The sequence below is a fragment of the Bradyrhizobium sp. NBAIM08 genome, from assembly GCF_020193935.1.
Classification (GTDB): Bacteria; Pseudomonadota; Alphaproteobacteria; order Rhizobiales; family Xanthobacteraceae; genus Bradyrhizobium; species Bradyrhizobium yuanmingense.
In genome coordinates, this window is sequence record NZ_JADYVR010000001.1 from 226888 (window position 1) to 282716 (window position 55829).

Consider the following 55829-nt stretch of genomic DNA (forward strand, 5'->3'; position numbering starts at 1 on the left):
CGGGCCGCAACGAACGGATCCTCGCCGACCTCGTCCGCCGCTTCGGGGCGCGGGTGAAGCCGGTCAAGCTCTCGGGTGACGAGGACGACGACCGTGAGACGATGAAGCGCGCCGCACCGGGGCCGATCGACTGCGTCTTCGACATCATGCCGCCCTCGGTGAGCCCGACTGTCGTGCGCGCGGCAGTCATGACGGTCCGCGCTTACGGACGCGTCGTGCTGATGGGTGGCGTCGGCATGGCGGGCGGGCCGGGCCTCGAGCTGCCCTACCCCTGGATCATGCGCAACTGCATCAGCATCCACGGCGTCTGGATGTATCCGCCCGATGCGGCCAGCCGCCTGATCGCACTGGTGCGTGCCGGGCTGCTGCGGCTGGAAGAGTACGAGACAGAGACCTTCGATCTCGACCACGCCAACGAAGCCGTGGCGCATGCTGCCGCCAATGGCGGACCGTTCAAATTGACGGTGATCAGGCCCTGAATTGTGAGGCGGCGACGGACCGCCGTCTTCGATTTTTTTCGGAAGTCTCACCAAGCACTTGGCTACTGTGCATGGGGTTGTTTTCGAGCTCTTTAGTCGAGTTCGACCACTTGGCCGTTCGACAGCGAGACGCGCCGGTCCATACGGCCGGCGAGCTCCATGTTGTGGGTGGCGATCAGCATCGACACGTGCGTCGCCTTGACCAGTTGCATCAGGGCCTGGAACACGTGCTCGGCGGTGCCGGGGTCGAGATTGCCGGTCGGCTCGTCCGCAAACAGCACGCGCGGCGCATTGGCCACTGCACGGGCGATGGCGACACGCTGCTGCTCGCCGCCGGACAGCTCGGCGGGGCGATGGGTGATGCGGTCGCCGAGGCCGAGATAACCCAGGATCTCCTTGGCACGCTTGACGGTCTCGGACTTCTTCAGGCCGCGGATCATCTGCGGCAGCATGACGTTCTCGAGCGCCGAGAACTCCGGCAACAGCCGATGCGACTGGTAGACGAAGCCGATATCGGTGCGGCGCAGCTGGGTGCGCTCGATGTCGGGCAATTGCGAGGTCGGTGCGCCCGAGACATAGACCTCGCCGGAATCGGGGGCTTCCAGCAGCCCAGCGATGTGCAGCAGCGTCGACTTGCCCGAGCCCGACGGCGCCACCAGCGCGACCGACTGACCGGCCCACAGCGCCAGCTTGGCGCCGTCGAGGATCGTCAGCGGCACCTCGCCCTGCAAGTACTGCCGCTTTATCTCGTGGAGATAAATGACCGGTACATCTTCTGCCCCCTGCTGCTGCTCCATCAGTCCCTCACTCGTACCGGAGCGCTTCGACGGGATCGAGGCGCGCGGCGCGCCACGACGGATAGAGCGTCGCCAGGAACGACAGCGTCAGCGCCATGATGACGACGGCCGTGGTCTCGCCCACGTCGATCTCGGCGGGCAGTTTCGACAGGAAGTAGAGCTCCGGCGAGAACAGCTCGGTCGAGGTCAGCCAGGACAGGAATTGCCGGATCGATTCGATGTTGACGCAGATCACGAGGCCGACGCAGAAGCCGACCAGCGTGCCGACCACGCCGATCGAAGCGCCCGTGATCAGGAATATCCGCATGATCGATCCCTGCGAGGCGCCCATGGTGCGCAGGATCGCGATGTCGCTGCCCTTGTCCTTCACCAGCATGATCAGGCCGGAGACGATGTTGAGCGCGGCAACCAGCACGATCATGGTCAGGATCAGGAACATCACGTTGCGTTCGACCTGGAGCGCGTTGAAGAAGGTCGAGTTGCGCTGCCGCCAATCGACCAGGAAGATCGGCCGGCCCGCCGCCTCCGTCACCGCCTTGCGGAAGGCGTCGATCCTGTCGGGGTTGGTCGTGAACACCTCGATCGAGGTGACGTCGTTGCTGCGGTTGAAATAGGCCTGCGCCTCGGCAAGCGGCATGAACACGAAGCCGAGATCGTATTCGGACATACCGATCTCGAACACCGCGACGATCTTGTACGGTTTTATGCGCGGCGTCGTTCCCATAGGCGTCACTGCGCCCTTCGGCGCCACCAGCGTGATGCTGTCGCCGGCATGCAGCGAAAGCTGATCGGCGAGGCGCCGGCCGATCGCAACGCCCTGCCCTTCGTCAAAGCCCTCGAGGGAGCCCTGCTTGATGTTCTTGGCGATCGAGGTGAGGTTGTTGAGATCGTCGGAGCGGATGCCGCGCACCAGGACGCCCGAGGCGTTCCAAGGCGATGACGCCAGCGCCTGACCGTCAACCACCGGCGCCGCGAGCCGGATGCCCTCGACCTGGCTGAGGCGGTCGGCAACGTCCTTCCAGTCGGTCAGCGGCGATTCCAGGGGCTGGACCAGGATGTGGCCGTTGAGGCCCAGGATCTTGTCGAGCAGTTCCTTGCGGAAGCCGTTCATCACGGCCATGACGATGATCAGCGTCGCAACGCCGAGCATGATGCCGAGAAAGGAGAACCCGGCGATGACCGAGATGAATCCCTCTTTCCGCCGCGCCCGCAAATAGCGCGCCGACAGCATCCACTCGAATGGCGCGAAAGGCGCGGTTTGCACGGTTTCGGTCATGGTCTCATCCATCGCTCGATAATCCCATGATTCGGGGTCAATTGTGGCCGGATTGGCGGCCGCGATATCGCGCGATGAACAATATTCAGCCGATCAGCCTTCTCAGCCCACAAGTCTTGCAACCGCGTCGGCAGGCGACATGGTCTCGCGCGCGCCGTCGCTGCGCCGCTTGATCTCGACCTTGCCGTCGGCGAGCCCCTTCGGCCCGATCATGATCTGCCAGGGGATGCCGATCAGGTCGGCGGCGGCGAATTTGGCACCGGCGCGTTGATCGGTGTCGTCATAGAGCACGTCGATGCCCTTGGCCGTGAGCTCGGCATAGAGCTTCTCGCAGGCCGCATCGACGGCCGCATCGCCCTGCTTCAGGTTGAGGATCGAGACGCGGAACGGTGCCACCGCTTCCGGCCATTTGATGCCGGCATCGTCATGGCAAGCCTCGATGATGGCACCCAGCAGGCGCGAGACGCCGACACCGTACGAGCCGCCATGGATCGGCACGTCGACACCATCAGGCCCCGCCACGAGCGCCTTCATCGGCTCGGAATATTTGGTGCCGAAATAGAAGATCTGGCCGACCTCAATGCCGCGGGTGTTCACCCGCTTGTCCACCGGCACCTCCTGCTCGAACCGCGCGGCATCGTGGACGTCTTCGGTCGCCGCATAGAGCGAGGTCCATTGCTTGATGATCGGCGTCAGGTCGCTCTCATAATCCACGTCCTCGCCCGGCACCGGCAGGTCCAGCACGTCGCGATTGATGAACACGCCGGATTCGCCGGTCTCGGCGAGCACGATGAACTCGTGGCTGAGATCGCCGCCGATCGGGCCGGTCTCGGCGCGCATCGGGATCGCCTTCAGCCCCATCCGCGCGAAGGTGCGCAAGTATGCGACGAACATCTTGTTGTAGGCGACGCGCGCCGCGGCCTCGTTGAGGTCGAAGGAATAGGCGTCCTTCATCAGGAACTCGCGGCCGCGCATCACGCCGAAGCGCGGACGCTGCTCGTCGCGGAATTTCCATTGGATATGATAGAGATTGAGCGGCAGGTTCTTGTAGGACTTCACATAGGCGCGGAAGATCTCGGTGATCATTTCCTCGTTGGTCGGTCCGTACAGCAGCTCGCGCTTGTGGCGGTCGGCGATGCGCAGCATCTCCGGGCCGTAGGCGTCGTAGCGGCCGCTCTCGCGCCAGAGGTCGGCGAGCTGGAGCGTCGGCATCAAGACCTCGATCGCGCCGGAGCGATTCTGCTCCTCGCGCACAATCTGCTCGATCTTCTTCAGCACGCGAAAGCCGAGCGGCAGCCAGGCATAGATGCCCGCCGCCTCCTGCCGGATCATGCCGGCACGCAACATCAGCCGATGCGAGACGATCTCCGCCTCTTTCGGATTTTCCTTCAGGATGGGCAGAAAGAACCGCGACAACCGCATGGTAATACTCTGGGAATCAGTGATCGCCTGCAGTGAAACCGGATTGGGAGCGAAAACACAAGACGGGAATGAGGAAAAGCCGCTAACGCGGCGAAATAGCTGTCATTTTTCCGTTGCCTTCAGGTTTGACTTCAGGAGCACCGTGCTCAGCAAAGCCGGTAAGCCTAGGGCGGCGGCACCTCGAGTTCATCCGCCAGCGTGATCTTCTCGAAATCGCTCACAAGCGCCTCGATCCGCACACGCCAGCGGCCGGCGAAGGGCAGCTCGACCCTGCGCACGTGCCAGTAGCCATCCGGCCCGAGCAAGGCGACCCGTTCCATCGGCTCGATGCCACGCTCGGGCAGACTGAGGGTCAACGTCACCTCTTTGGCCGCCAGGGGCGTCCCCTCGCCGGTCATGAGCTGGAGCACGAAATCGTCCTTGCCGACCTTTCCAGGTGACACCAGCACCTGGAACATCGCCTTGTCGCCGTGGATGTGGATCGCCAACGGCGTCTCCGGAATGATCGTTCGCGGCGGCGGCGTGAAGCGCCAGCCGGCGACGACGGCAAAGATGGCGAGGGCGATCACGCATTCGAGGAGGATCGAGCGCTTGAGGATGGTCTGGGCTCCACGATCGCGGGCGAGTGCCGGAGTGAGGCGGAAGCGGTTGAGCGCCGCAAGTGCGAGCAGCATGAGAACCAGGCCGAGCTTGATCGAGAGGATGAGGCCATAGCGGGTCTCGACCAACGCCGAAACTTTTTCGAGCTGAACAATCGCAAGGGCGAGGCCCGTCAATGCCAGCACGCCGACCGCCGGCATGGCGATGCCCGAGAAGCGCTTCACGACGGCGAGTGTTGCCGGCGTCGGCTTCGACAGCAAAGCCGCGAGCGGAGCAAGAGCGCCGATCCATAGCGCAACGCACAGGCCGTGAAGAAACATCGCCGGGCGCATCATCATTCGAGGCGGCGCCGTTGCGGCATGCCCGCTCATGGCGAGCGACAGGCCCACGCCGACCATGGCAATGATCGCAAGAGCCCGCGAAGACCATGCGCTGCGGAGCGCCAGCAAGGCGAACAGCATCGCGGCGGCAGCAACTAGAAACGCGCGGCCGGCACTGGTTGCGACCGCGACCTTCCAAGGCGCGGCCGTCGCGAGCGCCGCCGGCGGCAGGCCGAGGAGATCGAGGCCTAGCGCTCCGAGCGATACCACTGCGCTCGAAAGGCCGACCGCGAGTGCCATGCGCGGCACGGTCATGCCGGCCAGAGACCATGATATCCAGCGCGCAAACCACACACCGCCGACGCCTATGAACAGACCGAGATACAGGCCAACGCGCGCCAGCCAGATCAGCGCGGCCAACCAATGGTCAGTACTCGCGGACGGCTTCGTCTCCGACGGCATGCCGACTGAAAACATCACCGATCCCACGATCGGATGGCCATCCTGCGAGACCACGCGATAGCTGACGACCGCGGTCCCCTCAGGCAGATCCGCCGGCATCTGGATCGAAATCGTGTCGCCGGACGCACTGACGCGCGTCTCGTCCCGCGCCCTGCCCGTCCCGTCGATCAGCCGGATCGCGCCCGGCGTTACCGGTTCGTTGAACCGCAGCTCCACCACCTTGGGCGCGGTCGCGAGCGTGCTGCCGCTCGCCGGCTCGACCGAGATCAGCGCCGCATGCGCGAGCGCACCGCTCGCGAAGCCCGCAGCGAAGAGCAGCGTCGCGAGCGCTGCGAGGAGGCGCATCAGGGTTTCGGCAGGAGCTTGACGCCAGGCGCCGGCGACTTGCCCTCATGCGAATGGCTTGACCCCTCGGTTGGGATCTCGATCCAGCGACGAACGCCGGTCTCGCATTCCTGAACCACTGGGAAGTACAAGGTCGTGTTCGCCTTGAGCTTGTCGGTCAGCACCGTCTGCATGATGAACTCGTCATAGTTCTTGTCCGCCAGCTTACCGCCGGACCACGCCACCTCCTTGACGCCGGACGAGAGCTTGTTGCCGTGATAGTCGTATTCCCCCGCATATTTGCCCTCGACGACGTCGATGGTCCAGCCGGCCTTCGGCATCGGCTTCACCGCGATGACCCCTTCCGGAATCTGCACGCGGAGCTTCACCGTCGGCGAGCCCGCGCAGCCATGCGGCACGGTGAACACCGCCTTGTAGGACGCGCCGATTGTGGCGTGCTTGGTCTCGAGAGAGACATGCGCCGCCACTGGTGATGCGGCGACCGCGGCAATCAGAATCAGGCAGCATCGCTTCGACATATTCGGTCTCCCGAGAGTCCAGAACAGTCTCATTTCATCTTCATTCCCGAATGATCCGGCATTTTCTTCATGTCCATGTGACCCGAGTGCCCCCCACCGCCCGGTGCTTGCGCGCCGACGCCCTGGACGTCGAGCGCAACGGTGATCTTTCCGGCCTTCTCGAACTGAAGCGTCACCGGCACCTTGTCGCCCTGCTTGAACGGCCCCTTCAGCTCCTGAAGCATCAAATGATTGCCGCCGGGCGCGAGCTTCACGGTCTTGCCGGGCTCGATCGCCAGTCCCTTGTCGAGCGCGCGCATCTTCATCACGCCGTTGTCCATGGCCATCTCGTGAATCTCGGCCTTGCCTGCGATATCGGCGGACACGCTGACCAGCCTGTCGGCGGCGCTCCCCTTGTTTTCGATGGTCAGATAGCCGCCGGCGACCTTGGCGCCGCCCGGCGTCGCCCGGCTCCAGGCCTGCGAGATGACGAGATCGCCGGCCTTGACGTCCTCGGCTGCGACCCCCGCGCTGGTGCCGAGCAGCATGGCGACGGCGAGAAGTGATAGATTGATCCTGTTCATTTGGTTCCCTCGGCTTTGATCTGATCGAGCACGGTCGGTCTTGGTGGTTTCGGCAGCCTCAGTGCGCTTTACCATCGATACCTCATTCCGGTGTAGACCGCCCGGCCCGCACCTGGCTCGAACAACGCCGACGTCGCGGTGGCGCGATCGATGATACTGGCGCTTGCAATGTAGGTCCTGTTGGTGAGGTTTCGACCCTCGATATAGGCGGAGAACGGTCCGCCATTGTCGAAGCCCGCTTTCAATCCGAGCAGTGCATACGGCTCCGTCGTCAACGTGTTCATACTGTCGACGAAATAGGCCTGCGGCACCCATTCGACGTTCGGACCAGCATAGAACCCGGTCGGATGCTTATAGAGCAACTCGGCGCGCAAATAGTGACGCGGCGCGCCGGGCAGCTGGTTGTTGCCGAACGCCGTGTCGCTGTCGAAGCGAAAATCGCTGTAAGTATAAGCGAGGTTGAGCCACACCTTGTCGGGCGCGCCTCCTGTCACGAAGATATCGCGGAAGATTGCTGCCCCTGCCCCCGCCTCGACGCCCTGGTGGAAGGTTCGGTCGGCATTGGTCACGTTGCAATTGCCGAACGCGCTGTACAGGCACAGCAGCTCATCGCGGATATCGGCGCGATAGGTGGTCAATTCCCACGAATAGTCGGGCCGTCGCATGCGGGTCCCTATCTCGTAGGTCGTCGCAATCTGCGGGCGGATGCTGGTGAACGGAATCGTCGGAATGCCAGGACCGCGCGCGCTCTCGCCGAAGCTCGGCACTTCGGCGCTCCGCGAAACATTGGCGAAGGCCTGCCACGTCGGGTCGATCTGCCACAGCAGGCCCGCCTTCGGCGACCACAGATCAAAGCGGGTTGCTCCCGACTGGTCGCCGTCGCTGAGAAACCGGTCCTGCCGATTGCGGGTCGCATGCAGGAATTGCGTGCCGGCGATCGCGGCGACATTCGGCAGAAAGTAGAAGCTGTCCTCCACGTAAACCGAGGTGTTCTCCGAGCGATCGATCGACGACGACAGCAATGCCCCCTTCTGTCCGGCAATGTTGGCGAACTGCTGGTTGTCGATGCTGCCGTTCAACAGGTTGACGCCCGCAACCAGCCTGTTGCGGTAACCGCCGATGATGCGGTCGTCCGTAACCTTCGCGAAGCCGCCATAATCCTTGTAGCGATAATCGAGCCACTGGAAGATCGGATGCATGAGGTGCCGGTCGACGCCGAAAGCGCCGAACTCCAACCTGGTGTCGTCGAATCGGATCGTCGTCTTGTTTGCCAGCCTGATCGTGTCGATGTTGCGCTGCTGGTCCAGCGCAACGTTCGCCGGAGCCGCGGCCTCCGGATTGGTCAAGGCAGACGCCTTGGTGACGGTTCCTGGAATGCGCTGCCGCACCTCGTTGGCGTTAAGATAGAATCGCGTCTCGAAATCCGGCGAGAACTGGTAGCCAACATTGCCGCTCACGCGGTTGCCCGAGCCGAAGCTGTGATCGCGGAAGCCGTCCGTGGCCTGCGTTGATGCGGTGACGAAACCATCCCACGGCCCGTTGGCGCCTCCTGCATTGGCCTGCAGTCGCCTGAAGCCGAAGGCTCCCACGTCGAGCGAGACTTCATTCGGAAATCGGTCGCGTCCCGATGGTGTCACGAAGTTGACGGCGCCTCCCAGCGAATTGGCTCCGAACTGCAGCGCGTTCGCGCCCTTGTACACCTCGACGTATTTGTAGGCGGTCGGGTCGATCTCCTGGAAATCGCCGTAGCCGTCCGCCGTATTGATCGGGATGCCGTCCATGTAAAGCTGCACGCCGCGCAGATGGAAATTGCGCGACAGGCCGGATCCGCGGATCGAAAGCCGGGTGTCGTCACCCCATTTCGGCTGCGCAAACACGCCGGGAACGTAGTCCAGGACATCCTTGATCGTGCTGGCGGGAGTCGAATTCCGGTAGGCCTCCGCTGCGACCAGCGCTACGCCGCCCGGCGTCTGGTTGATCTCGCTCAGTGCCTGCTGGGCGGTGAGAACCGTCAGGGCACCAGGACCGAGGCCCCCTTCGGAAGCTGCCGTCGGTTGCGGACGCGCAGTTGCGGGCGCGCGGGCCCGCGTTGATCGCGCGGCGGTTCGCTGTGCGCGGGCTGGAGAGGCCCGTTTCTCCCGCGGCGCGTCGACTGTGACGGGAGGAAGCTCGCGTCGGTTTTCCTCCGCGATTGCGTTGGATGGCACAACGAGGGCAGAAGCTGAGGCAAGCAGAATTTTGCGTGCGGAAAGCAGTCGAAAGAAGCCTGTACGAGGCATGAGGTCATTCCTGATGCCGGCAGAGAGCCGGTGCATAGCGATCCCGGCACGGCCGAAGCCGGCGCGGAGCTGAAGGTTTCGCGGATCAGGAAATGCGAGGGGGAGCGCGCGCCCAAGCGCTCGAACCGTCGATGGCGGCGAGGACGGGCGCGTTCGCCACGTGCCAGACGATGCGGGCGATGGGGCGGACGGGAGTTGAGAACGCCGCATGGGGCGGCGCGTCAAGCGAGGCGTCAGCGTGCGCGAGGCAGCAAAGCGCACATGCGCCAGCTTTTGCGGCCGGTGTCCCGGTCTCGTCGACCGGGCCGCCCTGCTCACTTGCGCTGTGGCAGATGACGCCTGCAGAGAACGGATCGGCCGCAGCCTGGCCGGCCGCGAGACAGGCGGCGATCGGCGCCAGCACCTGCATCACCAGGGCGAGCAGGACCAGAGGCAGGAATTTTTGCAGACGTGCGCGCATCCGCCGGACCATTCGTTCGTGCGCTAACTAATCACTCGGGCGCGGCCGAGTCGAGGCCAGTTCCACCGCCTGTTGGGCCCTGCGCAAACTGCTCGCAAGCTTGTGGTCGGACGACCCCACCCTCCGGCGGGCCGGCATCTGAGGCAGGAAAACCCGCCCGGCCATCCACAAATTTCTTATATCTGTCATATATTTAGGGGGCCGGAAGCCCGATCGTTTCGTCAGTTGCTCCTATTTTGAACATTCGTTGCCGAAAATGATGACAAGTGAGAAAAGTTGATCTAGCATCCCTCTTGCTCAGGCGCTGACCGCGAGGTCGAGGCCTGGTGGTCCAAGTCTCGGGAGGAGCCCCTGGCGCGCAAAACGCAGCGTCGCCCCGTCAATCAAGATCAAATCTTAAGATCGGGGATAATAGGGTCGACACAATTTTTGAGCGGGGCCAGGGCCCCGCTCTTTTTTTGCCCGCGCGGCTGAACTGTCGATGAACGCGGCCTTTCATCCCATCCACGACAGCTTCGAACGTGCGGCCTCGCCCTGCGCCGACCTCACGCCGTTCGTCTATCGACGTCTGTTCGATCTCCATCCGGAAACGCAGGCGATGTTCCGCACGGACGGCGGTGACCTCGTGAAGGGGTCGATGCTGGCGCTGACGATCGAGGCGATTCTCGACTTCGCCGGCGAGCGCCGCGGGCATTTCCGGCTAATCGCGTGCGAGGTCGCCTCGCACGACGCCTATGGCACGCCGCGCGAGCTGTTCATCGCGTTCTTCGCCGTCATCAGGGATGCGCTCCGCGATCTGCTCGGCGATGAATGGACGCCCGAGATCGCGCAGTCTTGGGATACATTGCTCGCCGAGATCGACGCATTCGCCGCCGCGGCCACCTGACGCTTTGCGCTGCACCAACGCGCGGGCTGCGACGACACTGCGGCTGAATGCAGATTGAGTGCGAACAACTCTTGTGAGAGACTTTCGGAGATCGGTAGCGCTACCAATGACGCGCCGACGACAAAATATATGGGAGCGAGCGATGTCCGGGACGAAAGATTTCTCGACGACCAGGCGCGATCTTCTTCAGGCGGCTGCGGCCGCCGGCGCCGGAGCTGCCATCCTCGGCAGCATGGGCATAAACCCCGCACTGGCCGCAGTCGGACGCAGCGAGAAGCCGTTGAAGGCGGCGTTCTCCAACGCCGGCCTCCAGGCCACCTGGTGCGCGCAAGGCAAGCAGGCGGCGGAATTCTGGGGCAAGCTGTTCAATGTCGAGGTGACCTGGTTCGACGGGCAGCTCGATGCGGTGAAGCAGCGCGCGGCGATCGACAACATGGCCTCGCAGAAATGGGACTTCGTCGCGATCCAGGCCTTCGGCATCGGCACCCTCACCCAGCCGGTACAGAAGATGATCGACGCCGGCACGCCCGTGATCGACATGGACACGCTGATCGCGCCGCTCGATCAGATCAACGTCCATTCCTTCCTCGCTCCCGACAACGAGTTCATGGGCGCTTCGGTGACACAGGCGCTGTGCAACGCCATGGGCGGCAAGGGCAAGATCATCATGACGCAGGGCGCGCTCGGCCACACCGGTGCGCAGGGCCGCGCCAAGGGCTTCAACTCGGTCGTGAAGCAATTCCCGGGCATCGAAGTGCTGGACACCCAGCCGGCCGATTGGGACGTGTCGAAGACCGCCCGTCTCTGGGAGACCTATCTGACCAAATACCCGCAGATCGATGCGGCCTTCTTCCACAATGACGACATGGCGCTGGCCGCCGCCAACATCATGAAGGCGCGCAATCGCACCAACATCCTGATCGGCGGGGTCGACGCCATGCCGCCGGCGATCCAGGCGGTCAGCGAAGGCCGCATGTTCGCAACCGTCCGCAATCCGTCCTGCCGCATCCATGGCGGTGCGATCATCGCGGGCGTGTCGGCCGTGGTCGGCGGCGAGAAGAGCGGACAGGGCATCCCGAAGAACGTCGTCACCGACGGCCCGGTCGTGACCAAGGCCAATGCCGCCGGGATGCAGTGGATGCAGGATCACTTCCTGATCTGAGCCTCCAGATTTTCATGAGTGTGGGACAACAGCCCATCCTGGAACTGCAGGGCATCACGAAGAGCTTCGGCGGCGTCGAAGCGCTTCGTGGTGTCGACTTCGCGCTTTATCCCGGCGAGATCCACGGTCTCGTCGGCGAGAACGGCGCCGGCAAAAGCACGCTGATGAAGATCATCGCCGGCGTGCACACCGAGTTCTCCGGCCGCTTCCTGGTCGACGGCCAGGAGATGCATTTTCGCTCGGCGCGCGATGCGCACGCCGCCGGCATCGCCATGGTGCACCAGGAGCTCAGCGTCGCGCCCGACCTGACGGTCGCGGAGAACGTCTTCCTCGGCAACCAGCCGACCAACGCCCTCGGCCTCGTGCAATGGCGGCGGATGGCGCGCGAGGCGGGCGAGCAGCTCGCCCGCTTCGGCATCGACGTCGATCCGATGGCACGGCTCGGCGACCTTCCGATCGGGCTGCAGCAGTTGATCGAGATCGCGCGCGTGCTGTTCTCCGGCGCGCGCATCGTTATCCTGGACGAGCCGACCTCCGCCCTCTCCCCGCCCGAGGTCGAGCGACTGTTCACAACGCTCCGACGGCTGCGCGAGGAAGGCACCGCGATCGTCTTCATCTCGCATTTCATCGAGGACATCCTGCTGGTGTCCGACACGGTGACCGTGTTCCGCAACGGCCGCAAGGTTGCGGAGACGGCTAGCGCCGCGACCAGCAAAGGCGCGCTGATCGAGGCCATGATCGGCCGCGGCGGCGAGGCGCTCGAGCATAGCTACACCGACGATCTGATGCTGCCGCAGCCAAGCGACAGCAAGGTCGTTCTCAAGGTTGACCAGCTGTCGTTGTCCCGCAGCCTTCAGGACGTCTCCTTCGAGGCCCGTGCCGGCGAGGTGCTCGGCATCTACGGCTTCATGGGCTGCGGCCAGCAGGAGCTGTCGCGCATCCTGTTCGGCAAGCTGAAGCCGGACGGCGGCACGCTTGCAGTCGAAGGCGTGCCGAAAACGTTCGCCAGCACGGCGGCGGCGCGGCGCGCCGGCGTGGCGCTGGTGCCGGAGAGCCGGCGCGACATGCTGTTCCACCAGGAGCCGGTCTACAAGAACATCTCGATCAGCATTCTCGACCGCATCTCCTCGCTGCTGCTCAAGCCGGCGCAGGAGCGCGACATCGCCAAGCGCCAGGTCGAGCAGCTGCAGATCAGGCCGCCAGTGGTCGGTCTCGATCTCGGCATGCTCTCGGGCGGCAACCAGCAGAAGGTCGCGCTGGCGAAATGGCTGACCTATCCGCCCAAGCTGCTGGTGCTGTGCGAGCCGACCCGCGGCATGGATGTCGGCGCCAAGAACGACGTCATCAACATCGTGCGCGACCTCAGAACGAAGGGGCTCGCGATCATCGTGCTGTCGACCGAGCCGGAAACGGTGCTGTCGCTGGCAGATCGCATCCTCGTGCTCAAGCGCGGCGCCTTGGTGCGTGAATTCAAGAACGAGCCGGTCAGCAAGGACCGCCTGCTGGAAGCGGCGTGACGGAGAAGCACATGAGCAGCGAGACGGCTTTGGCGGCAGGACAACGGGCGCGGGGCCTTGCCCCCTTCCTGCGCTCGCAGATGCGCAACATCGCCCCGTTCCTGACGCTGATCTTCCTCACCGCCTTCTTCGCCTTCGCCAGCCCCTCCTTCGCGACGCTGGACAATCTCGGCAACATCCTGACCCAGGTGTCGGTGACGGGCATCATCGCCGTCGGCCTCACCTTCGTGATCCTCTGCGCCGAAATCGACCTGTCGGTCGCCAGCATCGCCAACGTCACGGGCATTGCGGTCGCCTACTTCACGCTGCAGGAATCCTACGTCAACATCGCCAACATTCCTCTGCCCGGCGCGGTCGCGATCATCCTGTCGCTCCTGCTCTGCGCCCTGCTCGGTCTCGTTAACGCGCTGGGGCTGACCGTGATCGGCATCCCCTCCTTCATCATGACGCTGGCGATGATGCAGATCGCCGCCGGCATCTCCGCGCTGCTGGTGCGCGGCCAGATCGCCTACAAGGTGCCGAGCCTGATCACGACGCTCGGCTCCGGCTCGATCGGCGGCATCCCCTGGATCGTCATCGTCGCCGCCATCATGCTGCTCGGCGGCCATCTCGTGCTGACCTACACGCGCTTCGGCCGCTACGTCTACATGGTCGGCGGCAATCGCGAGGCGGCCGAATATTCGGGCCTCAACGTCAAGCTGATCCTCGGTGCTGTCATGGTGATCTCGGCGGTGTGCTCGGGCCTCGGCGGCATGCTCGGCGTCGCCCATTTCGGCAGTGCGCAGCAGAACGAGTTCGACACCTACCTGCTCGATTCCATCGCCGCCGTCGTGGTCGGCGGCACCAGCCTGTTCGGCGGCCGCGGCGGCATCGGCAACACCATCGTCGGGCTGTTCGTGCTCGGCGTGCTCAACAACGGCCTCGACCACGTCAACATCGACAGCTTCCTGAAGATCCTGATCCGCGGCCTGATCCTCCTGGCGGCGCTGGTCATCAACGTCTATGCGCAGCGCTTGAGGGAGAAAGCGGCGGAATAGACGACCGGCAAGACAAAAGTGCGAAAACAACCCCATGCACAGTAGCCGGTGCCAGCGGAATCAACGACTTGCCGGCGGGTGTCGTTAAATTGCGGATTCGGCGAAGTCAACTTGCTCCGTCGGGCAAAACAGGGGTATAGTGGCATCATCGGCAGCCGGCTTTGAAGGCCGGTGCACCCCCGTCCTTGCGAGCGCAGCGAAGCAATCCAGACTGCTTCCGCGGGGGGATTCTGGATTGCTTCGCTGCGCTCGCAATGACGACGTGGCGGCATAAGCGCGATCCGGCATCACCTGTATCGCCGGTCAGCGAGCGCGATCTAGTCTAATCGCGAGAAGCGGAAATTGCAGTGGCTGGCGCCGCCGGCCAGCGTCTGGGTCCGTTCGAGGCGGATGCCTCGCGCGGCATAGGCGACGAAGTCAAGGCCGCAGATGGTCGGCAGGATCTCCGTATCGCCGCGGCGCGCCGCGAGCTTGCAGAAGCCGCAGGCCTTATAGTCGATGCCGAATTCGAAAGTGTCCTGCGGACCCGGCTCGACGAAATCGTAGACGAAATCTTCCGGAAACTCCGTTTGGTGAGCCTTTGTGACGCTCCTTGCCGCCTGTTCGCGCATCAAGGCCTGGTTCTCGGGCGACATGAACTGGCGCCCAGCCGCGAGACGCTCGGCTTCTGGCGTCCTCAGCAGCTGGGCCTTGTAGGTTTCCCGCTCGATCTCGCCGATCACCGGCACCGGAACGCCGTGGCGCCGCAGCACCCGGCTGATGGCCATGAAGCCGGTCAGACGCATGAAGAAATCGCTCATGCGGCTTGCCGCGCCGCCGACATAGGGCATCTGGGTGAGGACGATCTGAAATTCGTCCATCACCTCCTGCCTGATTGCGTCGATGTCGGAGAGATGCGTGCGCTCGCGGAGCATCGCTTCGGCAAGGCCTATCCGCTCGCGCATGGCGGCCTCCATCGCATGGCGATGCGTCTGGTAGAACGGATGAATCTCAGCCATTGGACACCTGATATGCTTGCCTCATCGCAACATCGACGACGCCGCCTCATTCCGCGGCGATCGCCTCGATCTCCAGCAGCCATTTGCTGTCGACGGTCTCGACGACCACGACGGTCAGTGCCGGCTGGTGCTCCCCGAGCATGGCCCGACGAATGGCGCGGTTGGTGACGACTTGGCTGCGATCAGTCAGGAACGTGGTGACCTTGACCAGGTGCTCGATGCCAAGACCTGCCGCGGCGAGCACTTCCCTGACATTGCGCCAGGCCTGCTCGCATTGCGCCTCGAAGCCGTCAGGCACGGTGCCGTCGGAATTTTGAGGCACCTGGCCGCTGATGAACAGCAGGCGGTTATGCTGGCTGAGTTCAAGGCCCATGCTGTAGCCGCCGGCGGGAGGATGAACCGACGGAGGATTGTGCGTGACGATTTGAGCCATCTCAGAATGTCTCCTGTGCGACAAACTCCAGTGCCAGGCCATGCGACGCCGCCGGCGGCACCAGCAACACGCTGCCGAGCATTTCGAAATTGATGCCGTTGGCTTTCAATATGCGTCGCGTCGCATCGAGATCGGCGACGGCAAGCCGCGTCGCGCAGAAGCGTGGTGAGGCTTCATTCGCGAGGCCCGGCAATCGCCGTGACAATTCCGCAGGACCGAGCACCGTGACTCGATCGCTGGACTTGCCGTGGCCCCGTGGGCATGACGCTGATAGTCGGGTTTCCAGAACAATTCCGGCGGATGGCGCTGCTCGCAGGTGAAGAACGCGATGCCAGGCATGGCGGGGTCGGTCGCGAAGGCGAGTGAAAACTCCACGCGCGCCGTGCCTCCCGCCGGCAGCACCGCATCGCGGCCGAAATCGAACGGCGCGTAGGCCCCGATGCGTCTCGCCGCAAAACGCGCGGCATCTGCGTGCGCGTCGGTGCTGTGCAGGGCTAGCATCGACATGCCTTCGGAGCGCCCGAGAAAATCCCGATGGTGAGCCGCGAAGCTGAAGCGTCCCGGTGCGGCGGCGGGCACCAGCGCATCGTCGGTGACAGCCAGCAATTCCAGAAAATTGTCTGAGAACTGCGCCAGGCGATTGCTGGTTCCAAATGGATGCACGCCGGTCGGCGTCAGAGTGAAGCCGAGCTTTTGCCAATCCAGCGCAGCTTGTTGCAGATCGTGGACGCAGATGACGAGGTGGTCGAGACGGCGGGGCATGGGGTTCTCCGGATTGCGCCTGACCGTACCCGGCGCCAGCGCCGTCGCACAAACCATCATTCCTGCTGTTCAGCGCAAGAAAATCTATTGCAAGCACGCAGCCATTGCATGACAAACTGCGTAACGATGACCTACGCCCTGCCCCCACTCAACGCGCTCCGCGCCTTCGAGGCCGCCGCGCGCCATCTCAGCTTCAAGCTGGCCGCGCACGAGCTGCACGTTACGCCCGCGGCCGTGGGACAGCAGGTGAAAGCGCTGGAGGCGCGCCTCGGCGTGCAGCTGTTCGAGCGTCTGCACAAGCAGCTGATCCTCACCGAGGCCGGCCGGGCCTATCTGCCCGGGATCTCCGAAGGCTTCCGCCACATTGCCGAGGCGACCTCGCAGCTGAAGCCGGCAGGCACGGTGCTGCTGCAAGTGGGGGTCCACGGCAGCTACGACCTGCGCCGCCTCGAACTTGGGGCGTTTCGCAGCGCACATGCGGACATCGGTTTGAGCGTGCTGCAGCCCGCCGGCCTGCACGAGCTCGTCGAGGGCAAGGTGGACGTGCTGATCGCCCGCGGCGTAAGCCACCATCCGGGCTATCGCTGCGAGCGGATCAACGAGGGATCGGGCCCGGGTGATTGGCTGGTTGCGCCGGAAGGCACGGCGGATTGCCCGGAGATCGTGAGTTTTCGGGCATGGCTGCGCGCGCTGCCCGCGGCAAAAACGCTCGCAGACCGTCGCCCGCGCCTGGTCGGCGGCTTCGGGAGTTGAGGCGCCAGCGGGCTACGGACGACGCACAAGCCCCCGCCTTGCGCGCTTGGCAATCGCATTGCAGTGCCGAACAAAAAAATAGGCAGTGAGGACGACGATGAGCAGGCCAGCAATCCAACGGCCGGCAGCAAATACTGCAATGCAAAGCAGGTAGACTAAAAACATGACGATGGTCCAAACCAAGATGAACCCCAAATAAGTCCGCCCGGTCGGAATATGGCTGACGTTACGTACCATGGCTTCCGTTCGACCTGATGCCTCATTCCCCGTACAGCGCAAGCCCGCGCAACAATGGGCCGCCCCAAAATGCGTTTGTACGTTGGTCGATGCAAGCTACGCCAGGTAAAGCACCGACGAGCCGAATAGTTAAAAATGCCGCACAGATGGTCTGGGCGTTGCAGCGGTGGGAGTGTGCACCTTCATCGGAGGTACCTACGGTTTGGCCCATCACGGGTGGTTGGGAGCCATCGCACTGGGAACCGTCGGATTTTGCGTGGGAGCGATGCTGGCGGCGTCCCCTCTCACATTCCTCGAATTCTTGAGCGCGGGATTGTGACCGACGACAAATTTCCGCCTCCACGTTTCAGGTTGGGGTCAAGGCCATCCGCTCCGCAATCTCCTCACTCCGCCAGCACCGCACCGCGTGCCCATCGGCCCGCGTTTCCAGCGTTGGTCCCGGCTCGCTCCGGCACACCGCCTCCGCGTGCCGACATCGCGGGCTGAAGGCGCAGCCGTTCGGCGGGTTGAGCGGATTGGGCAGGTCGCCGCCTGTGGTCGCCAGCGGGGCATGGCGCAGCGGATCGGGGATGGCCGCGATCAGGGCCTGCGTGTAGGGGTGCGCCGGGCGTTCGAAGATCTCGCGCCAGTCGCCGTTCTCGACGATGCGGCCGAGATACATCACCGCGACGCGGTCGCTCATGTGCTCGACAACGCCGAGGTCGTGGCTGATCATGATGTAGGACAGGCCGAGCGTGTCCTTCAATTCCAGCAGCAGATTGATGATCTGGGCCCGGATCGAGACGTCGAGCGCCGAGACCGGCTCGTCGCAGATGACGATCTTCGGGTTGAGGATCAGGGCGCGGGCGATCCCTATGCGCTGGCGCTGGCCGCCGGAGAACTCATGCGGATAGCGGTCGGCCTGCTCGGGGCGCAGGCCGACATGCCCCAGCATCGTCGCGAGGCGGTCCTCGATCTCGCTTTTCGCGGTCACCCCGTGCACGCGCAGAGGATCCTCGAGCGTGCGGCGAACGGTCTGGCGCGGATTGAGCGAGGCGTAGGGATCCTGAAACACGATCTGCACGATGCGGGCGAGCGCCTTCCGGTCACCGGAGTGCCGGTTGGTGACGACCTGCCCATCCAGCACGATGCGGCCGCGCGTCGGCGTCAGCAGGCCCAGAATGGACAATGCGACCGTCGACTTGCCCGAGCCGGACTCGCCGACGAGGCCGAGGCATTCGCCGCGCTTCAGCCTGAGATCGACGCCGTCGACGGCGCGGAGCAGCCGACGGCCGCGGCCCAGCAGGCCGCCGCCGAGCGGAAAGTGAACGGCGAGATCCTCCACGCTGAGGATCACATCGTCATCCGCTCTCCCCTTTGGCTCATGCATGGTGGTGACACCGGACGAAACCGCCCGCCTCCAGCCCATCCGTCTGCGGCGCGGTGGTTCGGCAAATATCCGTCGCCTGCGCGCAACGCGGATTGAACCGGCAGCCATCGGGGAAGCGCGTGATCGCCGGCACGACGCCCGCGATCTCCTTCAGCCTGCTGCGGCCGAGTGCAGCACGGCTGCCGAGCCGCGGCAGCGAGTCGACGAGGCCCTGCGTATAAGGATGTGAGGGCGCTCGGAAGATGTCGGCCGAGCCGCGCTCCTCGACGATGCGTCCGGCATACATGACGGCGACGCGGCGGCAGACATTGGCAACGAGGCCGAGATCGTGGCTGATCATCAGGATCGCCGTTCCGCGCTCGGCGCACAGATTGCGCATCAGCTCGATGATCTCCGCCTGCACGGTGACGTCGAGCGCGGTGGTCGGCTCGTCGGCGATCAAGAGGTCCGGACCGCAGGCCAGCGCAATCGCGATCATCACGCGCTGGCGCATCCCGCCCGACAGCTGGTGCGGATAGTCCTTCACGCGCCGCTCCGGCGCGGGGACGCGGACGCTCGCGAGCGCCTCGACAGCCAGCTGGTTGGCCTCCCGCCAGCTCTTGCCCTTGTGCAGCACGAACATCTCGGCGATCTGCCGCCCCACCGGCGAGACCGGGTTCAGCGCCGTCATCGGCTCCTGGAAGATCATGGCGATGCGACTGCCGCGCAGCTGCCGTTGCCTGGCGGCGGACAGGTGCTGGATCTCCTGGCCCTGGAACCGGATGACGCCGCCGCCGATCGACAAGGGTGGCCGCAGCAGGCCGATCAAAGCGAGCGCCGTGATGCTCTTGCCGCAACCGGATTCGCCCACGAGGCCGAAGGTCTCGCCGCGGTCGATGCGGAATGAAATGCCTTCGGCCGCCGCAACGCGCCTCGATCCGTCATCGAGATCAATGCGCAGATCCTCGACCTCGAGCAGCGGCGCGCCGGTCATGTGCGCCGGCTCCGCGATTGCGGATCGAGGATGTCGCGCAAACCATCGCCGAGCAGATTGAGGCCGAGCACGGTGAGGAAGATGGCAAGGCCCGGGAAAATCGAAAGCCACGGCGCCGTCGTGATCTGCTCGCGCGCTTCCGACAGCATGCTGCCCCAGCTCGGAAAGGGCGGGCGGACGCCGAGGCCCAGGAACGACAATGCGGCTTCGGACAGGACCGCGCTGCCCATGCCCAGCGTGCCGATGACGACGATCGGCCCCAGCATGTTCGGCAGGAGCTGCGTGATCATGATGCGGATATCACCGTAGCCGAGCACGGTGGCCGCCTGCACATAGCCCTGGCTCCGCAGCGACAGCGCCGAGGCCCGTGCCAGGCGGCAAGTGAACGACCAGTTGGTCAGCCCGAGCGCGATCAAGAGGCTGGTCAGCCCGGGACCGAGCACGGCCATGATGGCGAGCGCGAAGATCAGCGAGGGGATCGCGAGCATGAGATTGGTCAGGGCGTTGACGACATCGTCCCACCAGCCGCCGAAATAGCCGGCGCTGAGGCCGAGCGCCACGCCGATGACGCTGTTGATGAGCTGGGAGACGATGCCGACCGTCAGCGAGACGCGCGCGCCGTAGAGGACACGGGAATAGATGTCGCGGCCCTGCGCGTCGGTGCCGAACCACCAGGTCCAGCTCGGCGGCTCCTCCGCATTCATGAGGTTGGCGTCCATGACGGGATCGGTGTGCGCCAGCCATGGCGCGAGCAGACCGACCACGATCGCCAGCGCGAACAACGACCCGCCGATGACGAGATTGGCGCGCAGCTTCATGCGTATCTGATCCTGGGATCGATCACGCCGTAGAGCATGTCGATCAACAGATTGATCGCGAGAAAGAACATCACCACGACGAGGATGGAGCCCTGGACGGCGGGAATGTCGCGCTGGAGCACGCTGTCGACCAGCAGCGAGCCGATGCCCGGCCAGGAGAATAGTTTCTCGACCACGACCGCCTGCCCCATCAGCGCGCCGAACTGCAGGCCCATGGTCGTGAGGATGAGGACGAGCGCGTTGCGCATGACGTGCCACTTGACGACCCTGGTCTCGCTCATGCCCTTGGAGCGCGCAGTGCGGACGAAATCCGCGGTCATGATCTCGAGCACTGCGGCGCGCGTCGTCCGCGCCAGCAGCGCCATCGGCGAGACGCCGAGCGTCACGGCGGGCAGGATCAGGTATTTGAGGCTGCCGTCACCGTAGCCGAAGCTCGGCAGCCAGCCGAGCTTGAGCGCGAACAGGTACATCAAGAGCAGTCCGAGCCAGAACTTGGCCAATGACAGGCCGGACACTGCCAGCATCATCGAGACGGTGTCGACGAGACTGCCCGGCCGCAAGGCTGCGACGAAGCCGAGCGGCACGCCGAGCAGTACCGCAAAGGCCATGGACGCGAAGATCAGCTGCAGCGTTGGCCAGGCCCGCTTGGCGATCATGGTCGTGACAGGCTCACGGGTCCGGAACGAGGTTCCGAAATCGCCGGTCGCGAGCCCAGCGATATAGGCGCCGAAACGCATATAGACGGGCTGATCGAGGCCGAGCTGCTTCTTCATGCGCAGCTCGACCTGCGGATCGCTGTCGTCGCTCATGCTCGAGACGATGCTGCCGGGAACGACGCTGAACAGCACGAACACCAACAGCACCACGGCGAGCACGGTCGGAATGGTCTGCAGGACGCGGCGGATCAGGAACGCGAGCATCTCAACTTATCCCCGCTCCCTCCCTCGCCGGTCGCGCTGGAGGGAGCGCGCGTGTCACTTCGCGGGCGAGGTCTCGTCGACCCAGAGGTCCTCGACGTTCTGGTGGGTCAGCTCGGTCGCGTTGAGCTGAATTCCCTTCAGCCAGGGCTGCACCGCCATGACCGCCTTGTTGTAGTTGAAGAACCAGACCGGCGCCTCCTCGTAGAGCAGCGCATTGGCCTTCTGCATCAGCTGGATGCGCTTTGTGGGATCGTCGGCCTGTCCGGCTTCATCGAGGATCTTGTCGAAGTCGGGATTCTTGTAGGTCGTGTAGTTACAGGCCGCCTGCGGCGTCGCCGAATGGAAGCATTTGAGCGCGGCCTGAGGATCGGGGCCGCTCGCCTGGGAATAGATGAAGGCCTGATAGTCTCCGGTGCGAACCACCTCCGCCAGCACCGCGGTCTCGACCTGCTTGACCTTGGCCTTGATGCCGACCTTGTCCAGCATCGGAATGACGGCCGAGACGATCGGCAGACCCCAGCTTTCATTCTGGCTGGTGGTCCATTCGAACTCGAAGCCGGATGCGTAGCTGGCCTCGGTGAGCAATTGCTTGGCCTTGGCGGGATCGAAGGGGTAAGGCTTCATCGCCTTGTCGTAGGCCGGCGAGGTCAGCGGCAGCCAGCTGGTGGCGCGGTAGGCCTTGCCCTTGACCAGCTTGTTGATGATCAAATCGGTATCGATGGCGTAATTGATCGCCTGCCTCACGCGCTTGTCGGAGAACGGCTTGACCGCGGGATTCATGCCCATGTAGCGCGTGAACACCTCGGCGACCTCGACGATGGTGCCCTTGAGGTCGGCGTCGGATTGGTAGGCGACGTACTGCGCAGGTCCCAACACCGAGGTGTCGATCTCCTTGTTGCGGAAGGCGACGTCGCGCGCCGCGGCTTCGCCCATGACCGACACCACGATCTTGTCGGCATAGGGCTTGCCGGGCTTGTAGAACCGGTCCCAGCGCTCCAGGACGATGCGCGATCCCGGCACATGCTCGACGAACTTGAACGGACCGAGACCGATCGGCTTCTGGATGAAGCTCTCCTTGGCGGCCTCGTCGGCGGGATAGATCGAGGTCAGCGCGGTGAAGAAGTAAAAGCCGGGATCAACCTTCTCGGTCAGCTTCATCTCGATGGTGAAGTCGTCGATCTTCTTCAGGCCCGAGATCTCCTTGGCCTGGCCCTTCTCGACTGCGGCTGCGCCCTCGATGACACGGACGTAACGCGCGCCGGGATAGGCCTTGCTGCCGTCCATGATGCGGTTGTAGGACCAGATGATGTCGTCGGCCGTCATCTTGCGGCCGCTGTGGAAATAGGCGTCGTCGCGCAGCTTGAAGGTGTGAACGAGGCCTCCGCCCGAGACCACATCCTCCTTGGCGAGCTCGAGCACCGGCTTTCCTTCCGCCGAATTCCAGATGTAGAGCGAACGGTGCAGGGCCTTGGCGTAGATCTCGTCCTGGGCGCGCTGCGTGGTGTGAATGTCGAGGCTGGTGAAGCTCGAGCCGTAGGGCGCCGTCATGCGGATGGTTCCGCCCTTGCGCGGAGTCTGCGCCTCGGCTGTGGCGGCGAGCGCCAATCCCAAACCGGCAACGATCGCGATGGTCTTGAACATCATGTGTCCCCCCGACGCAGGCGTATTCCGATGAGTGATTTGATCATTCGTCGCCTGCCGAAAGCAAGCTTCGTTTTGACGGCAAATGATGCCGGTTCCTGAGGCAGTCTTTCGGCGGGGCATTGACGCGGTGCGTCATCGACGACCAGGATCGATGAACATTTTTCCTGATCAACGCGACCAAGCTCAGGATCATTATCTGAGCCCCAAGGGATCTCGAAAAAATGAATCGCCGAACGCTAGCTGCCCTGCTCGCGGCCGGTCTGGTCGCCGCGACGGCCGTGCTGGCGCGCCCGGTCGCGGCCAGCCTGGGTGGAGAGAGCGTGACAGACGCTATCCAGTTCGGCTGGAGTCGCACCTCCGGCGCGAACGACAATGTCGACCAGACCTGGTGGGCGGTCCGGAGCCATGACACTCTGCACAATTTCGTCGAACGACTGCTCAGCATTCCCGTCGGGATGATGGCGCGCGGTGCGGGAGCGCGTTTCGAAGCCAAGCTCTCCGAGCATACCGGCCTGCCGCTGCCCGAAGGCTGGGCCCTCGCGACGGCGAAAGATTCGCCGCAGATCCAGTCGATCTACGCCGAGACGCCGCGCGATTTCGCTTCTGTGCTCGGCTTCTATCGCGACGCACTCGGCAAGCGTGGCTGGACGGAGAAAGAAGGTGCCGTCGAAGAGCCGGACCGGGCCGTGATCACGTTCCTGACGAGAGAGGGACCGGTCCTGCTCCGGCTCTCACGTCAGGACGACAAGACAATTGCCGAGCTGTCGAGGCGCAAGCTCGCCTCGGCGACCATCGGCCTGCTGCCGAAGCCCGGGCATGTGAGGCTGATGCTCGGCAACAAGACGGATGAAGCGGCGGTGATCACCGTCGCCGACCAGGCCGTCAATCTGGCGGCGCACGCCGGCGAAGAACTGGCGAACTCTGACGGTGCCGCAGGCGAATTGCCGGACAGCCAGAAGCTCGATCTGCCGCCCGGCAGGTACAAGGTCACCCTCAAGGTGGACGGCGGAGCGGCAGCGAGCCGGGAGTTCGAGGTCGCGGCCAACGAGACCTGGGGTTTGCTGGCCGGCGCGGACGGCGTCCTGCTGCCGATGCGGCTTTACTAACGTTCCGGGGACGATCTCTCATCTCGCAATCACGGAGCGTGGGCGGGCTCCTCATGAGGCCGGTTCAGCCCGACAATTCCGGCATCCAGTCCCGCAGTTTTCGCGCGGCATTCGTCACATCCGCGATGGTCCGGAACGACGCCGTCTCCACCATCATCGCCCTCGCCAGCCGCACGGCACGGGCTTCGCTGACCGCCCGCGTGCGCGGGTCCTCGATCAGTTCGAAATCGATGTTGTGGGCGAGGCCGAAGATGCGGCGGATGATTTTTGCGGCTGCGAAGCCGACAGTGTCGGCGAACAGGCGTTGCATGTAGCTTTGTCGCTCGGCTTCCAACCGCGCGGCACCCTGTTCGCCGGCGAAAAGCGAGACCGGATAGGCATCGCCGGTGCCTCCCGCCCGCCAGAGATCGAGGAACTTTCGGGCAAACTCGGCCCAGACCTGCTCGACCGTCGCCAGCACCCAGGCCTCGAATGCCGCCCGTTCGCCCGGCGCGCGCTCGTGGCCGGCGGAAGCGAAATAGGCCATCAGGAGATTGGCCAGCACGGCACCGACGTCGAAGCCCATCGGACCATAGAATGCGAATTCCGGGTCGATCACCCGGGTCTGGCCGTCCGTGACCATGATCGAGCCGGTGTGGAGGTCGCCATGGATCAGCGCTTCCGGGCTCGCCATGAATTTCAGCTTCAGCCGGGAGACCGCGACATGCAGCTCCAGATCCTCGCGCAAGCTCGCGGCAAGGCCGTCCAGATAGGGCGCGGTCCAGCGGTTCTGCTCGGCGATGCGGTAGGGATCGGTGAAGATCAGGTCCTCGGTGATCTTGCACAGGGCGTGGTTACCGGCAAAGGCCGCGATGGCCTCCTTCTTCTCGGCCGCCGATAGCGCGAGGTCTGAGGTGAAGAACAGCGTCCGCGCCATGAAGGTGGTGATATCGTCGACGAAACGCGGATAGCGCGTTGCCGCGACCAGGCCCTTTCGCATGATGATGTGGGGCTCGAGCAGCTCCATCACCGTCAGCGCCAGCGCCTCGTTGTGATGCAGCACGGCCGGCACCAGGCCGGGCGCGAGCTGGGCCTGGCGCGACAGCGCCAGATATTCGTAATGGGCGCGCGACAGCGGCAGGGGCCAGCTCTCGCCGACGAGGCGGACGTAAGGCAGCGCCTGCTTCACGGCGATGCCGCCGCGCGCGCCCTTGACGATGAAGACGAGGTTGAGGTTGCCGTCGCCCACCTCGGTGATCGCCCAGGAGGACGCCTCGCCGCCAAGGAGCGCGGCGATATCAGGCAAGCCCGCGAGATAGTCCCGCAAGTCCGCCTCGTGCAAAATCCGATAGTCCCCTGCCCGGTCCCCGGTCATTGCGATCCCATCCCATGTCTGGGCCGGATCGCTACTCCCGATGCTGGCAAGCTCGAGCCGATCCGGCCATTCTTTTCATCGGATCGTAGCCACAATGTACGTTGTCTGCCACCCGGTGCTTTGGTGGCGGCCAAGCTGGGACGCTTGGTCGCGAGCTCCGATTGGTCGATTGAGGAACCCAAGCAAGCTGAGACGGTTTTGGGTTTCTGACCTTCTAAAAGGAGCGAGCGATGAGCCGCGGAATGCCATCTATGACTGCCCTGCTGGCGATGCTGGCCATCGCCGGATATCAGAACCGCGACAAGCTGGCGGAGCTGCTGAAAGGCGCCGGCGCCGGCTCGTCCGCGGGCGGCCAGCAACCGCTCGGAGGCATGCTCGGCAATCTCGGCGGCATGCTCGGCGCTGGCGGAATCGGGGGCCTGCTCAATGGCGGGATTGGCGAGCTCCTGGAGAGGTTCAACCAGAATGGGCAGGGCGAGATCGCCGATTCATGGGTGAAGCCAGGCCCCAACAAGGAGATCTCCCCGCCGGAGCTCAAGCAAGCCATCGGCAGCGACGTCCTGGAGAAGCTCGCGCAGCAGACCGGGCTTTCCCAGGAGGAGATCGTCTCACGGCTAACCCGCGAGCTTCCTTCCGCAATCGACAAATACACGCCGGATGGACGCCTGCCCGACGCATAGAAGCAGCGGCTCAACTCGAAAAGGTGTACTCATGAGCATTCTCTGGACCATCATCATTGGCTTTCTCGCCGGCGTGATCGCCAAGTTCATCATGCCGGGCGACAACGAACCTTCAGGGTTCATCCTGACGACCATCCTCGGCATCGTCGGCGCCTTCGTCGCTTCGTATCTTGGGCAAGCGCTGGGCTGGTATCGCCCTGGCGAGGGTGCGGGCCTGATCGGTGCCGTGGTCGGCGCGATCATCGTGCTGTTCGTTTACGGTCTCTTCGCCGGCCGGCAGCGCCGCGCGATCTAGCTAGAAAGTCTCCCGCTCCAGGAAGCTGGAGCCGATGTCGGCCTTTCTCTTGATCGGATCGTAGTCGCAATAGACGCTGTCCGCGACCAGCGTGTAGCTGGCGCTGACCGTGTATTTGTCCGTCTTGACCGAGTTCAGGCCGATCACCGAGGTGCTCTTGCCGCCGTTCCATTTGAACGGCGTCGAACTCTTGGCCTGTTCGCAGGCCAGCACAGCCTCGTTGAAGACATAGCCCTCGACGAACGCCTTCAGGGTGCGCACCTGCGCCGCCATTCGCCATTCGAAATAGCCGATGGCACCGAGCCCTGCGACGATCAGCACCAGAAGCGCAATGACGATACGCTGAAATGTCATTTTTGACCCCATAACAACGCCAATCAAAACTTAAAACGGCATTCCCATCATCTTCGACAGGCGCTCGATCGAGAGATAGCCGGCATGATAGGCCGCAAGGCCAATGCCGAACACGATTGCCGAGATGATCGTGGTCCAGATCAGCTTGTGCCCCATGCGGGTGAGGATGGGAGCACCGGGATCGGTGCCGGGCGCGCCAACACCGTCCTCGTGCTGGCTGCGCACGCCGAACGGCAGCGTCACGAACAGCATGACCCACCAGAGCACGAAATAGATCGCGAGCCAGGTTGAAATCTGGATGGCCATGACGCGGCCCTATGCCTGCTCGATCTCGACGAGGGCGCCGGAAAAATCCTTGGGGTGCAGGAACAGCACCGGCTTGCCGTGGGCGCCGATCTTCGGCACGCCGTCGCCGAGCACCCTCGCGCCCTCCTTCACCAGCGTGTCGCGCGAGGCGATGATGTCGACGACCTCGTAGCAGACGTGATGGATGCCGCCGTCGGGATTGCGCTCGATGAACTTCGCGATCGGCGAGGCCTCGCCGAGCGGCTCGATGAACTCGATCTTGGTGTTGGGCAGGGTCGCGAACACGGTGGTGACGCCGTGCTCCGGCAGCGGCACGGCCTCGGAAATCTGGGCGCCAAAGGCTGCACCGTAGATCTTCGCGGCCTTGACCGCGTCCCTGGTCGCGATCGCGACATGGTTGAGCCGGCCCAACATGTTCCCCTCCCTATACCGTCAGTACATGTACCAGACAGGGGGGCTTTTTGCCCCAATGTTCGTTGATCACGGCCCGGACAGCGCGTCGCACCGACTCGGCCAAGGCGTCCGGATCGCGCCGGCGCGCCCTCGGCAAGCCTTCGATGGTCGACATCACGGCATCGAAGACGACGTCGTCGAAGGCCTCGCCGGCCCTGTTCTTCTCGGGGATGCCGACCAAATCGAGCTCGGGATCACCGGCGAGCTCACCCTGCGCGGTCATCGCGATGGCGACGAAGGCGCAGCCGGAAAAGCCCATGCGGCGCCGCTCCACGACGGCACGGGACTTGGAGTCTTCCAGGATCGTGCCGTCCTTGTACAGACGTCCCGACGGCACCTCGCCGACGATGCCGGGATCGCCGGGGCCGAGCTTGACGAGGTCACCGTTGCGGCAGACCAGCACGCGCGGCACGCCGGCAGCGCGGGCGAGCTTGGCGTGCTCATGCAGGTGCAGGGCCTCGCCGTGGACCGGGATCAGGATCTGCGGCTTCACCCAGGAGATCATATCGCGCAGCTCGTCGCGGCGGGGATGGCCGGAGACGTGGACCAGCGCATCGCGGTCGGTGATGACCTCGACGCCCTGCAGCACCAGATTGTTGATGATCGAGCCGACCGCCTTTTCGTTGCCGGGAATGGTGCGCGAGGAGAAGATGACGCTATCGCCGCGGTTCAGCGTGATTTCAGGATGGTCGTCATTGGCGATGCGGGCCAGCGCGGCGCGCGGCTCGCCCTGGCTGCCCGTGCACAACGCCAGCACCTTGTCCTGCGGCAGGTGGCCATAGACCTCGGGCGAGCGGAAGTTCTGCACGCCCTCGAGATAGCCGGTCTCGCGTGCAACCTGCACCACGCGCTCCATGGCCCGGCCGACCACGACGACCTCGCGGTCCGCGGCCCTCGCGGCGTCAGCCACTGCTTTGACGCGGGCGACGTTGGAGGCGAACGTCGTCACCGCGACACGGCCCTTGGCGGATTTGACGAGGTCGATGATGGTTCGGGCGACCTCGGCCTCGGAGGGCGAACGGCCGTCGCGCACGGCATTGGTGGAATCGCCGATCAAGGCGAGCACGCCCTGCTCGCCCAATTCGCGCAGCCGCTTCTCGTCGGTCCCGGCTCCAAGCGTCGGGGTCGGGTCGATCTTCCAGTCGCCGGTGTGCAGCACGATGCCGGCGTCGGTGTGGATCGCCAGCGCATGCGCTTCCGGAATGGAATGCGCGACCGGAATGAACTCGACGTTGAACGGACCGATATCGACACGGCCGCCTGAAGGCACCACGGTGACCGGAATCTCGGGCGCGTTGCGCTCGGCGGCGCATTTGGCCTCGAACAGCGCGGCGCTGAACCTGGTGGCGTAGATCGGGCATTTCAGCTTCGGCCAGAGGTCGATGATGGCGCCGAAATGATCCTCATGGGCGTGGGTCAGCACGAGGCCCATCAGGTTCTTGCGCTCCTTCTCCAGGAAGGAGATGTCGGGCATGATCAGGTCGATGCCGGGCAGATGCTCCTCATCGCCGAAGGAGACGCCGAGATCGACCGCAAGCCAGGCGCGCTGGTGACGGTTGCCGAGGCCGTAGATCGACAGGTTCATGCCGATCTCGCCGACGCCGCCGAGCGGCGCAAACACCAATTCGTCCGGCCTTGCCATCACGCTGCTCCCACCGAGGCGACGGGCCCGAAGAACACCTCGCCGGCCGCCACCGGAACGAGGCGGCCCTCCGCGGTGCGGACGATCAGGCAGCCGGTGTCGTCGATCGTGTCAAAAACACCTTCCAGCGTCATGGTTCCCGTGTGGATGGCAACCTTTTCGCCGAGGCCGGCGGCGCGCTCTAGCCAGAGCCTGCGGATCTCGGCAAAGCCGCGGCCATTGTCCCAGATGCCGCGGAACTCGACCCAGGCATCCGACAGCGCCATGAATAGCTCCTCGGCGCTGATCTGGACGCCGAGGGCGGCCAGCGACACCGCGGGCGTCGGGGTGCCCTCGGGCGCGGCGACCACATTGGTCCCGATGCCGACCACGACGGCAAGGCCGCCACCGACGGCCTCGGCCTCAAGGCCAATGCCGACCAGCTTCTTGCCGCTGGCGAGCACGTCATTCGGCCATTTCAGCGCGTAGCGGGGCCGGCCTTCGCCGAGACGGAGCGCGGCCTCGAGGCTCACCTTCTCCAGTGCCGCCTCCTCGGCCAGCCCTGCGGCAAAGCCGAGCGTGGCGGCGACGGCGGGGGCGACGTCCATGACTTCGAGGATGCTGGCGGCGAGATTGCCGCGCGGCGCGATCCAGGCGCGCTGGCGCCGGCCGCGGCCGGCGGTCTGCTCGGACGTGACGAACCACATCGGGCCGCGCTCGCCGGCCCTGGCGTGTTCGATCGCCTCGGTATTGGTCGAGCCGGTCCGTTCGAACGCCGCGAGCCTGTAGCCCGCAGCCGATGCGCGAGGACCGAGCGCGAAGACCATCCTAGAACAACGACTTTGCCGCGGCGGAGGCGACGCTCACCACGGGCCCCGCGAACAGCGCAAACAGCAGGTTGAATAGGCCAGCGACCGCCAGCACCGTCCGCACTTCGATGCGGACCGGATCGACCCGGCCGGCTGGCTCGTCGAAATACATCGTCTTGACGATGGCGAGATAATAGTAGGCGCCGACCACGCTGGTCAGCACGCCGATGACGGCGAGCGTGAACAGGTTCGCCTTGATGGCGGCGACGAAGACGTACCATTTGGCGAAGAAGCCGGCGAGCGGCGGAATGCCGGCGAGCGAGAACAGCAGCATCGCGAACATGAAGGCGAGCAGCGGATTGGTGCGCGACAGGCCGGCGAAATCGCTGATCTGCTCCACGGCCTGGCCGTTGCGCTTCATGGCGAGAATGATGGAGAACGAGCCCAGCGTCATCGCGACATAGATCACGATGTACATCAACACGCCCTGCGCGCCTTCCACCGTGCCGGAGGCAAGGCCGACCAGCGCGAAGCCCATGTGGCCGATCGAGGAATAGGCCATCAGGCGCTTGATGTTGCTCTGGCCGATCGCGGCGAAGGAGCCCAGCGCCATCGAGGCGATCGACACGAACACCAGGATCTGCTGCCATTGCGAGACGATGCCGGGGAATGCGGTGAGCGTCACGCGGGTGAAGACGGCGAGCGCGGCGACCTTCGGCGCCGACGCGAAGAAGGCGGTGACCGGGGTCGGCGCGCCCTCGTAGACGTCAGGCGTCCACATGTGGAACGGCACGGCCGAGACCTTGAAGCAGAGGCCGACGAGCAGGAAGACGAGGCCGAACACGAGGCCGACATTCGAAACCGTCGCGGCCGCGGCGATCCCGGTGAAGTTGACGGTGCCGGTAAAACCATAGACCAGCGACGCCCCGTACAGCAGCATGCCCGAGGACAGCGCGCCGAGCACGAAGTACTTCAGGCCGGCTTCGGTCGACTTGGCATTGTCGCGGTTCGAGGCCGCCACGACGTAGAGCGCCAGCGACATCAATTCGAGGCCGAGATAGAGCGAGATCAGGTCGCCGGCCGAGATCAGCACCATCATGCCGAGCGTCGAGAGCAGCACGAGGATGGCGTATTCGAAAATCCGGCGCGAGGGGTCGGACAGGAACTCGGTCGACAGGATCAGCGTCACGGCCGAGCCGATCAGGGCCAGGATCTTCATGAAGCGGGCGAAGTCGTCGACGATAAAGCTGCCACCGAACGTCACCTGTTTGCCCGCGGGCTGCATGTACACGAGCGCACCGACCACGATCAGAAGCACCACCGCCAGAGAGGTGACGGTTTTGGTCGTCTCCTGCCCGCGATAGGCGCCGAGCATCAGAAGCGCCATCGCGCCGACCGCGAGCACGAGCTCGGGCAGCACCGGCGCCAGTTGATAACCTGCAGTCGAAAAGCTCATGGCGATATCCTGACCTGCCCGATCACTGGAGCAGTGCGGCGGCCTTCACGGCCGTCACGGCGGTATTGTAATTGTTGACGAGTTGCTGGACCGAAGCGGCCGACATGTCGAGCACCGGCTTCGGATAGACGCCGAACAGGATCGTCAGCGCGATCATCGGGAATAGAATGACGCACTCCCGCAAGGTGAGATCCTTCATGCTCGCCAGCTGCGGCTTGACCAGCGCTCCGAACACGACCTTGCGATAGAGCCATAGTGCGTAGGCCGCCGAGAGGATCACGCCGAAGCTGGCGAAGAACGCGGTCGGGATCGAGACCTTGAAGGTGCCGAGCAGCGTCATGAACTCGCCGACGAAGCCGCTCGTGCCGGGCAGACCGACATTGGCCATGGTGAACACCATGAAGGTCATCGCATAGAGCGGCATCCGGTTGACGAGGCCGCCATAGGCCGCGATCTCGCGGGTGTGCAGGCGGTCGTAGACGACGCCGACGCAGAGGAACAGCGCGCCGGAGACGATGCCGTGCGAGATCATCTGGAACACGCCGCCGGCGACGCCCTGCATGGTGCCGGCGAAGATGCCCATGGTGACGAAGCCCATATGCGCGACCGAGGAGTACGCGATCAGCTTCTTCATGTCCTCCTGCATCAGCGCCACCAGCGAGGTGTAGATGATGGCGATGGCCGAGAGCGTGAACACCAGCGGCGCGAAGTCGTGCGAGGCCAGCGGGAACATCGGCAGCGAGAAGCGCAGGAAGCCGTAGCCGCCCATCTTCAGGAGGATCGCGGCCAGGACCACAGAGCCCGCGGTCGGTGCCTCCACGTGCGCGTCGGGGAGCCAGGTGTGCACCGGCCACATCGGCATCTTCACCGCGAAGGAGGCGAAGAACGCCAGCCACGCCCAGGTCTGCAGGTTCCGCGGCACGGCGGTGTGCATCAGAGTCGGAATGTCGGTGGTGCCGCCGTTCCAATACAGCGCCATGATGGCGAGCAGCATCAGGACCGAGCCGAGCAGCGTGTAGAGGAAGAACTTGAACGAGGCATAGACCCGGCGCGGACCGCCCCAGACGCCGATGATCAGGAACATCGGGATCAGGCCGCCCTCGAAGAACAAATAGAACAGCACGAGATCGAGCGCCGAGAAGGTGCCGATCATCAGCGTTTCCAGGATCAGGAATGCCATCATGTATTCGCGGACGCGGTTGGTGATCGCCTTCCAGCTCGCGATGATGCAGAACGGCATCACGGCGGTGGTGAGGATCACGAGCGGCAGCGAGATGCCGTCGACTCCCATGTGGTAGGTGATGCCGGTGGCGAGCCAGTTCGCCTTCTCGACGAACTGGAAGTCGGGGTTGCTGGGGTCAAAGCGCATGACCAGGATCACCGACACCGCGAAGGTGATCAGCGTGGTCCAGAGCGCGATCCAGCGCGAATTGCGCCGCGCCGCCTCGTCGTCACCGCGGCTCAGATAGACGATCAGCGCGCCGACCAGGGGCAGGAACGTCGTGACCGAAAGAATGGGCCAGGTTGTCATTTACTGGCCTCCAAAGCCGAACATGAACCAGGTGATCAGGCCGGCGGCGCCGATCAGCATGGCGAATGCATAGTGATAGAGATAGCCGGTCTGGATCTTGACGACGTTGCGGGTGACATCCAGCACGCGGGCCGAGACGCCGTCGGGGCCGAAGCCGTCGATGATGAAGCCGTCGCCCTTCTTCCAGAGCTGGTAGCCGATCCACTTCGCCGGGCGGACGAAGATGAAGTCGTAGAGCTCGTCAAAGTACCATTTGTTGAGCAGGAACTGGTACAGCATCGGCTGTGTGTTCGCGAGCTCGACCGGCAGGTAGGGCCGGCGGATGTAGAACAGGTAGGAGACGAGGAAGCCCAGCACCATCATCACCGTCGGCAGGAAGGCGATGGTCTGAGGGATGTGGTGCATCTCCTCGATGATGTGCGGGTTCATCTTCACGGACTCGCGGAAGAACTCCTCGACCCCGTGACCGGCGAACAGCTCCTTGAACGGCAGGCCCGCGACGAACGAGCCGACCGCGAGCACGCCGATCGGGATCAGGATCCAGAGCGGAGCCTCATGCGCGGCCTCGTAATGATGCTCGTCATGCGGCTCGCCGTGGAAGGTCTTGAAGATCAGGCGCCAGGAGTAGAACGAGGTCAGGCCAGCGGCGATGATCGTCATCAGGAAGCCGTACACCGCGAACGGATTGTGCGAGGCGTAGGCGGACTCGATGATCGCGTCCTTTGAGAAGTAGCCGGCGGTGAGCGGGAAGCCGGTCAGCGCCAACGTGCCGACCACCATCACGGCATAGGTGTAGGGAATCTTCTTCCAGAGGCCGCCCATGTTGCGGATGTCCTGCTCGTGGTGCATCGCGTAGATCACCGAGCCGGAGCCTAGGAACAGCAGCGCCTTGAAGAAGGCGTGGGTGAACAGGTGGAACATGCCGACCGAATAGGCCCCCGCCCCCATCGCCACGAACATGTAGCCGAGCTGCGAACAGGTCGAGTAGGCGACGATGCGCTTGATGTCGTTCTGGACGAGGCCGATGGTCGCGGCGAAGAACGCCGTGGTCGCGCCGAAGAACATCACGACGGCCTGGGCATTCGGGGCGAGCTCGAACAGCGGCGACAGGCGCGCCACCATGAAGACGCCGGCGGTGACCATGGTCGCGGCGTGGATCAGCGCCGACACCGGGGTCGGGCCTTCCATCGCGTCCGGCAACCAGGTGTGCAGCAGGAACTGGGCGGACTTGCCCATCGCACCCATGAACAGCAGCAGACAGGTCAGGGTCAGCGCGTCGGCGTGCCAACCGAGGAAGTTGATGGTCTTGCCAGTGAGGCCGGGCGCGGCGTGGAAGATGGTCTCGAAATCGGTCGAGCCGACCAGCATGAAGACCGCGAAGATACCGAGCGCGAAGCCGAAGTCGCCGACGCGGTTGACCACGAAGGCCTTGATGGCGGCAGCGTTGGCCGAGGGCTTCTGGTACCAGAAGCCGATCAGCAGATAGCTGGCGAGACCCACGCCTTCCCAGCCGAAGAACAGCTGCACCAAATTGTCGGCCGTCACCAGCATCAGCATGGCGAAGGTGAACAGCGAGAGATACCCGAAGAAGCGCGGCCGGTTCGGGTCCTCGTCCATGTAGCCGATGGAATAGAGGTGCACGAGCGAGGACACGGTCGTCACCACCACCAGCATTACGGCGGTGAGCGTATCGACGCGCAGCGTCCACCAGACTTGGAGATCGCCGGAGAAGATCCAGGGCAGCAGCTGGATCCTGTAGTCGTGATGCATGAAGCCGACGTCGACCAGCGTCATCCAGGACAAGGCCGCCGAGACGAACAGCAGCCCGGTGGTGATCAGCTCGGCTGCGCGCGAGCCCGCCGCCGGCGGCTCGGTCGGGCCATGGCCGTGATCGTCGTGAGCGTCGTCGTGATGGCTCTCGTGGATGACGGAGGCATCCTCGTTGATCTTGTCGGACGCATGGGCATGCGCGCCATGGCCGTGGTCGCCGTGATGCTCGAGCTCGTCGCCCGAGGGGTTGCGGGCATGCGCGCCGAACAGCGCGATCAGGCCAGCCAGAATGGCGCCCAGCAGAGGCAGAAAGACAATTGCCTGAACCATGACTTACTCTTTCCGCATGATCTGATCGGAAAACCGGCGTCCACTTTTCCGGATCATGCGCTCAGCCCTTCATCAGATTGACGTCCTCAACCGCGATCGAGCCGCGGTTGCGGAAATAGACCACCAGGATGGCGAGACCGATCGCAGCTTCGGCAGCCGCGACCGTCAGCACCAGCAGCGCGAAGACCTGGCCGACGATGTCGCCGAGGAAGCTCGAGAACGCCACGAGGTTGATGTTGACCGAAAGCAGGATCAGCTCGATCGACATCAGGATGACGATGATGTTCTTGCGGTTCAGGAAGATGCCGAGGATGCCGAGCGTGAACAGGATCGCGCCGACCGCCAGATAGTGTCCGAGCCCGATCGTCATTTCACCCACTCCGCCGCATCCGCGTCCGAGAGCCCCTGCCCCGGCGCCACCTTGCGCACCGCCATCGCGATGTCGGGCGTGCGCGCGTTCTGAACGTTGATGTCCTGCCGCTTGACCTTCTCCTTGTGGCGCAGCGTCAGCACGATGGCGCCGATCATGGCGACCAGGAGCACCATGCCCGAGAGCTGGAAGTAGTGGATGTACTTCGTATAGAGCACGAGACCGAGCGCCTCGGTGTTGCTGACGTTGGCCGGGATCGCTGCCGTGATCGTCTTGGAGACGCCGGGATTGATGACCCAGAAGCCGACGGTGAGCAGCAACTCGAACATGAAGATGCCGCCGATCACGAGGCCGACCGGCAGGTACTCGATGAAGCCCTCGCGCAGCTCGAGGAAGTCGACATCGAGCATCATGATCACGAACAGGAACAGCACCGCGACCGCGCCGACATAGACGACGATCAGCATCATGCCGAGGAACTCGGCGCCCATCAGCACGAACAGGCCGGAGGCGTTGACGAAGGCCAGGATCAGGTACAGCACGGAGTGCACGGGATTGCGCGAGACAATCACCATCACGGCCGAGGCGACGCAGACGCCGGCGAAGAGATAAAAGAACAGTGCGGGAAGGATCATGCCCTCACCTCACCGGTACGGCGCGTCGAGCTCGATCGCCTTGGCGATCTCGCGTTCCCAGCGGTCGCCGTTGGCGAGCAGCTTGGCCTTGTCATAATAGAGCTCCTCGCGGGTCTCGGTCGCGAACTCGAAGTTCGGGCCCTCGACGATGGCATCGACCGGACAGGCTTCCTGGCAGAGGCCGCAATAGATGCACTTCACCATGTCGATGTCGTAGCGCACGGTGCGGCGGGTGCCGTCGTTGCGGCGCGGGCCGGCCTCGATGGTGATGGCCTGCGCCGGGCAGACCGCCTCGCACAGCTTGCAGGCAATGCAGCGCTCTTCGCCGTTCGGATAGCGGCGCAGCGCGTGCTCGCCGCGGAAGCGGGGCGAGATCGGGCCCTTCTCGAACGGATAGTTCAGCGTCGGCTTCGGCTGAAAGAAATAACGCATGGCGAGGAAGAACGCCGAGACGAATTCCGACAGCAGAAGCGAGCGTGCAGTGGCGTTGACGTTGATACCCATGACGGCCCTCACTTCGGCGCGATGCCGGCGAAATGCAGCACGCCGGCCACCACGATCACCATCGCCAGCGACAGCGGCAGGAACACCTTCCAGCCGAGGCGCATCAATTGATCGTAGCGGTAGCGCGGCACGATCGCCTTCGCCATCGCGAACAGGAAGAACATGAAGAACAGTTTCAGCGAGAACCAGATGATCCCCGGTACCCAGTTGAAGGGCGGCAGGTCCACCGGCGGCAGCCAGCCTCCGAGGAACAGGATCGTCGCCAGCGCGCACATCGTGACGATTGCGACATACTCGCCGAGCATGAACAAGAGGTACGGCGTCGAGCCGTACTCGACCATGAAGCCGGCGACGAGCTCGGATTCGGCTTCGACGAGGTCGAAGGGCGGACGGTTGGTTTCCGCCAGCGCCGAGACGTAGAACACCACGAACATCGGGAACAACGGCCAGACGTACCAATTCAGGATCGTCAGCTGCGGCAGCCCGATCAGGCTGGCGAGACCGCGCGCGTGCTGGGCCTCGACCACCGCCGTCAGGTTCAGCGTGCCGGCGCAGAGCAGCACGGTGATGATGACGAAGCCGATCGAGACTTCGTAGGACACCATCTGCGCGGCCGAGCGCAGCGCGGCGAGGAACGGATACTTCGAGTTCGACGACCAGCCGGCCATGATGATGCCGTAGATCGACAGCGACGAGATCGCGAAGATGAAGAGGACGCCGACATTGATGTCGGCGATCACCCAGCCGAGATTGGTCGGGATCACCGCCCAGGCCGCGAGCGCGAGCACGCATGAGACCAAGGGAGCAAGAAGAAACACGCCCTTGTTGGCGCCGGCCGGGATGATCGGCTCCTTCAGCACGAACTTCAACAGGTCGGCGAAGGATTGCAGCAGGCCCCACGGGCCGACGACGTTCGGGCCGCGGCGGATCTGCACCGCCGCCCAGATCTTGCGGTCGGCGAGCAGGATGTAGGCGATCGCGACCAGCAGGACGACGAGCACGAGGACACTCTGCGCGACCATGATGATCAGCGGCCAGAGGAACCCGGTCCAGAATGCGCTTTCGAAGAATTCCATCAGATCACGCTCACTCCGCTGCGGTCAGCATCTGCCCGGAGGCGAGGCGCGAGCACTCCGCCATCACGGCGGACGCACGCGCGATTGGGTTGGTCAAATAGAAGTCCTCGACCAGAGGCTTGAACGGCGCCTTCTCGGGCGAGCCGCCCTTGCCCGCCAGCTTCTTGATCTGGTCGGCCGAGCCGGCCTCGATCTGGTCGAGACGGATCAGATGCGGCACGGCCTTGAACACCGCCTGGCGCAGGGCTTGAAGCGAGTCATAGCCGAGCTTCTTGCCGAGCGCTTCCGACAGCGCGCGGATGATCGCCCAGTCCTCGCGGGCCTCGCCCGGCGGGAACGCGGCGCGGCCCGTCATCTGCACGCGGCCTTCGGTGTTGACGTAGATCGCGGACTTCTCGGTGTAGGCGGCCGCCGGCAGGATGACGTCGGCGCGGTGCGCGCCGCGATCACCATGGGTGCCGATATACACGACGAAGGTGCCGTCAGACGCCTTGATCTCGTCGGCCCCAAGCAGGAACAGCAAGTCGAGCGTGCCGAAGGTCGTCATCTGCGCAGCATTGAGGCCGCCGCTGGTTGCGGCAAAGCCGATGTCGAGCGCGCCGACGCGCGAGGCGGTCTCGTGCAGCACGCCAAAACCATTCCAGCCGTCCTTGACTGCGCCGACATCGAGCGCGAGCTTGGCGCTGGCGGCGAGAATGGCGGCGCCGTCGTGACGGGCGGCCGCGCCCGCACCGACCAGGATGATCGGATTCTCAGCGTTCTTCAGCACGTCCATGAAGGAATGCTTGCCGGCCGCGAGCTCGGCCAGCGTCTCGGTACCGGCACCGAGGTGGTCGAAATCATAGGTCAGGTCGGCCTTGGCACCGATCACGCCGACCTTGAAGCCGCCGGCGCGCCAACGCTTGCGGATGCGGGCGTTGAACACGGCCGCCTCTTTCCGCGGGTTCGCGCCGATGATGAGCAGCGCGTCCGCCTGCTCGACGCCGGCGAGCGTCGGATTGAAGATGTAGGAGCCGCGGCCGAGCGCCGGATCGAAGGCGTCGCCGCCCTGCACCGCCAGATTGCCCGAGCCGTATTTGCCGAGCAGGTCCTTCAGCGCGAACATCTCCTCGACGCCGGCGAGATCGCCTGCGATCGCGCCGATGCGCTTGCCGTCGGTGCGCGCCGCCTTGGCGGCGATCGCGGCGAAGGCTTCGGTCCAGCTCGCTGCGCGCAGCTTGCCGGCTTCGCGGATATAGGGCCGGTCGAGACGCTGGGTGCGGAGGCCATCGACCACGTGCCGGGTCTTGTCGGAGATCCACTCCTCGTTCACGGCCTCGTTGATGCGCGGCAGGATCCGCATCACCTCGCGGCCGCGGGTGTCGACGCGGATCGCAGAGCCGACGCCGTCCATGACGTCGATCGACTGGGTCTTGCCGAGCTCCCACGGGCGCGCCGCGAAGGCATAGGGTTTCGAGGTCAGCGCGCCGACCGGGCAGATGTCGACGAGGTTGCCCTGCAATTCGGACGTCAGCGCGTGCTCCAGATAGGTCGTGATCTCCATGTCCTCGCCGCGGCCGGTGGCGCCCATCTCGGGCGCGCCGGCGACTTCCGCCGAGAAGCGGACGCAGCGCGTGCACTGGATGCAGCGGTTCATCGAGGTCTTGACCAGCGCGCCGAGATATTTGTCCTCGACCGCGCGCTTGTTCTCGGCGAAGCGGCTGGTGTCGACACCATAGCCCATCGCCTGGTCCTGCAGGTCGCACTCGCCGCCCTGGTCGCAGATCGGGCAATCCAGCGGATGGTTGATCAGAAGGAATTCCATCACGCCTTCGCGTGCCTTCTTCACCATCGGCGAACGCGTCGAAATCTCGGGCGGCTCGCCCTTGGGGCCCGGACGGCAGTCGCGCACGCCCCAGGCGCAGCTCGCGACCGGCTTCGGGCCGCCCTTCACCTCGACGAGACACATCCGGCAATTGCCGGCGATCGACAGCCGCTCGTGATAGCAGAAGCGCGGAATCTCGGCGCCGGCCGCCTCGCACGCCTGAAGCAGCGTGTACTCGGCGGGGACATCGATCTCTTTGCCGTCGATGATGAGCTTGGTCATGTCTCTTACTCCGCCGCGACCATGTTCACGGGATCGCGGACCCCGATGTCATCGACATCGGCCTTGTGCGAATATTGGTCGATGCGCGCTTCGATCTCGTGGCGGAAGTGCGTGATCAGGCCCTGGATCGGCCAGGCCGCGGCGTCGCCGAGCGCGCAGATGGTGTGGCCTTCGACCTGCTTGGTGACCTCGAGCAGCATGTCGATCTCGCGCTTGTGGGCACGGCCTTCGGCCATGCGGGTCAGGACGCGCCACATCCAGCCTGTGCCTTCGCGGCACGGCGTGCACTGGCCGCAGCTCTCGTGCTTGTAGAAATAGGAGATGCGGGCGATCGCACGGATCAGGTCGGTCGACTTGTCCATCACGATCACCGCGGCGGTGCCGAGGCCCGAGCGCAGCTTGCTCAGGCTATCGAAATCCATCGGCGTGTCGATGATCTGCTCGGCCGGCACCATGCGCACCGACGAGCCGCCGGGGATCACGGCCTTGAGGTTGTCCCAGCCGCCGCGAATGCCGCCACAATGCTTCTCGATCAGCTCACGGAACGGGATGCCCATGGCCTCTTCGACGTTGCAGGGCCGCTCGACATGGCCGGAGATGCAGAACAGCTTGGTGCCGACATTGTTCGGGCGGCCGATGCCGGCGAACCACGCCGCGCCGCGGCGCAGGATATCGGGCGCAACGGCGATGGATTCGACGTTGTTGACGGTGGTCGGGCAGCCGAACAGACCGACATTGGCCGGGAATGGCGGCTTCAGCCGCGGCTGGCCCTTCTTGCCTTCGAGGCTTTCGAGCAGCGCGGTCTCCTCGCCGCAGATATAGGCGCCGGCGCCGTGGGCGACGTAGAGGTCGAACGGCCAGCCGTTGAGATTGTCCTTGCCGATCAGCTTGGCCTCGTAGGCCTGGTCGATCGCGGCCTGAAGGCGCTCGCGCTCGCGGATGAACTCGCCGCGGACATAGATGTAGCAGGCATGCGCGTTCATCGCGAAGCTCGCGATCAGGCAGCCCTCGACCAACAGATGCGGATCATGCCGCATGATCTCGCGGTCCTTGCAGGTGCCGGGCTCGGATTCGTCGGCGTTGACGACGAGATAGCTGGGACGGCCGTCGGTCGATTCCTTCGGCATGAAGGACCACTTGAGACCGGTGGGGAAGCCGGCGCCGCCGCGGCCGCGCAGGCCCGAGGCCTTCATCTCGTTGATGATCCAGTCGCGGCCCTTGTCGATGATGTTCTTGGTGCCATCCCAGGCGCCGCGACGCCGCGCACCCTCCAGCCCCCAATCATGGAGGCCGTAGAGGTTCTTGAAGATGCGGTCCTTGTCCTCGAGCATATCAGTGCTTTCCGATCAACGAATGGACTGCTTGTAGGCAAGTCCGGCGGCGCAGACGGCGAAGAACAGCGCCCAGAGCAGACTGGTCTCCTGCGAGGCGTTCATGAAGTAACGCTGCAGCAGGAACATGAAGGCAGCCGCGATCGCGGCGTGCATGGCGACGAAGCCCCATTTCTTCACGGCCGCGGTCCCTCCGGTTACGACGAGATCACGCATCAGGTGATCTCCTTGAGCGTGGTCGGTCCGGTCATCGGCGCCGAGAATTGGCGGCCGTTCTGCGGACCCGGCTTGGGCGGATTGCCCGAAGCGAAGCCATCGAGCACCTTGCCGAAGCTTTCCTTGGTCAGGTCCTCATAGGTGTCCTTGCCGATCAGCACCATCGGCGCGTTCACGCAGGCGCCCAGGCACTCCACCTCCTCCCAGCTGAAATTGCCGTCCTTGGAGAGATGGAAGGGCTCGTGATGGATGCGGTGCTCGCAGACGTGGATCAGATCCTCGGCGCCGCGCAGCCGGCACGGGGTGGTGCCGCAGACCTGGACGTGAGCCTTCTTGCCGACGGGGGCGAGCTGGAACATGGTGTAGAAGGTCGCGACCTCCAGCACGCGGATATAGGGCATGTCGAGCATGTCGGCGATGACGCGGATCGCGGCTTCCGACACCCAGCCCTCGTTCTGCTCCTGCGCACGCCAGAGGATGGCGATGACGGCGGAGGCCTGGCGGCCTTCGGGATATTTCGCGATCTGCTGCCGGGCGAATGCGAGGTTCTCCTCCGTGAACGCAAAGCTCGCGGGTTGGACTTCCTTCGGTGCTAATCGGCGAACGGACATCTCTTCAATCTCTCACTGCATGCGGCGCGCGGTCTTGGTATCCAGGTTCTTGGCGTTCATGGCCTCGATCCTGTCCTGCCAGAATGCGCTTGCGGTGCCGAAAACGTTGTAGCCGACGTGGGTCGAGACCTTGATGCGGTCGAGGATCGACAGCTCGGTCACGGTCTCCATGCGGTTGCTGCGCGGATCGAACACGATCAGCTTCAGCGGGGTCTGTTCGAGGATGAAGCGCGACACTGCGTGCGAGCGGTCGCTGCCGTGCTCCTCGCACATGATGACGCTGTCGGTCTGCAGCAGGCGGACGCCGCCCTTGATCGCCTCGATCTCGACGCCTTCGACGTCGAGCTTGATCAGGTACTTGCCGGTGGCCGCGACCTTGCCGTCCTCGATCAAATTGTCGAGCGCGATCACCGGCACCTCTTCGCCGCCCGCCGACTGATCGCCGGCGATGCTGAAGGCTTCGTGCTTGGTGCCCGACAGACGCGCGGTGCCGCGCGCCGCGCCGATGGCGCATTTCATGGTCTCGAAGCGGCCAGCGTTGATGCGGGCATTGTTGGCGAGCTTCGAATAGTTCTGGCCCGACGGCTCGATCGCGATCGCCTTGTGCGCGCCGAACGGCTTGCTCGAGACCAGCACCGACCAATAGCCGTAATTTGCGCCGCAATCGAGCAGCGTGTAGTCGACGTCGATGGAGTTGGCGAACAAGAGCTCGAGCTCGTCCTCGTAAATGTAAGAGCGGTTGAGCAGCTTGCTCCAATAGCCGTCGCCGTAAGGGAATTCGAACACCGCGTCGGGATTGAGCCTGATCGCGATGTTGCGCTCGGGCAGCGTCTTGCGCAGCAAATTCGCGCAGGCGATGTAGCCCATATGCGAGAAGTGCGAGGAGATCTTCGATCCCGTCACCAGCGCCAAGGCAGCCGTCCGCTCCCACAGGTTCGCCCCTTCAAGGGCCCCCGAGGCACGGTCAAACTGGATTGGCGCCTGCGCCATCACCGATCGACCTCTCCGAACACGATGTCGAGCGATCCTAGGATCGCCGACACGTCGGCCAGCAGATGGCCGCGGCAGATGTGGTCCATGGCCTGCAGATGTGCAAAGCCCGGCGCGCGGATCTTGCACTTGTAGGGCTTGTTGGTGCCGTCGGCGACGAGATAGACGCCGAACTCGCCCTTGGGCGCCTCGACCGCGGCGTAGACCTCGCCGGCCGGCACGTGGACACCTTCGGTGTAGAGCTTGAAGTGGTGGATCAGCGCTTCCATCGAGCGCTTCATCTCGCCACGGCGCGGCGGCGCGACCTTGTTGTCTTCGACGACAACGGGGCCCTTACCGTCAGGCGCGTTCAGCTTCTGGATGCACTGTTTCATGATGCGCACGGACTGGCGCATCTCTTCCATGCGGATCAGGTAGCGGTCGTAGCAGTCGCCGTTCTTGCCGATCGGAATGTCGAAATCCATCTCGGCGTAGCACTCATAGGGCTGCGACTTGCGCAAGTCCCAGGCCGCGCCCGAGCCGCGCACCATCACACCCGAGAAACCCCATTCCCAGGCTTCCTTGAGCGGCACCACGCCGATGTCGACGTTGCGCTGCTTGAAGATGCGATTGGCGGTGAGCAGACGGTCGAGATCGTCGACGACCTTGAGGAACGGATCGCACCAGGCCTCGATGTCGTCGACCAGCTTCTGCGGCAGGTCCTGATGCACGCCGCCGATACGGAAATAGGCCGCATGCATGCGGCTGCCCGAGGCGCGCTCGTAGAACACCATCAGCTTCTCGCGCTCTTCGAAGCCCCACAGCGGCGGGGTCAGCGCGCCGACGTCCATCGCCTGCGTGGTGACGTTGAGCAGATGCGAGAGGATGCGGCCGATCTCGCAATAGAGCACGCGGATCAGCTGGCCGCGGCGCGGCACCTCGATGCCGAGCAGCTTCTCGGCGGCGAGGCAGAAGGCATGCTCCTGGTTCATCGGCGCGACGTAGTCGAGCCGGTCGAAATAAGGGATCGCCTGCAGATAAGTCTTCTGCTCGATCAGCTTCTCGGTGCCGCGGTGAAGCAGGCCGATATGCGGATCGACGCGCTCGACCACTTCGCCGTCGAGTTCGAGCACGAGGCGCAAAACGCCGTGCGCCGCCGGGTGCTGCGGTCCGAAATTGATCGTGAAGTTACGGAGATTCTGCGGTTGCTCGTTCATGATCAGACCTTCGGCCCCGCTTTTTCATCGCCCGGAAGCACCGGATAGTCGGCACCTTCCCAAGGAGACAAAAAGTCGAACTTGCGGAATTCCTGGTTGAGCCGGACCGGCTCGTACACCACCCGCTTCTCCTGGTCGTCGTAGCGGACCTCGACGAAGCCGGTGAGCGGGAAATCCTTGCGCAGCGGATGGCCCTCGAAACCGTAGTCCGTGAGGATGCGGCGCATGTCGGGATGGCCGACGAAGAACACGCCGTAGAGGTCGTAGGCTTCGCGCTCGAACCAGTCCGCGCCCGGGAAGACGTCGATCAGCGAGGGCACCTGCGTGGTCTCGTCGGCTTGCGCCTTGAGCCGGATGCGCGCGTTCAAGGTCGGCGACAGGAAGTGATAGATGACGTCGAAGCGCTTCTCGCGATCCGGATAGTCCACCGCCGTGATGTCGGTGATGTTGACGAACCGGCAGTTCGGGTCATCGCGGAGGTACTTGACCACCTCGACGATCCTGGCGGCCTCGACGTCCACGGTGAGCTGGTTGAAGGCCACCGAGTGACCGGTCGCGGCGCCCGGAAGCGCGCTAACGATCGTCTGCCCCAGGGCGTCGAGCTTGGCGTCGTCCATGACGTAAAACCTTAGCGTTCGATGGTGCCGGTGCGCCGGATCTTCTTTTGCAGCAGCAGCACGCCGTAGAGCAGCGCCTCCGCCGTGGGCGGGCAGCCCGGCACGTAGATGTCGATCGGCACGATGCGGTCGCAGCCGCGCACGACCGAGTAGGAATAGTGATAATAGCCGCCGCCATTGGCGCAGGAGCCCATCGAGATGACGTAGCGCGGCTCGGGCATCTGGTCGTAGACCTTGCGCAGCGCCGGCGCCATCTTGTTGGTCAGCGTTCCAGCCACGATCATCACGTCGGACTGACGCGGCGAGGCACGCGGGGCGAAGCCGAAGCGCTCGACGTCGTAGCGCGGCATCGAGACCTGCATCATCTCGACCGCGCAGCAGGCGAGACCGAAGGTCATCCACATCAAAGAGCCGGTACGCGCCCAGGTGATGAGGTCGTCGGTCGCGGCCACGAAGAAGCCCTTGTCGGACAGCTCGGAATTGACCTCGAGGAAGAACGGATCATTGGCCCCGACCGGCTTGCCGGTCGAAGGATCCAGAATGCCCTTCGGGGCCGGTGCGATCACCGGACCTGCGGACTGTGAAGCCGGGTTCAATCCCATTCGAGGGCCCCTTTCTTCCATTCATAGGCGAACCCGACCGTCAGCACGGCGAGGAACACCACCATGGACCAGAAGCCGGTCGCGCCAAGCTTGCCGAACGCCACCGCCCAGGGAAACAGAAACGCCACCTCGAGATCGAAGATGATGAAGAGGATGGCGACGAGATAGAAGCGGACGTCGAACTTCATGCGGGCGTCGTCGAAGGCGTTGAAACCGCACTCGTAGGCCGACAGCTTTTCGGGATCCGGCTGCTGGAACGCCACGATGAACGGCGCGATCAGCAGCACGAGGCCGATCAGGCCCGCTACCCCTATAAAGACGACGAGTGGAAGATAGTTCTGCAGAATGCCGCTCATTGGCGAGCCCTTTTCCCGCAGCCTCGGGACAGCCACGGATTCGTCCGATTTGGAATTATTCTGAGCCTTAGCGCAGTGCACCAATGGGCGCAAGACACGCTCTTTTCAGGCCCTTTGCCGCCCCCAGAACGGTGAAAATCCCGGAATCACCCCGCGGCTGGTATGGAGCAGATCGCCCCACCCAGCAAGGGCTGCCACGGTCTCGCAGGTCAGCCGTTCTGAGATTGCTGCGCTCGGGCCGAGGCCGCTATCGCTGCGCGCTGACAGACCAAATGCTCGGGTTTTTGGTGCGGCAGTGCAGCGCCGCAGGGGCAACTTCCCCCGATGTCGCGGGGACAGATTTGCCGATCGGCGCGGCCCCGACACCAATGCTGGTGCCGCCGCCTCAGGTGCAGGAAAGACCTGTCCACAGCTCAGAGTAATCGGAGGAGCCATGCGTCATCACAGGACCAGGGCTCGTCCGGCGAATGTGCCCGCGATTGGCTCCAAGCCGGTCGCGGGCGCGGCGGCGACCTGCCGGTCGCTCGCGCCGCGCCCGGATGAGCTTTGGGCCGGGGGGCATGGCCCGCGAGCTCATCGTAACCGCAGATCAGCGGACGCCCAGGTGGAGCCGAGCGAACGTCACGATCGGTTGCGCTTCGTCCCAGAGCCTTCCGGCCCTGCCCTCGCCTGTCCTCACCATTTGTAGGAGACGCTGGCGGTGACGCGCCGACGGTCGCCGTAGAAGCAGGACGTGGACGACGCGCAGCTTGCGACATAGATCTTGTCGGTCAGGTTGATCACGTTCAGCGCCGTCCGCCAGTTCTGCCATTCATAGTGGAGCGTGAGATCGCCGAGCACGACCGCGGGAACCTCGAGCGTGTTGGCGGTATCGGCCCAGGACGAGCCGATGTAACGTACGCCGCCGCCGAAGCCGAAGCCCGCGAGCGGTCCGTCCTTGAAGGTGTAGTCGGCCCAGCCGGACACCAGGAGTTCGGGCGTGTTGGTCGGCGTCTTGCCGACGAGCGTCGGATCGAGATCCTTGCTCACAAAGAGATTATAGGCCGTGAAGGCACCGATGAACTTCAGCTCCTTCGTGGCATTGGCCACCGCCTCGAGCTCGATGCCGCGCGAGGTCACCTCGCCAGTCTGGTTCTGCAGGAGCGGAACGCTGCCCGGCACCGTTGTCGGGACATTCTGACGGACAAGGTCGAACGCCGAAACGGTGAAATAGCCGTCGAATCCGACCGGCGCGACCTTCACGCCGATTTCGGCCTGCTTACCGGTCTCCGGCAGGAAAAGCTGGTTCGACGCATTAAGGCCGATGATTGGATTGTAGCTCGTTGAATAGGAGACGTAAGGCGAGATGCCGTTGTCGAAATTGTAGATCAACCCGGCGCGGCCGCTGAACCTGCTGTCGTCGCGGCTGGCGACGGTGGCGCCGGTGTCCCGGGCTTCCTGCGTCGTCTCGACCCAGTCATTGCGGCCGCTCAGCACCAGCGTGAAATTGCCGAGCTTCATCTGGTCCTGAACGTAAGTACCAGCCTGTTTCTGCGTGATGAGGAAGTTGCGGAACGGCGAGCCGGGTAGCGGAACCTCAGCTCCTCCGTAGGCCGGATTGAAGACGTTGATCGAGGGCACACCGAACCCGAAGGCCTGGTAATCGTCGATTTGATAGCCCCGCAGATCGACACCGAACAGCATCGTGTGCCTGACGGCGCCGGTGTTGAAACGATACTCCAGCTGGTTGTCGAGATTGGCCTGATTCGCGGTGTTTTTCGCATACCAGTTATAGCGGCCCATCGTCGCCGTGTTGATGTTGTCCCAGCCGTTGCCGACATAGCCGCGATAGGTGATGTCGACATGCGCAAAGCGCGCGTTCTGACGGAACGTCACATCGTCGGTGAGATGACGCTCGAACTGGTAGCCGAGCATCTCCTGCTCGCGCGTGAACTTATCGACACTGGGATCGCCGACGAAGAAGCTGGTCGGGATCTTGCCGAACGGCGCGCTGGTCACCGTGCCCTGATAGGGCAGGAAGTTGATGCCGCGGGTATCCTGCTTCGAGGCCGACGCCAGCACCGTGAAGGTCGTGTCGGCATCGGGCTTCCACGTGACCGACGGCGCGATGAAGTAGTTGTTGTCAGGTGTGAAGTTGACCTGCGTACCGCCGTTCTGGACCTGGCCGACCACGCGCGCGAACAGCTTGCCGTTATCAGGACTGGTCGCAACCGGACCGCCCATGTCGAAGCTGACATAGGCGTTGCCGAAGTTGTTGACGCCGGTCTCGATGTAACGGATCGGTTCGGCCGGCGGCATCTTGCTGATGACGTTGACGATGCCGCTCGGGCTCGATCCGCCATACAGCACCGCCGACGGACCGCGCAGCACCTCGACACGCTCCATGTTGGGCGTCTGCAGCTTCCAGCTCGCATAGGACGTGTAGAACAGCTGCATGCCGTCGAGGAACAGCCCAATGTCCTCGGACTTGAAGCCGCGGATCAGCCACCAATCGTTGCGCGTGTCCGTACCGAAAGTCCCTGCCCGCACGCCGGCGGTGTAGCGCAGAACCTCGTCGAGCTTGTTCGGCTTCTGGTCGCGGATCTGCTCGGCACCGATGACGGACACCGCCTGCGGCGTCTCCATGATCGGCGTGTTGGTCTTGGTGCCCGACGAGCTGCGGCCGGCGACATAGCCATTCACCGGCCCGCGCGGCGTCTCGACGAAGCCGACGTCGCGCCGTGGCTGCGGCCTGTTCGAGGCAGGGGTCTGCGCCGAGATCCGCGTCGCGCGGCGCTGAGGCGTCGCCGCGGTGCGGCGGCGCGCTTCCGGCGCCGTGACCGTCACCGGCGGAATGTTCTGCGCGCCACTCTGCGCGGAAGATTGTGCAAGCGATGCCTGAGGCATCAAAACCCAAGCGGATGCGGTCGCCAACACGGCCGACCGCAGCATTCCAAGACTGTTCAACGCGCCACCCCAAAGCTGCATGTTTCGATGCGTCATGCCGCCTGTCCCCGGAACGGCATGCGCTCGCGATGACGCTTATGTGAGGGCGCGGGAATTCCCTAATTGAATGCTTCTTAGAAGGACTCTTAGAAATGCTCCAATATTTCCGTATGTTGCTGCAACATCAGCGGGCTTCGGCGGCGATCACCAAAAGACGATCAGGCGGCCAAACGGCGCCCCAGACCAGCCCAGCGCGGCCGTCCGAATGAAACTTGCCGGCCGGACGAGATGAAACCATTTTGCGGAACCCGCGAAACCATCCGGAAACAGACGGCGCTTAGAAGATGAGCCCGTAGACGACGGCAAAGCCCGTCGGGAGGCTCAGATGAACCACTCAATTCATTCTGCTGATCGTGCGACCCACCTGAAGATCGTGGTGGTGGCGCTGGTGGCCGGCATTGCCGTGGCCGGCCTCGGGATTGCGGCCCGCACCCATGCCGATTACAGCCAGACCGCCCAGTCCACCCAGGTCATCAAGGCCGGCAAGCCGGTGGTGGTGACCAGCGCAGGCACGTCCGAGATTCGCTGAACAACCGAAAAGGTCCGGTTTGATACCAAACGGCCGCCTTCAGGCGGCCTTTTCGTTCGGTTTCACCCATGCGACGGCGCCGCGGGGGATGTTGCCTCCGCCAGGCGCGAGAGGAGCGCAAGAAGATGCCCGCCGGGCACGGCGGGCATCCGTCTTCGAGATCACTCTACCAGGTATAGCGAAGGCCGGCCTGAGTACCCGCGATCGAGGTTCCGAATCCGCCAACCCCAGGCAGCAGGGGGTCCGGCAAGGTGATGCTGCTGCCATGAACTTCGAGGTAGGACGACAGCTGCGGCGTCCAGAGCACGTTGACCTTTGCGGAACCGCGAAGACCATTGGTACCGATCACGCCGGCCGCAACGGGGACCGCACCTCCAACGGCGCCGGCGCCGCTCGCGTCGACGATCCGGTAGTACTGACCTGAGATCGACGGCTGGATCTTAAAGCCCAGCCAGTCCGTCTCGAAGCCGGCGCGCATGCCACCGTGAAATTCGGTTGAATCGCCGGTCTTGCTGCCGAAATTGGCGGTGTAGCCCTCCGAATAGGTTACGCCGACCGTGGGCTCGAACCACACGGTATAGAGGAAGTCGAACCGGTATTGGCCGTTCCAGGTGTAGGCGATGCCGCTGCCGTCCGCGGTCGCGGCAAGGGGCAGATTGGATGTGCTGCGAGTCCAGCTCGCAAGCGCGGTGAAGTCAGTCGAGAAACCGCCGTTGAGATACGACAGGGTGCCGGAAGTCGATGGAATTGAACCATCGGTCGTCAGTCCACCATTCGTGAAGGTGTGCGCCCACGAATGGGAGCCAGTCCCGATGAAGGTCAGCGCGTCGGTTGCAGTGAAGATACCGATCTTGGTCACATCGACTGCGCCGGTCACCGTCGCAACGCTGACCTGGACCCCGCTCGATTGCGCACTGTCGCCACTGCCGACGAGGTTCGCGCCGTAAAGCCAGGTCGCCGGGGGCGGCGCTGCAAGTGCCGGAGCCTTGGCGTAGGCCAGGGCACCGAACGGATTGCTGACACCCCTTGCGGCGAACGGATCACGACGGTCGAAATCCGACTCCTCGCCGCTGAAGCGCAGCATTCCAGGAGGAGTAACGACCCTGCGATGCTGAATCTGGTCGCGGACGTTCTGGATGATGTTCTGAACGGTGTTGTTGATGACTTGCTGCGGAACATTGACCTCCTGTGCGGAGACCGGTCGCGTCGCAAACAGACTAAGCAAAAAAGGTACGGCCACGACAAAGCCGCGGCGGAAAATTCCTGCCCTCATGGTATTCGATCAGCCCCCTGCTGGTTCAGCCCCGAGCCTTGGCAGGAGGTAAATTCCCGCAAGCTTCAGGCGCCGAATTTATTTGCAAAGCACCCGCGGCGTCTTCATCTGATTGGCTGAATTGGGGGTTCGGCTCCATCAAGCGCGCCCAGCTGATGCTCATCTGCAACACTTTCCCAGGCCGCGCTGCACGCCGAGCAACACGCCCGGATACGAGAAGCAACCCAACGCAGGGCGCGCGCCGATATCCCACTACTCCACCGTCGAGCGGTTTCGCTTCTTCGTGGCACCACGCTGCGTTGCCGTCTGGCTCAGCTCCGGACTTTTCTTAGGCTTGCCTGCTTCCCGTGCCCGGATGTGCCGCCGCACGTCCTCTCGAACGTTCTGAATGATCGAGTCGCGTGACGATTCGGCCGGATCATTGCAGCGGGCCACGCTGCACAAAGCGACGAGCAGCGGCAGGGCCAGAATCGGCGCACAGGCGAACTTGACTATCCTGGTCATCCGCAGTCTCCGAAGATGTCGCCGGCCTCGGCCGCCTGCGCCATCAACACCAGCGCAGCGCGACTGGTTTCACCGCTCGCGATGTGCAGCCTCTTGGTCGAAGCATCGCCACTCCCGGTTCACGAAATCCTGAACACGGAGGCCTTTGATGTCGTCATCCAGCATCCCTTGATGTAAAATTCACGAACAAGCCGCCTTAGCCCGTTTCTGCGATTTTTCATTTTCTGAGTTTCTGCCGATGCCTGCCCATTTCGGGATTTTCGTTCTCGCAAGCTCGCGTCCCCTCTTCACGTTGCAGGATCTGGCACGCCGGATCGCCGTTCTCAGCTGCGTAGCATTGTCGATGCTCGTTTCGACAATACTGCAGGCGACCGCCGGAGACAGGATCGCGCTCGTTGTCGGCAACAGCAACTATCGCAAGGTCCCAAAACTCATCAACCCGGCCAACGACGCCGCCGACATGGCGACGTCGCTGGGTCGTCTGGGATATTCCGTCAGACACCTCGCCGACCTCGACTACAATCATTTCCGGCAGGCCCTCATCGAATTCGGCAATGCGGCGAAGACGGCCGACAAGGCGGTGATCTTCTTCGCAGGCCATGGCGTCGAAATGGACGGAAAGAACTGGCTGATCCCGGTCGATGCCGAAATCAAGTCCGAGATCGATGTCTATGCCGAGGCGATCAATCTCGAGACCCTGATCGATATCTCCGTGATGCCGAAGATCATCGGCCTCGTGGTTCTCGACGCCTGCCGCAACGACCCGTTCGAAACGACGAAGGTCGCCGCCGCGGGACGCGCGCTGTCGTCGCGGCCATCCAAGGCCGCCGCGCCAGTGTCCGGCACACCCCGTTCCCCGACGCCTTTCGCGGCCGACACGCGCGGTCTTGCCCCTGTCGAGGTGAGCGACAACGTGCTCGTTGCCTTTGCGGCCGCTGCCGGCACGACGGCGAGCGACGGGGCCGGGCGGAATAGCCCCTACTCCGGCTCGCTCCTGCGCCATGTCGAAACGCCGCAACTCGAGATCAACTATCTCTTCCGGATCGTGCACGACGAAGTCTGGAAGGAGACCGGGACACAAGAGCCGGCAATCTACGGGACGCTGCCGAAGGGCGACATCTATCTCAACGGCGAAGCCGACATCGCAAGCGGCGATGGTGGAGCAGATGCCGAGCAGCTCGCCTGGGAGTTCGTCCGCTCGACCAACGAGATCGCGACCTTGCGCCGTTTCGCCCAGCAATTCCCGGCGAGCGCGCATACGGCCGAGATCGACCAGCGCATTGCGCAGTTGCAGACGGCTGAAACGAACGCCTGGAAGATCGTCGAGCGACAGAAGTCGCTCGCGGCCTACCGCGCCTATTTGGATCTCTATCCGTTTGGCCAGCATGTCGAGAGCGCCCGGGTCGCGCTGGCTTCGCTCGAGAAATCGGCTAAGCCGGGCCAAGCCACCGGGCAGATCGACATGCCCGGTCCGCCACCGGCGAGCTATCAGCTCGCCTCGGCCGAGACGACCACCGGCAATTCGGAGGCAGTCGAGAAGGCATGGGACGTCCTGAAGGAATCACGCGACAAGAGCGTGGTTGGCCGGTTTGCCGAGCGTTATCCGAGCTCGCGCCATAACCGCCTGCCGCCGGGCAGCGACCTTGCCCTGCGACCGGTCAATTCCACCGAACTGATGCTGCAATCAGCGCACGATAGCGACGTGAACGCCTGCTTCGACGGCGATTCCGGGGCGTGCGCCAGATCCATCAAAAAATACCCGGACTACGTCCAGCTTCAATTCCAGCTTTGCCGGTCCAAGGGCATTCCCAAGGGATGCATGATCAACGCGGTGACCGAGGCGCGCAGGCGCGGGCTCCTGGTTTCCGCCTACACCCGCTCGGAAGAGGAAAAGGTTCGCAATCGCGAATATCGGCGAGTGGTTGCACGCGTGAACCAGAATGTCGGCAATGTGGTCAGCGGCGTCGTCAGCAACGTCGTCGGCAACGTGGTCAGCAATGCCGTTTCGACTGCGGTCAGCAATGCCGCGTCGAGCGCAGCAAGCCGGGCGGCATCGCAGGCGGCATCAGCCGCAGCGTCGAACGCTGCCAGCCGATCAGCCTCGAGCGCTGCATCAAGCGCGGCCAGCAGAGCGGCCTCGACTGCCGCTTCGAATGCCGCGAGCCGCGTCACCATTCCATCGGACATCCGCCTCAAGGAGGACATTACGGCACTCGGCTGGACCGATACTGGCCTCCGCCTCTATCGCTATCGATACAAGGGCGATGCGAGGTTCTATGTCGGCGTGATGGCGCAGGAGGTCGCGCGGCAGACTCCCGCGGCGGTGTCGTCTGGAGTGGACGGGTTTCTGCGCGTCGACTATGGTCTGCTCGGCCTCGATTTTCTCACCGACCGCGACTGGATGAGGCGGCAGCTCCGTTCGGGCATCGACTAAGGGACGCGACTCCAACTTGCGCTGGCTGGCACTGTTCATTGCCATCGGGCTTCTCTTCGACGCCGAAGCAGAAGCTTCCAACCGCCGTGTCGCCTTGGTCATTGGAAACGCGAGCTACGCGAACGCGCCGCCGCTCGGCTCTCCCGTCAATGATGCCGAGGACATTGCCGCGGGTCTCGCCGGCCTCGGCTTCGATGTCGATCTGCGCAAGAACACGACCATCGACGATCTGCGCGTGGGGCTCGTCGCCTTCACCGAGAAGTCCGCCGCTGCGGACATCGCGATCTTCTATTTTGCCGGATACAGCGCAGCCGCCGGTGTCGGCAGTTACCTGATCCCCGTCGATGCGCATCTCGCCACACCTGAATCGGCCAACGCAGAGACCGTTCCCCTGGCTGCGGTGACCGCTGCCGCAGGGCGGGCTCGCAGGCTGGGTCTGGTGATCCTGGATGCCATGCGGGAGAACCCGTTCCCTGCGATACCGAATGGCCGCAGCAGCAGCTCTTCCCTGACCTCAGCCGGAAGCACACCGATCCGCAACACGCTCGTGTTCTTTCCAGCGGAGCCGGGGCGGACCGCGGAAGAAGGCGGAGGCCGGAACAGCCCTTTCGCTGCGGCGCTGCTGAAATACCTCCGGCAGGCCGACCTCGAGATCAACTTCGTGTTTCGCAACGTTCGCGACGAGGTTCGGCAGGCAACGCACCGGAAGCAGACGCCCTACATGTATGGTCAGCTTTCCAAGGACAAGATCTATCTCCATCCCGTCAAGCAAGTCGTCCAGGACGATACCGCCGTCATGCAGCACTGCGACAACGCCGTTGCCGGGCTCGCGGATTTGAGGGCAGCCGGCGCCGACCAAGGCGAGACGCGCGACAATCTAAAGGCGGCGAGCGCGGTTGCGGCGTGCGCGGAGGCGGTCAAGCGGTGGCCAGGGGTGGACCGCCTGCACTACCAGCTCGGGCGTTCACTGTTCGCCATGCGCGATTACGGAGGAGCGGTGGCGAGCTACAAGGCGGCATCCGAGCTCGGCAACGCACGCGCGCTCTACGAGCTCGGATTGATGTATGAGAACGGCAACGGCGTCGAGAAAGATCCCGCCCGCTCGCGCTTCTACTATGAGATGGCCGCCGAGAAGAAGATTGCGCCAGCACTCGTCAGCCTCGGCCTACAGCAGGAGCGTGGAATCGGCGCGGCCAGCGATCCCGCAAAGGCCTATGCGTTGTACCAGCGGGCCGCCGAGCTCGGCGATGCGACGGCCATCAACAGGATGGGGGAGCTTGCCGAGAAGGGACTGGGAGCCAGGCGAGACCTGAAATTGGCTCGGGCGCTGTACCAGAGGGGCGCCGCGATGGGCGGACTCGAAGCCCTGGTCAATCTCGCCCGGTGCAACGCCAACGGAATCGGCGGCCGACGGGACCTTGCCGAGGCCAGACGGCTCCTGGCCAAGGCGGCGCAGGCCGGCAGCACAGACGCACGGCGCATCCTCGCGCATATCGAGGAGTCCAAGCCGAAATAAACGTATTCTGGCGGGGAGGAAGCGATCGGGATGAAACGGCAGTCCAAGCGGCGCTTTTGGCCGCAAAATACAGCAACTATTTGATCTATTTGCCAAAAATGGCGCGAGAGACGGGGCTCGAACCCGCGACCTCCGGCGTGACAGGCCGGCGCTCTAACCAACTGAGCTACTCCCGCGTGACACGCAATGTCTGCGGAACGAGGGGGGACTTAAAGGCCCGATCTGGTGAAGTCAAGGATGTTGCATCCACAGCTCAAACCAGCGGATTCCACTGCTGGCACACACGAACGCGGCCCTCGGTAACGCCGGCGGCGTAGTCAGTCCGGTCCCGAATCGTCTACGCCTCCGGGAACTTGCGGGTCAGGGGCCATCTCCCTTCTGGACGACCTGCAAGATCGAGGAGGCCAGACATGGCTAAGAAGGATCCGGCTAAGAAGGATTCTGCGAAGAAGGCGGCCGCGCCCGCCACGATCACGCTCAAGCACCTCGCCGCCGACATTGCCGAGCGCCAGGATGTCTCCAAAAAGCATGCCGAGGCCGTGCTGACCGACATGGTCGATCTGATCACCAAGCACCTCAAGAAGGGCGACCGGGTCCGCATCGTCGGCCTCGGCATCCTCCAGGTCCGCAAGCGCGCCGCCCGCACCGGCCGTAATCCTTCCACCGGCGAAGCGATCCACATCAAGGCCACCAGGAAGGTCGCGTTCCGCCCGGTGAAGGAACTGAAGGAAGCGATCTGAGGCCGCTAAAGCCCGCCCCCGAGCCCGTTGCGGCCGCATCACGGCCCGCTTTTCTGATATACCGCCAGCTTCAAGAACACCCGGCGGTTTGACCAGAATGTCCTCCCTCTCCTTTTCGCATACCGTGACCGAGCGCTTCCTGCGCTACGTCACCATCGACACC

Annotated in this window: 56 protein-coding genes and 1 tRNA gene (2 of these 57 only partly in view); 14 read left to right on the plus strand and 43 right to left on the minus strand. The window is 64.1% G+C overall.

All coding sequences use genetic code 11. The features are described 5' to 3' along the window. Window positions 1-479, plus strand: the final stretch of a protein-coding gene (locus I6F37_RS01055) for a zinc-binding alcohol dehydrogenase family protein (protein ID WP_192893193.1). It extends 601 nt beyond the left edge of the window; the window shows 479 of its 1080 coding nt (coding positions 602-1080); its start codon lies beyond the left edge, outside the window; the stop codon is at window positions 477-479. 92 nt (window positions 480-571) lie between these two features. On the opposite strand, the gene I6F37_RS01060 is transcribed toward I6F37_RS01055, so the two are convergent. From I6F37_RS01060 to I6F37_RS01095, 8 genes are all read right to left on the minus strand, one after another. Then, a complete protein-coding gene (locus tag I6F37_RS01060; protein WP_036010093.1) occupies window positions 572-1276 on the minus strand; it encodes an ABC transporter ATP-binding protein in 705 nt (234 codons plus the stop codon). A gap of 7 nt (window positions 1277-1283) precedes the next feature. Further along, complete coding sequence (locus tag I6F37_RS01065; RefSeq protein ID WP_036010095.1) at window positions 1284-2564, minus strand: lipoprotein-releasing ABC transporter permease subunit; 1281 nt, start codon at window positions 2562-2564, stop codon at window positions 1284-1286. Window positions 2565-2654: 90 nt separating this feature from the next. After that, a complete protein-coding gene (gene proS, locus I6F37_RS01070) occupies window positions 2655-3974 on the minus strand; it encodes a proline--tRNA ligase (protein ID WP_225143337.1) in 1320 nt (439 codons plus the stop codon). A gap of 164 nt (window positions 3975-4138) precedes the next feature. Next, the gene (locus I6F37_RS01075; RefSeq protein WP_036010101.1) at window positions 4139-5701 is read right to left on the minus strand and encodes a copper resistance CopC/CopD family protein; all 1563 of its coding nucleotides are present in this window, start codon (window positions 5699-5701) and stop codon (window positions 4139-4141) included. Continuing rightward, the gene (locus tag I6F37_RS01080; protein WP_036010104.1) at window positions 5701-6219 is read right to left on the minus strand and encodes a YcnI family protein; all 519 of its coding nucleotides are present in this window, start codon (window positions 6217-6219) and stop codon (window positions 5701-5703) included. Before I6F37_RS01080 ends, I6F37_RS01075 begins: the two co-directional genes overlap by 1 nt. Before the next feature lie 29 nt (window positions 6220-6248). Further along, window positions 6249-6746 (minus strand): copper chaperone PCu(A)C, encoded by a 498-nt coding sequence (locus tag I6F37_RS01085; RefSeq protein WP_225143513.1) that lies wholly within the window; start codon window positions 6744-6746, stop codon window positions 6249-6251. 104 nt (window positions 6747-6850) lie between these two features. Further along, a complete protein-coding gene (locus I6F37_RS01090; RefSeq protein WP_225150052.1) occupies window positions 6851-9061 on the minus strand; it encodes a TonB-dependent receptor in 2211 nt (736 codons plus the stop codon). A gap of 85 nt (window positions 9062-9146) precedes the next feature. Then, entirely contained in the window at window positions 9147-9521 is a 375-nt protein-coding gene (locus I6F37_RS01095) for a DUF2946 family protein (RefSeq protein ID WP_193374985.1), read from the minus strand. A 481-nt stretch (window positions 9522-10002) separates the two neighbouring features. On the opposite strand from I6F37_RS01095, the gene I6F37_RS01100 reads away from it, so the two are divergent. From I6F37_RS01100 to I6F37_RS01115, 4 genes are all read left to right on the plus strand, one after another. Next, a complete protein-coding gene (locus I6F37_RS01100; RefSeq protein ID WP_036010111.1) occupies window positions 10003-10407 on the plus strand; it encodes a globin in 405 nt (134 codons plus the stop codon). A 142-nt stretch (window positions 10408-10549) separates the two neighbouring features. Further along, entirely contained in the window at window positions 10550-11569 is a 1020-nt protein-coding gene (locus tag I6F37_RS01105) for a sugar ABC transporter substrate-binding protein (RefSeq protein ID WP_225150054.1), read from the plus strand. Window positions 11570-11583: 14 nt separating this feature from the next. Then, a complete protein-coding gene (locus I6F37_RS01110; protein ID WP_225150056.1) occupies window positions 11584-13086 on the plus strand; it encodes a sugar ABC transporter ATP-binding protein in 1503 nt (500 codons plus the stop codon). Between the two features lie 11 nt (window positions 13087-13097). Then, window positions 13098-14123: an ABC transporter permease gene (locus I6F37_RS01115; RefSeq protein ID WP_225150058.1), complete on the plus strand. Its 1026-nt coding sequence runs from the start codon at window positions 13098-13100 to the stop codon at window positions 14121-14123. A gap of 317 nt (window positions 14124-14440) precedes the next feature. On the opposite strand, the gene I6F37_RS01120 is transcribed toward I6F37_RS01115, so the two are convergent. The 3 genes from I6F37_RS01120 to I6F37_RS01130 form a co-directional block, all read right to left on the minus strand. Beyond that, the gene (locus I6F37_RS01120; protein ID WP_225150060.1) at window positions 14441-15121 is read right to left on the minus strand and encodes an L-2-amino-thiazoline-4-carboxylic acid hydrolase; all 681 of its coding nucleotides are present in this window, start codon (window positions 15119-15121) and stop codon (window positions 14441-14443) included. Between the two features lie 46 nt (window positions 15122-15167). Next, window positions 15168-15554 carry a RidA family protein gene (locus tag I6F37_RS01125; protein ID WP_225150062.1) on the minus strand — a complete coding sequence of 129 codons (387 nt, stop codon included), beginning with the start codon at window positions 15552-15554 and terminating at the stop codon, window positions 15168-15170. 105 nt (window positions 15555-15659) lie between these two features. Beyond that, a complete protein-coding gene (locus I6F37_RS01130) occupies window positions 15660-16316 on the minus strand; it encodes a VOC family protein (RefSeq protein WP_225150063.1) in 657 nt (218 codons plus the stop codon). A 126-nt stretch (window positions 16317-16442) separates the two neighbouring features. On the opposite strand from I6F37_RS01130, the gene I6F37_RS01135 reads away from it, so the two are divergent. Further along, a complete protein-coding gene (locus tag I6F37_RS01135) occupies window positions 16443-17069 on the plus strand; it encodes a LysR family transcriptional regulator (RefSeq protein ID WP_036010249.1) in 627 nt (208 codons plus the stop codon). Between the two features lie 12 nt (window positions 17070-17081). On the opposite strand, the gene I6F37_RS01140 is transcribed toward I6F37_RS01135, so the two are convergent. The 6 genes from I6F37_RS01140 to I6F37_RS01165 all read right to left on the minus strand — a co-directional run bounded on the left by I6F37_RS01140 (window position 17082) and on the right by I6F37_RS01165 (window position 23027). Beyond that, window positions 17082-17306, minus strand: a complete 225-nt coding sequence (locus tag I6F37_RS01140; protein ID WP_036010125.1) for a hypothetical protein — start codon at window positions 17304-17306, stop codon at window positions 17082-17084. A gap of 346 nt (window positions 17307-17652) precedes the next feature. Beyond that, window positions 17653-18675 (minus strand): ABC transporter ATP-binding protein, encoded by a 1023-nt coding sequence (locus I6F37_RS01145; protein WP_225150064.1) that lies wholly within the window; start codon window positions 18673-18675, stop codon window positions 17653-17655. Next, complete coding sequence (locus I6F37_RS01150) at window positions 18668-19648, minus strand: ABC transporter ATP-binding protein (protein ID WP_036010131.1); 981 nt, start codon at window positions 19646-19648, stop codon at window positions 18668-18670. The genes I6F37_RS01145 and I6F37_RS01150 overlap by 8 nt, the downstream gene beginning before the upstream one ends. Next, a complete protein-coding gene (locus I6F37_RS01155) occupies window positions 19645-20466 on the minus strand; it encodes an ABC transporter permease (RefSeq protein ID WP_036010134.1) in 822 nt (273 codons plus the stop codon). The genes I6F37_RS01150 and I6F37_RS01155 overlap by 4 nt, the downstream gene beginning before the upstream one ends. Then, window positions 20463-21386: an ABC transporter permease gene (locus I6F37_RS01160; RefSeq protein WP_225150065.1), complete on the minus strand. Its 924-nt coding sequence runs from the start codon at window positions 21384-21386 to the stop codon at window positions 20463-20465. The genes I6F37_RS01155 and I6F37_RS01160 overlap by 4 nt, the downstream gene beginning before the upstream one ends. A gap of 54 nt (window positions 21387-21440) precedes the next feature. Next, window positions 21441-23027: an ABC transporter substrate-binding protein gene (locus tag I6F37_RS01165; RefSeq protein ID WP_225150578.1), complete on the minus strand. Its 1587-nt coding sequence runs from the start codon at window positions 23025-23027 to the stop codon at window positions 21441-21443. Window positions 23028-23251: 224 nt separating this feature from the next. On the opposite strand from I6F37_RS01165, the gene I6F37_RS01170 reads away from it, so the two are divergent. Continuing rightward, a complete protein-coding gene (locus I6F37_RS01170; RefSeq protein WP_225150066.1) occupies window positions 23252-24136 on the plus strand; it encodes a hypothetical protein in 885 nt (294 codons plus the stop codon). 64 nt (window positions 24137-24200) lie between these two features. Here I6F37_RS01170 and mtnK read toward each other — a convergent pair whose 3' ends face one another. Next, on the minus strand, window positions 24201-25490 hold the full coding sequence (gene mtnK / locus I6F37_RS01175; protein WP_225150067.1) for an S-methyl-5-thioribose kinase: 1290 nt from the start codon (window positions 25488-25490) through the stop codon (window positions 24201-24203). A 230-nt stretch (window positions 25491-25720) separates the two neighbouring features. Between mtnK and I6F37_RS01180 the strand changes: the two genes are divergently transcribed. After that, complete coding sequence (locus tag I6F37_RS01180; RefSeq protein ID WP_225150068.1) at window positions 25721-26170, plus strand: YidB family protein; 450 nt, start codon at window positions 25721-25723, stop codon at window positions 26168-26170. A gap of 31 nt (window positions 26171-26201) precedes the next feature. Beyond that, window positions 26202-26465: a GlsB/YeaQ/YmgE family stress response membrane protein gene (locus I6F37_RS01185; protein ID WP_024341246.1), complete on the plus strand. Its 264-nt coding sequence runs from the start codon at window positions 26202-26204 to the stop codon at window positions 26463-26465. Here I6F37_RS01185 and I6F37_RS01190 read toward each other — a convergent pair whose 3' ends face one another. The 22 genes from I6F37_RS01190 to I6F37_RS01295 form a co-directional block, all read right to left on the minus strand. Further along, window positions 26466-26819 (minus strand): hypothetical protein, encoded by a 354-nt coding sequence (locus I6F37_RS01190; RefSeq protein ID WP_036010150.1) that lies wholly within the window; start codon window positions 26817-26819, stop codon window positions 26466-26468. 30 nt (window positions 26820-26849) lie between these two features. Next, complete coding sequence (locus I6F37_RS01195; RefSeq protein WP_025036606.1) at window positions 26850-27125, minus strand: DUF1467 family protein; 276 nt, start codon at window positions 27123-27125, stop codon at window positions 26850-26852. 9 nt (window positions 27126-27134) lie between these two features. Beyond that, on the minus strand, window positions 27135-27539 hold the full coding sequence (gene mce, locus I6F37_RS01200) for a methylmalonyl-CoA epimerase (protein WP_157283560.1): 405 nt from the start codon (window positions 27537-27539) through the stop codon (window positions 27135-27137). Window positions 27540-27549: 10 nt separating this feature from the next. Next, window positions 27550-29220, minus strand: coding sequence for a ribonuclease J (locus I6F37_RS01205; protein WP_225150069.1), 1671 nt, complete (start codon window positions 29218-29220; stop codon window positions 27550-27552). Continuing rightward, entirely contained in the window at window positions 29220-30026 is an 807-nt protein-coding gene (locus tag I6F37_RS01210) for a biotin--[acetyl-CoA-carboxylase] ligase (protein ID WP_128265624.1), read from the minus strand. Before I6F37_RS01210 ends, I6F37_RS01205 begins: the two co-directional genes overlap by 1 nt. Before the next feature lies 1 nt (window position 30027). Further along, window positions 30028-31464, minus strand: a complete 1437-nt coding sequence (nuoN, locus tag I6F37_RS01215) for an NADH-quinone oxidoreductase subunit NuoN (protein ID WP_225143297.1) — start codon at window positions 31462-31464, stop codon at window positions 30028-30030. 22 nt (window positions 31465-31486) lie between these two features. Continuing rightward, the gene (locus I6F37_RS01220) at window positions 31487-32995 is read right to left on the minus strand and encodes an NADH-quinone oxidoreductase subunit M (protein ID WP_225143295.1); all 1509 of its coding nucleotides are present in this window, start codon (window positions 32993-32995) and stop codon (window positions 31487-31489) included. After that, on the minus strand, window positions 32996-35095 hold the full coding sequence (gene nuoL, locus I6F37_RS01225; RefSeq protein ID WP_057029439.1) for an NADH-quinone oxidoreductase subunit L: 2100 nt from the start codon (window positions 35093-35095) through the stop codon (window positions 32996-32998). A gap of 61 nt (window positions 35096-35156) precedes the next feature. Next, complete coding sequence (gene nuoK / locus I6F37_RS01230; protein WP_036010170.1) at window positions 35157-35465, minus strand: NADH-quinone oxidoreductase subunit NuoK; 309 nt, start codon at window positions 35463-35465, stop codon at window positions 35157-35159. Beyond that, window positions 35462-36100, minus strand: a complete 639-nt coding sequence (locus tag I6F37_RS01235) for an NADH-quinone oxidoreductase subunit J (RefSeq protein ID WP_036010173.1) — start codon at window positions 36098-36100, stop codon at window positions 35462-35464. The genes nuoK and I6F37_RS01235 overlap by 4 nt, the downstream gene beginning before the upstream one ends. Before the next feature lie 9 nt (window positions 36101-36109). Beyond that, entirely contained in the window at window positions 36110-36598 is a 489-nt protein-coding gene (gene nuoI / locus I6F37_RS01240; protein ID WP_027550624.1) for an NADH-quinone oxidoreductase subunit NuoI, read from the minus strand. Between the two features lie 14 nt (window positions 36599-36612). Then, window positions 36613-37680 carry an NADH-quinone oxidoreductase subunit NuoH gene (gene nuoH / locus I6F37_RS01245; protein ID WP_085969087.1) on the minus strand — a complete coding sequence of 356 codons (1068 nt, stop codon included), beginning with the start codon at window positions 37678-37680 and terminating at the stop codon, window positions 36613-36615. A gap of 10 nt (window positions 37681-37690) precedes the next feature. Further along, entirely contained in the window at window positions 37691-39766 is a 2076-nt protein-coding gene (nuoG, locus tag I6F37_RS01250) for an NADH-quinone oxidoreductase subunit NuoG (RefSeq protein ID WP_225150070.1), read from the minus strand. 5 nt (window positions 39767-39771) lie between these two features. Beyond that, a complete protein-coding gene (nuoF, locus tag I6F37_RS01255; protein ID WP_036025343.1) occupies window positions 39772-41097 on the minus strand; it encodes an NADH-quinone oxidoreductase subunit NuoF in 1326 nt (441 codons plus the stop codon). Between the two features lie 15 nt (window positions 41098-41112). Continuing rightward, complete coding sequence (locus tag I6F37_RS01260) at window positions 41113-41313, minus strand: hypothetical protein (protein WP_050991808.1); 201 nt, start codon at window positions 41311-41313, stop codon at window positions 41113-41115. Continuing rightward, window positions 41313-41924, minus strand: a complete 612-nt coding sequence (gene nuoE / locus I6F37_RS01265) for an NADH-quinone oxidoreductase subunit NuoE (RefSeq protein ID WP_036025344.1) — start codon at window positions 41922-41924, stop codon at window positions 41313-41315. Before nuoE ends, I6F37_RS01260 begins: the two co-directional genes overlap by 1 nt. A gap of 12 nt (window positions 41925-41936) precedes the next feature. After that, window positions 41937-42914: an FkbM family methyltransferase gene (locus tag I6F37_RS01270; protein WP_225150072.1), complete on the minus strand. Its 978-nt coding sequence runs from the start codon at window positions 42912-42914 to the stop codon at window positions 41937-41939. After that, the gene (locus tag I6F37_RS01275) at window positions 42914-44110 is read right to left on the minus strand and encodes an NADH-quinone oxidoreductase subunit D (RefSeq protein ID WP_036010192.1); all 1197 of its coding nucleotides are present in this window, start codon (window positions 44108-44110) and stop codon (window positions 42914-42916) included. Before I6F37_RS01275 ends, I6F37_RS01270 begins: the two co-directional genes overlap by 1 nt. A gap of 2 nt (window positions 44111-44112) precedes the next feature. Further along, window positions 44113-44727: an NADH-quinone oxidoreductase subunit C gene (locus I6F37_RS01280; RefSeq protein WP_036010195.1), complete on the minus strand. Its 615-nt coding sequence runs from the start codon at window positions 44725-44727 to the stop codon at window positions 44113-44115. A gap of 11 nt (window positions 44728-44738) precedes the next feature. Further along, window positions 44739-45323: an NADH-quinone oxidoreductase subunit B family protein gene (locus tag I6F37_RS01285; RefSeq protein WP_193374986.1), complete on the minus strand. Its 585-nt coding sequence runs from the start codon at window positions 45321-45323 to the stop codon at window positions 44739-44741. Beyond that, a complete protein-coding gene (locus tag I6F37_RS01290; RefSeq protein WP_008136158.1) occupies window positions 45320-45685 on the minus strand; it encodes an NADH-quinone oxidoreductase subunit A in 366 nt (121 codons plus the stop codon). Before I6F37_RS01290 ends, I6F37_RS01285 begins: the two co-directional genes overlap by 4 nt. A 675-nt stretch (window positions 45686-46360) precedes the next feature. Next, on the minus strand, window positions 46361-48616 hold the full coding sequence (locus I6F37_RS01295; protein WP_225150579.1) for a TonB-dependent siderophore receptor: 2256 nt from the start codon (window positions 48614-48616) through the stop codon (window positions 46361-46363). A 379-nt stretch (window positions 48617-48995) separates the two neighbouring features. Between I6F37_RS01295 and I6F37_RS01300 the strand changes: the two genes are divergently transcribed. Continuing rightward, on the plus strand, window positions 48996-49199 hold the full coding sequence (locus I6F37_RS01300; RefSeq protein WP_225150074.1) for a hypothetical protein: 204 nt from the start codon (window positions 48996-48998) through the stop codon (window positions 49197-49199). Window positions 49200-49365: 166 nt separating this feature from the next. Here I6F37_RS01300 and I6F37_RS01305 read toward each other — a convergent pair whose 3' ends face one another. Then, the gene (locus I6F37_RS01305) at window positions 49366-50472 is read right to left on the minus strand and encodes an autotransporter outer membrane beta-barrel domain-containing protein (protein WP_162131170.1); all 1107 of its coding nucleotides are present in this window, start codon (window positions 50470-50472) and stop codon (window positions 49366-49368) included. 252 nt (window positions 50473-50724) lie between these two features. After that, on the minus strand, window positions 50725-50976 hold the full coding sequence (locus I6F37_RS01310) for a hypothetical protein (RefSeq protein ID WP_036010209.1): 252 nt from the start codon (window positions 50974-50976) through the stop codon (window positions 50725-50727). Window positions 50977-51319: 343 nt separating this feature from the next. Between I6F37_RS01310 and I6F37_RS01315 the strand changes: the two genes are divergently transcribed. Together I6F37_RS01315 and I6F37_RS01320 are read left to right on the plus strand one after the other, a co-directional pair. Next, window positions 51320-53410: a caspase family protein gene (locus tag I6F37_RS01315; RefSeq protein ID WP_162131171.1), complete on the plus strand. Its 2091-nt coding sequence runs from the start codon at window positions 51320-51322 to the stop codon at window positions 53408-53410. 16 nt (window positions 53411-53426) lie between these two features. Beyond that, a complete protein-coding gene (locus I6F37_RS01320) occupies window positions 53427-54926 on the plus strand; it encodes a caspase family protein (protein WP_225150076.1) in 1500 nt (499 codons plus the stop codon). Window positions 54927-55025: 99 nt separating this feature from the next. Here I6F37_RS01320 and I6F37_RS01325 read toward each other — a convergent pair. Next, window positions 55026-55102, minus strand: a tRNA-Asp gene (locus tag I6F37_RS01325). Between the two features lie 234 nt (window positions 55103-55336). Here I6F37_RS01325 and I6F37_RS01330 point away from each other — a divergent pair. Together I6F37_RS01330 and pepT are read left to right on the plus strand one after the other, a co-directional pair. Continuing rightward, window positions 55337-55666, plus strand: coding sequence for an HU family DNA-binding protein (locus I6F37_RS01330; protein WP_036010212.1), 330 nt, complete (start codon window positions 55337-55339; stop codon window positions 55664-55666). A gap of 97 nt (window positions 55667-55763) precedes the next feature. After that, a protein-coding gene (pepT, locus tag I6F37_RS01335) for a peptidase T (RefSeq protein ID WP_036010215.1) crosses the window boundary here: on the plus strand, window positions 55764-55829 show its 5' end (the start). Its footprint extends 1185 nt past the window's final position; only the first 66 of its 1251 coding nucleotides appear in the window; it begins with the start codon at window positions 55764-55766; its stop codon lies off the right edge, out of view.

Bases quoted from the DNA above. Each gene is read 5' to 3' on its own strand.
- I6F37_RS01060 (WP_036010093.1), bottom strand. From the start codon at position 1,276: ATGGAGCAGCAGCAGGGGGCAGAAGATGTACCGGTCATTTATCTCCAC.
- I6F37_RS01065 (WP_036010095.1), bottom strand. From the start codon at position 2,564: ATGGATGAGACCATGACCGAAACCGTGCAAACCGCGCCTTTCGCGCCA.
- proS (WP_225143337.1), bottom strand. From the start codon at position 3,974: ATGCGGTTGTCGCGGTTCTTTCTGCCCATCCTGAAGGAAAATCCGAAA.
- I6F37_RS01075 (WP_036010101.1), bottom strand. From the start codon at position 5,701: ATGCGCCTCCTCGCAGCGCTCGCGACGCTGCTCTTCGCTGCGGGCTTC.
- I6F37_RS01080 (WP_036010104.1), bottom strand. From the start codon at position 6,219: ATGTCGAAGCGATGCTGCCTGATTCTGATTGCCGCGGTCGCCGCATCA.
- I6F37_RS01085 (WP_225143513.1), bottom strand. From the start codon at position 6,746: ATGCTGCTCGGCACCAGCGCGGGGGTCGCAGCCGAGGACGTCAAGGCC.
- I6F37_RS01090 (WP_225150052.1), bottom strand. From the start codon at position 9,061: ATGCCTCGTACAGGCTTCTTTCGACTGCTTTCCGCACGCAAAATTCTG.
- I6F37_RS01095 (WP_193374985.1), bottom strand. From the start codon at position 9,521: ATGCGCGCACGTCTGCAAAAATTCCTGCCTCTGGTCCTGCTCGCCCTG.
- I6F37_RS01100 (WP_036010111.1), top strand. From the start codon at position 10,003: ATGAACGCGGCCTTTCATCCCATCCACGACAGCTTCGAACGTGCGGCC.
- I6F37_RS01105 (WP_225150054.1), top strand. From the start codon at position 10,550: ATGTCCGGGACGAAAGATTTCTCGACGACCAGGCGCGATCTTCTTCAG.
- I6F37_RS01110 (WP_225150056.1), top strand. From the start codon at position 11,584: ATGAGTGTGGGACAACAGCCCATCCTGGAACTGCAGGGCATCACGAAG.
- I6F37_RS01115 (WP_225150058.1), top strand. From the start codon at position 13,098: ATGAGCAGCGAGACGGCTTTGGCGGCAGGACAACGGGCGCGGGGCCTT.
- I6F37_RS01120 (WP_225150060.1), bottom strand. From the start codon at position 15,121: ATGGCTGAGATTCATCCGTTCTACCAGACGCATCGCCATGCGATGGAG.
- I6F37_RS01125 (WP_225150062.1), bottom strand. From the start codon at position 15,554: ATGGCTCAAATCGTCACGCACAATCCTCCGTCGGTTCATCCTCCCGCC.
- I6F37_RS01130 (WP_225150063.1), bottom strand. From the start codon at position 16,316: ATGCCCCGCCGTCTCGACCACCTCGTCATCTGCGTCCACGATCTGCAA.
- I6F37_RS01135 (WP_036010249.1), top strand. From the start codon at position 16,443: ATGACCTACGCCCTGCCCCCACTCAACGCGCTCCGCGCCTTCGAGGCC.
- I6F37_RS01140 (WP_036010125.1), bottom strand. From the start codon at position 17,306: ATGGTACGTAACGTCAGCCATATTCCGACCGGGCGGACTTATTTGGGG.
- I6F37_RS01145 (WP_225150064.1), bottom strand. From the start codon at position 18,675: ATGCATGAGCCAAAGGGGAGAGCGGATGACGATGTGATCCTCAGCGTG.
- I6F37_RS01150 (WP_036010131.1), bottom strand. From the start codon at position 19,648: ATGACCGGCGCGCCGCTGCTCGAGGTCGAGGATCTGCGCATTGATCTC.
- I6F37_RS01155 (WP_036010134.1), bottom strand. From the start codon at position 20,466: ATGAAGCTGCGCGCCAATCTCGTCATCGGCGGGTCGTTGTTCGCGCTG.
- I6F37_RS01160 (WP_225150065.1), bottom strand. From the start codon at position 21,386: ATGCTCGCGTTCCTGATCCGCCGCGTCCTGCAGACCATTCCGACCGTG.
- I6F37_RS01165 (WP_225150578.1), bottom strand. From the start codon at position 23,027: ATGTTCAAGACCATCGCGATCGTTGCCGGTTTGGGATTGGCGCTCGCC.
- I6F37_RS01170 (WP_225150066.1), top strand. From the start codon at position 23,252: ATGAATCGCCGAACGCTAGCTGCCCTGCTCGCGGCCGGTCTGGTCGCC.
- mtnK (WP_225150067.1), bottom strand. From the start codon at position 25,490: ATGACCGGGGACCGGGCAGGGGACTATCGGATTTTGCACGAGGCGGAC.
- I6F37_RS01180 (WP_225150068.1), top strand. From the start codon at position 25,721: ATGAGCCGCGGAATGCCATCTATGACTGCCCTGCTGGCGATGCTGGCC.
- I6F37_RS01185 (WP_024341246.1), top strand. From the start codon at position 26,202: ATGAGCATTCTCTGGACCATCATCATTGGCTTTCTCGCCGGCGTGATC.
- I6F37_RS01190 (WP_036010150.1), bottom strand. From the start codon at position 26,819: ATGACATTTCAGCGTATCGTCATTGCGCTTCTGGTGCTGATCGTCGCA.
- I6F37_RS01195 (WP_025036606.1), bottom strand. From the start codon at position 27,125: ATGGCCATCCAGATTTCAACCTGGCTCGCGATCTATTTCGTGCTCTGG.
- mce (WP_157283560.1), bottom strand. From the start codon at position 27,539: ATGTTGGGCCGGCTCAACCATGTCGCGATCGCGACCAGGGACGCGGTC.
- I6F37_RS01205 (WP_225150069.1), bottom strand. From the start codon at position 29,220: ATGGCAAGGCCGGACGAATTGGTGTTTGCGCCGCTCGGCGGCGTCGGC.
- I6F37_RS01210 (WP_128265624.1), bottom strand. From the start codon at position 30,026: ATGGTCTTCGCGCTCGGTCCTCGCGCATCGGCTGCGGGCTACAGGCTC.
- nuoN (WP_225143297.1), bottom strand. From the start codon at position 31,464: ATGAGCTTTTCGACTGCAGGTTATCAACTGGCGCCGGTGCTGCCCGAG.
- I6F37_RS01220 (WP_225143295.1), bottom strand. From the start codon at position 32,995: ATGACAACCTGGCCCATTCTTTCGGTCACGACGTTCCTGCCCCTGGTC.
- nuoL (WP_057029439.1), bottom strand. From the start codon at position 35,095: ATGGTTCAGGCAATTGTCTTTCTGCCTCTGCTGGGCGCCATTCTGGCT.
- nuoK (WP_036010170.1), bottom strand. From the start codon at position 35,465: ATGACGATCGGGCTCGGACACTATCTGGCGGTCGGCGCGATCCTGTTC.
- I6F37_RS01235 (WP_036010173.1), bottom strand. From the start codon at position 36,100: ATGATCCTTCCCGCACTGTTCTTTTATCTCTTCGCCGGCGTCTGCGTC.
- nuoH (WP_085969087.1), bottom strand. From the start codon at position 37,680: ATGGAATTCTTCGAAAGCGCATTCTGGACCGGGTTCCTCTGGCCGCTG.
- nuoG (WP_225150070.1), bottom strand. From the start codon at position 39,766: ATGACCAAGCTCATCATCGACGGCAAAGAGATCGATGTCCCCGCCGAG.
- nuoF (WP_036025343.1), bottom strand. From the start codon at position 41,097: ATGCTCGAGGACAAGGACCGCATCTTCAAGAACCTCTACGGCCTCCAT.
- I6F37_RS01260 (WP_050991808.1), bottom strand. From the start codon at position 41,313: ATGCGTGATCTCGTCGTAACCGGAGGGACCGCGGCCGTGAAGAAATGG.
- nuoE (WP_036025344.1), bottom strand. From the start codon at position 41,924: ATGTCCGTTCGCCGATTAGCACCGAAGGAAGTCCAACCCGCGAGCTTT.
- I6F37_RS01270 (WP_225150072.1), bottom strand. From the start codon at position 42,914: ATGGCGCAGGCGCCAATCCAGTTTGACCGTGCCTCGGGGGCCCTTGAA.
- I6F37_RS01275 (WP_036010192.1), bottom strand. From the start codon at position 44,110: ATGAACGAGCAACCGCAGAATCTCCGTAACTTCACGATCAATTTCGGA.
- I6F37_RS01280 (WP_036010195.1), bottom strand. From the start codon at position 44,727: ATGGACGACGCCAAGCTCGACGCCCTGGGGCAGACGATCGTTAGCGCG.
- I6F37_RS01290 (WP_008136158.1), bottom strand. From the start codon at position 45,685: ATGAGCGGCATTCTGCAGAACTATCTTCCACTCGTCGTCTTTATAGGG.
- I6F37_RS01295 (WP_225150579.1), bottom strand. From the start codon at position 48,616: ATGCTGCGGTCGGCCGTGTTGGCGACCGCATCCGCTTGGGTTTTGATG.
- I6F37_RS01300 (WP_225150074.1), top strand. From the start codon at position 48,996: ATGAACCACTCAATTCATTCTGCTGATCGTGCGACCCACCTGAAGATC.
- I6F37_RS01305 (WP_162131170.1), bottom strand. From the start codon at position 50,472: ATGAGGGCAGGAATTTTCCGCCGCGGCTTTGTCGTGGCCGTACCTTTT.
- I6F37_RS01310 (WP_036010209.1), bottom strand. From the start codon at position 50,976: ATGACCAGGATAGTCAAGTTCGCCTGTGCGCCGATTCTGGCCCTGCCG.
- I6F37_RS01315 (WP_162131171.1), top strand. From the start codon at position 51,320: ATGCTCGTTTCGACAATACTGCAGGCGACCGCCGGAGACAGGATCGCG.
- I6F37_RS01330 (WP_036010212.1), top strand. From the start codon at position 55,337: ATGGCTAAGAAGGATCCGGCTAAGAAGGATTCTGCGAAGAAGGCGGCC.